Origin of the sequence: Pseudomonas sp. NPDC008258, assembly GCF_042956345.1 — a bacterium.
Taxonomy (GTDB): domain Bacteria; phylum Pseudomonadota; class Gammaproteobacteria; order Pseudomonadales; family Pseudomonadaceae; genus Aquipseudomonas.
In genome coordinates, this window is sequence record NZ_JBIBGE010000035.1 from 1 (window position 1) to 57,671 (window position 57,671).

The 57,671-nt window shown below is 61.0% G+C and carries 42 protein-coding genes, 5 tRNA genes and 1 pseudogene (1 of these 48 running past the window's edge); 31 read left to right on the forward strand and 17 right to left on the reverse strand.

Annotation, left to right across the window (positions count from 1 at the left end):
- Positions 1-189 precede the first annotated feature (189 nt).
- Positions 190-957, reverse strand: coding sequence for a DODA-type extradiol aromatic ring-opening family dioxygenase (locus tag ACFY9W_RS23740; RefSeq protein ID WP_391135542.1), 768 nt, complete (start codon positions 955-957; stop codon positions 190-192).
- Between the two features lie 110 nt (positions 958-1,067).
- Between ACFY9W_RS23740 and ACFY9W_RS23745 the strand changes: the two genes are divergently transcribed.
- Complete coding sequence (locus ACFY9W_RS23745) at positions 1,068-1,718, forward strand: thiopurine S-methyltransferase (protein ID WP_391135544.1); 651 nt, start codon at positions 1,068-1,070, stop codon at positions 1,716-1,718.
- A 170-nt stretch (positions 1,719-1,888) separates the two neighbouring features.
- Here the strand turns inward: ACFY9W_RS23745 and htpX are convergent, their stop codons facing one another.
- Entirely contained in the window at positions 1,889-2,776 is an 888-nt protein-coding gene (htpX, locus tag ACFY9W_RS23750) for a protease HtpX (protein WP_003259721.1), read from the reverse strand.
- A 292-nt stretch (positions 2,777-3,068) separates the two neighbouring features.
- Entirely contained in the window at positions 3,069-4,280 is a 1,212-nt protein-coding gene (locus tag ACFY9W_RS23755) for a pyridoxal phosphate-dependent aminotransferase (RefSeq protein ID WP_012313392.1), read from the reverse strand.
- Between the two features lie 167 nt (positions 4,281-4,447).
- Between ACFY9W_RS23755 and msrB the strand changes: the two genes are divergently transcribed.
- Together msrB and ACFY9W_RS23765 are read left to right on the forward strand one after the other, a co-directional pair.
- Entirely contained in the window at positions 4,448-4,843 is a 396-nt protein-coding gene (msrB, locus tag ACFY9W_RS23760) for a peptide-methionine (R)-S-oxide reductase MsrB (RefSeq protein WP_016715103.1), read from the forward strand.
- Positions 4,844-4,856: 13 nt separating this feature from the next.
- On the forward strand, positions 4,857-5,345 hold the full coding sequence (locus ACFY9W_RS23765; RefSeq protein ID WP_391135549.1) for a glutathione peroxidase: 489 nt from the start codon (positions 4,857-4,859) through the stop codon (positions 5,343-5,345).
- On the opposite strand, the gene ACFY9W_RS23770 is transcribed toward ACFY9W_RS23765, so the two are convergent.
- Positions 5,335-7,692, reverse strand: coding sequence for a response regulator (locus tag ACFY9W_RS23770; protein WP_391135552.1), 2,358 nt, complete (start codon positions 7,690-7,692; stop codon positions 5,335-5,337). The genes ACFY9W_RS23765 and ACFY9W_RS23770 overlap by 11 nt on opposite strands.
- A gap of 205 nt (positions 7,693-7,897) precedes the next feature.
- Between ACFY9W_RS23770 and ACFY9W_RS23775 the strand changes: the two genes are divergently transcribed.
- Together ACFY9W_RS23775 and ACFY9W_RS23780 are read left to right on the forward strand one after the other, a co-directional pair.
- Positions 7,898-8,785 carry a DUF815 domain-containing protein gene (locus ACFY9W_RS23775; protein ID WP_391135555.1) on the forward strand — a complete coding sequence of 296 codons (888 nt, stop codon included), beginning with the start codon at positions 7,898-7,900 and terminating at the stop codon, positions 8,783-8,785.
- Positions 8,786-9,268: a GAF domain-containing protein gene (locus tag ACFY9W_RS23780; RefSeq protein WP_391135558.1), complete on the forward strand. Its 483-nt coding sequence runs from the start codon at positions 8,786-8,788 to the stop codon at positions 9,266-9,268.
- A 137-nt stretch (positions 9,269-9,405) separates the two neighbouring features.
- Here ACFY9W_RS23780 and ACFY9W_RS23785 read toward each other — a convergent pair whose 3' ends face one another.
- The gene (locus ACFY9W_RS23785) at positions 9,406-10,173 is read right to left on the reverse strand and encodes a hypothetical protein (protein ID WP_391135561.1); all 768 of its coding nucleotides are present in this window, start codon (positions 10,171-10,173) and stop codon (positions 9,406-9,408) included.
- Between the two features lie 266 nt (positions 10,174-10,439).
- On the opposite strand from ACFY9W_RS23785, the gene ACFY9W_RS23790 reads away from it, so the two are divergent.
- The 5 genes from ACFY9W_RS23790 to ACFY9W_RS23810 all read left to right on the forward strand — a co-directional run bounded on the left by ACFY9W_RS23790 (position 10,440) and on the right by ACFY9W_RS23810 (position 10,971).
- Positions 10,440-10,515: transfer RNA gene (locus ACFY9W_RS23790), tRNA-Glu, on the forward strand.
- A 4-nt stretch (positions 10,516-10,519) separates the two neighbouring features.
- A tRNA-Gly gene (locus ACFY9W_RS23795) sits at positions 10,520-10,595 on the forward strand.
- A gap of 91 nt (positions 10,596-10,686) precedes the next feature.
- A tRNA-Glu gene (locus ACFY9W_RS23800) sits at positions 10,687-10,762 on the forward strand.
- Positions 10,763-10,765: 3 nt separating this feature from the next.
- Positions 10,766-10,841: transfer RNA gene (locus ACFY9W_RS23805), tRNA-Gly, on the forward strand.
- Positions 10,842-10,895: 54 nt separating this feature from the next.
- A tRNA-Gly gene (locus ACFY9W_RS23810) sits at positions 10,896-10,971 on the forward strand.
- A gap of 96 nt (positions 10,972-11,067) precedes the next feature.
- Here the strand turns inward: ACFY9W_RS23810 and ACFY9W_RS23815 are convergent.
- The 4 genes from ACFY9W_RS23815 to ACFY9W_RS23830 form a co-directional block, all read right to left on the reverse strand.
- Positions 11,068-12,147, reverse strand: a complete 1,080-nt coding sequence (locus tag ACFY9W_RS23815) for a fimbrial protein (protein WP_391135564.1) — start codon at positions 12,145-12,147, stop codon at positions 11,068-11,070.
- A 45-nt stretch (positions 12,148-12,192) separates the two neighbouring features.
- Entirely contained in the window at positions 12,193-14,610 is a 2,418-nt protein-coding gene (locus ACFY9W_RS23820; protein ID WP_391135567.1) for a fimbria/pilus outer membrane usher protein, read from the reverse strand.
- Positions 14,611-14,922: 312 nt separating this feature from the next.
- Positions 14,923-20,043 (reverse strand): RHS repeat-associated core domain-containing protein, encoded by a 5,121-nt coding sequence (locus tag ACFY9W_RS23825; protein WP_391135570.1) that lies wholly within the window; start codon positions 20,041-20,043, stop codon positions 14,923-14,925.
- A gap of 2 nt (positions 20,044-20,045) precedes the next feature.
- Positions 20,046-20,624 (reverse strand): hypothetical protein, encoded by a 579-nt coding sequence (locus tag ACFY9W_RS23830; protein ID WP_391135573.1) that lies wholly within the window; start codon positions 20,622-20,624, stop codon positions 20,046-20,048.
- A 319-nt stretch (positions 20,625-20,943) separates the two neighbouring features.
- Between ACFY9W_RS23830 and ACFY9W_RS23835 the strand changes: the two genes are divergently transcribed.
- The 4 genes from ACFY9W_RS23835 to ACFY9W_RS23850 all read left to right on the forward strand — a co-directional run bounded on the left by ACFY9W_RS23835 (position 20,944) and on the right by ACFY9W_RS23850 (position 32,134).
- Positions 20,944-22,770, forward strand: coding sequence for a hypothetical protein (locus tag ACFY9W_RS23835; RefSeq protein WP_391135575.1), 1,827 nt, complete (start codon positions 20,944-20,946; stop codon positions 22,768-22,770).
- A gap of 87 nt (positions 22,771-22,857) precedes the next feature.
- On the forward strand, positions 22,858-25,317 hold the full coding sequence (locus ACFY9W_RS23840; RefSeq protein WP_391135578.1) for a hypothetical protein: 2,460 nt from the start codon (positions 22,858-22,860) through the stop codon (positions 25,315-25,317).
- 1 nt (position 25,318) lies between these two features.
- Positions 25,319-28,201 (forward strand): hypothetical protein, encoded by a 2,883-nt coding sequence (locus ACFY9W_RS23845; RefSeq protein WP_391135581.1) that lies wholly within the window; start codon positions 25,319-25,321, stop codon positions 28,199-28,201.
- A gap of 72 nt (positions 28,202-28,273) precedes the next feature.
- On the forward strand, positions 28,274-32,134 hold the full coding sequence (locus ACFY9W_RS23850) for a sugar-binding protein (protein WP_391135584.1): 3,861 nt from the start codon (positions 28,274-28,276) through the stop codon (positions 32,132-32,134).
- 54 nt (positions 32,135-32,188) lie between these two features.
- Here the strand turns inward: ACFY9W_RS23850 and ACFY9W_RS23855 are convergent, their stop codons facing one another.
- The 3 genes from ACFY9W_RS23855 to ACFY9W_RS23865 form a co-directional block, all read right to left on the reverse strand.
- Positions 32,189-32,728, reverse strand: a complete 540-nt coding sequence (locus ACFY9W_RS23855) for a fimbrial protein (protein WP_391135587.1) — start codon at positions 32,726-32,728, stop codon at positions 32,189-32,191.
- Between the two features lie 79 nt (positions 32,729-32,807).
- Positions 32,808-33,533, reverse strand: coding sequence for a fimbria/pilus periplasmic chaperone (locus tag ACFY9W_RS23860; protein ID WP_391135590.1), 726 nt, complete (start codon positions 33,531-33,533; stop codon positions 32,808-32,810).
- A 65-nt stretch (positions 33,534-33,598) separates the two neighbouring features.
- On the reverse strand, positions 33,599-34,144 hold the full coding sequence (locus ACFY9W_RS23865; RefSeq protein ID WP_391135593.1) for a fimbrial protein: 546 nt from the start codon (positions 34,142-34,144) through the stop codon (positions 33,599-33,601).
- A gap of 152 nt (positions 34,145-34,296) precedes the next feature.
- Between ACFY9W_RS23865 and ACFY9W_RS23870 the strand changes: the two genes are divergently transcribed.
- The gene (locus ACFY9W_RS23870; protein WP_391135596.1) at positions 34,297-35,949 is read left to right on the forward strand and encodes a hypothetical protein; all 1,653 of its coding nucleotides are present in this window, start codon (positions 34,297-34,299) and stop codon (positions 35,947-35,949) included.
- Positions 35,950-35,961: 12 nt separating this feature from the next.
- Here the strand turns inward: ACFY9W_RS23870 and ACFY9W_RS23875 are convergent, their stop codons facing one another.
- A complete protein-coding gene (locus tag ACFY9W_RS23875) occupies positions 35,962-36,372 on the reverse strand; it encodes a PA2817 family protein (protein ID WP_391135598.1) in 411 nt (136 codons plus the stop codon).
- A 79-nt stretch (positions 36,373-36,451) separates the two neighbouring features.
- Complete coding sequence (locus ACFY9W_RS23880; protein WP_391135601.1) at positions 36,452-38,899, reverse strand: acyl-CoA dehydrogenase; 2,448 nt, start codon at positions 38,897-38,899, stop codon at positions 36,452-36,454.
- A 283-nt stretch (positions 38,900-39,182) separates the two neighbouring features.
- Here ACFY9W_RS23880 and ACFY9W_RS23885 point away from each other — a divergent pair, with 283 nt between their 5' ends.
- The 3 genes from ACFY9W_RS23885 to ACFY9W_RS23895 all read left to right on the forward strand — a co-directional run bounded on the left by ACFY9W_RS23885 (position 39,183) and on the right by ACFY9W_RS23895 (position 41,646).
- Positions 39,183-39,806: a glutathione S-transferase N-terminal domain-containing protein gene (locus tag ACFY9W_RS23885; RefSeq protein ID WP_391135604.1), complete on the forward strand. Its 624-nt coding sequence runs from the start codon at positions 39,183-39,185 to the stop codon at positions 39,804-39,806.
- A gap of 131 nt (positions 39,807-39,937) precedes the next feature.
- Complete coding sequence (locus ACFY9W_RS23890; protein WP_019473812.1) at positions 39,938-40,870, forward strand: ABC transporter ATP-binding protein; 933 nt, start codon at positions 39,938-39,940, stop codon at positions 40,868-40,870.
- Entirely contained in the window at positions 40,867-41,646 is a 780-nt protein-coding gene (locus tag ACFY9W_RS23895) for an ABC transporter permease (RefSeq protein ID WP_019098550.1), read from the forward strand. The genes ACFY9W_RS23890 and ACFY9W_RS23895 overlap by 4 nt, the downstream gene beginning before the upstream one ends.
- Before the next feature lie 9 nt (positions 41,647-41,655).
- On the opposite strand, the pseudogene ACFY9W_RS23900 reads toward ACFY9W_RS23895, so the two are convergent.
- A pseudogene (locus tag ACFY9W_RS23900) lies at positions 41,656-42,162 on the reverse strand (DUF2062 domain-containing protein); the annotation flags it as partial.
- Positions 42,163-42,303: 141 nt separating this feature from the next.
- Between ACFY9W_RS23900 and ACFY9W_RS23905 the strand changes: the two are divergent.
- The 8 genes from ACFY9W_RS23905 to murB all read left to right on the forward strand — a co-directional run bounded on the left by ACFY9W_RS23905 (position 42,304) and on the right by murB (position 49,251).
- On the forward strand, positions 42,304-44,520 hold the full coding sequence (locus ACFY9W_RS23905) for a DNA internalization-related competence protein ComEC/Rec2 (protein WP_391135609.1): 2,217 nt from the start codon (positions 42,304-42,306) through the stop codon (positions 44,518-44,520).
- A gap of 192 nt (positions 44,521-44,712) precedes the next feature.
- Positions 44,713-45,348, forward strand: a complete 636-nt coding sequence (locus tag ACFY9W_RS23910; protein ID WP_028614013.1) for a MotA/TolQ/ExbB proton channel family protein — start codon at positions 44,713-44,715, stop codon at positions 45,346-45,348.
- Positions 45,345-45,779 carry a biopolymer transporter ExbD gene (locus ACFY9W_RS23915; protein WP_012271149.1) on the forward strand — a complete coding sequence of 145 codons (435 nt, stop codon included), beginning with the start codon at positions 45,345-45,347 and terminating at the stop codon, positions 45,777-45,779. The genes ACFY9W_RS23910 and ACFY9W_RS23915 overlap by 4 nt, the downstream gene beginning before the upstream one ends.
- Positions 45,779-46,780, forward strand: coding sequence for a tetraacyldisaccharide 4'-kinase (gene lpxK / locus ACFY9W_RS23920; RefSeq protein ID WP_391135613.1), 1,002 nt, complete (start codon positions 45,779-45,781; stop codon positions 46,778-46,780). Before ACFY9W_RS23915 ends, lpxK begins: the two co-directional genes overlap by 1 nt.
- A gap of 44 nt (positions 46,781-46,824) precedes the next feature.
- Positions 46,825-47,010 carry a Trm112 family protein gene (locus tag ACFY9W_RS23925; protein ID WP_003247142.1) on the forward strand — a complete coding sequence of 62 codons (186 nt, stop codon included), beginning with the start codon at positions 46,825-46,827 and terminating at the stop codon, positions 47,008-47,010.
- Positions 47,007-47,771 (forward strand): 3-deoxy-manno-octulosonate cytidylyltransferase, encoded by a 765-nt coding sequence (gene kdsB / locus ACFY9W_RS23930; protein ID WP_391135618.1) that lies wholly within the window; start codon positions 47,007-47,009, stop codon positions 47,769-47,771. The genes ACFY9W_RS23925 and kdsB overlap by 4 nt, the downstream gene beginning before the upstream one ends.
- Complete coding sequence (locus ACFY9W_RS23935; RefSeq protein ID WP_391135621.1) at positions 47,771-48,235, forward strand: low molecular weight protein-tyrosine-phosphatase; 465 nt, start codon at positions 47,771-47,773, stop codon at positions 48,233-48,235. The genes kdsB and ACFY9W_RS23935 overlap by 1 nt, the downstream gene beginning before the upstream one ends.
- Positions 48,232-49,251 carry a UDP-N-acetylmuramate dehydrogenase gene (murB, locus tag ACFY9W_RS23940; protein ID WP_391135624.1) on the forward strand — a complete coding sequence of 340 codons (1,020 nt, stop codon included), beginning with the start codon at positions 48,232-48,234 and terminating at the stop codon, positions 49,249-49,251. Before ACFY9W_RS23935 ends, murB begins: the two co-directional genes overlap by 4 nt.
- Before the next feature lie 304 nt (positions 49,252-49,555).
- On the opposite strand, the gene rne is transcribed toward murB, so the two are convergent.
- On the reverse strand, positions 49,556-52,858 hold the full coding sequence (gene rne / locus ACFY9W_RS23945; RefSeq protein WP_391135627.1) for a ribonuclease E: 3,303 nt from the start codon (positions 52,856-52,858) through the stop codon (positions 49,556-49,558).
- A 797-nt stretch (positions 52,859-53,655) separates the two neighbouring features.
- Between rne and rluC the strand changes: the two genes are divergently transcribed.
- From rluC to ACFY9W_RS23960, 3 genes are read left to right on the forward strand one after another with little or no spacing between them, the layout of a single operon-like run.
- The gene (rluC, locus tag ACFY9W_RS23950) at positions 53,656-54,612 is read left to right on the forward strand and encodes a 23S rRNA pseudouridine(955/2504/2580) synthase RluC (protein ID WP_025754829.1); all 957 of its coding nucleotides are present in this window, start codon (positions 53,656-53,658) and stop codon (positions 54,610-54,612) included.
- Positions 54,613-54,615: 3 nt separating this feature from the next.
- Positions 54,616-55,290, forward strand: a complete 675-nt coding sequence (locus tag ACFY9W_RS23955) for an HAD-IA family hydrolase (RefSeq protein WP_391135631.1) — start codon at positions 54,616-54,618, stop codon at positions 55,288-55,290.
- Between the two features lie 6 nt (positions 55,291-55,296).
- Positions 55,297-56,286, forward strand: a complete 990-nt coding sequence (locus ACFY9W_RS23960) for a S49 family peptidase (RefSeq protein ID WP_391135634.1) — start codon at positions 55,297-55,299, stop codon at positions 56,284-56,286.
- Between the two features lie 135 nt (positions 56,287-56,421).
- Here ACFY9W_RS23960 and ACFY9W_RS23965 read toward each other — a convergent pair whose 3' ends face one another.
- Complete coding sequence (locus ACFY9W_RS23965) at positions 56,422-57,000, reverse strand: Maf family nucleotide pyrophosphatase (protein ID WP_391135637.1); 579 nt, start codon at positions 56,998-57,000, stop codon at positions 56,422-56,424.
- Positions 57,001-57,096: 96 nt separating this feature from the next.
- On the opposite strand from ACFY9W_RS23965, the gene ACFY9W_RS23970 reads away from it, so the two are divergent.
- On the forward strand, positions 57,097-57,624 hold the full coding sequence (locus tag ACFY9W_RS23970) for a YceD family protein (protein ID WP_391135639.1): 528 nt from the start codon (positions 57,097-57,099) through the stop codon (positions 57,622-57,624).
- A 13-nt stretch (positions 57,625-57,637) separates the two neighbouring features.
- Positions 57,638-57,671: the beginning of a 50S ribosomal protein L32 gene (gene rpmF, locus ACFY9W_RS23975; RefSeq protein WP_003247154.1), read on the forward strand. Its footprint extends 149 nt past the window's final position; the window shows 34 of its 183 coding nt (coding positions 1-34); its start codon is at positions 57,638-57,640; the stop codon falls past the right edge of the window.

Consider the following 57,671-nt stretch of genomic DNA (forward strand, 5'->3'; position numbering starts at 1 on the left):
AGAACGCCGGTTTGTTGATGTGTTTGCTCGCACGAACATCATCCATCAAACCGGCGTTCTTGTTTCTGTCTTTCCCGGGATTCCGTGAAGAACCATTTTTTTGCCTGTACCGGCCTCTTCGCGGGTATCGCGTAGACCTTGGGTCCTGTGTAGGACCTGTGGGAGCGGGCAAGCCCGCGAAAGGGCCCTTCAGTCGAACCGATAAATGTCCATCCCCAGCGCCCCCAAAGTGAACCCTTGGTGCACCACCCCAAACTTGCCACCAGCCCCCAGGGCAAAGAACAGCGGCAGCAAATGCTCATCACTGGGGTGGTTACGCACGGCATATGGCGCCTGCTGCCGGTAATCCAGCAATGCCGCCAGATCACCCGCCCGTAGCCGCTCCACCACCCAATCCCTGAACGCCAGCGCCCACGGTTCGATCACCTCCGGCCCTGCATGCCAGTCCAGCTCGCCCAGGTTATGGGTGATACTTCCCGAACCGATCAGCAGCACGCCCTCGGCGCGCAACCCCGCCAGCGCCTGGCCCACCTTCACCTGCAACGCCGGCCCCATGTGGCTGGGCAGTGAAACCTGTACCACCGGAATGCTCGCATCCGGATACATCAGCGACAGCGGCACCCAGGCGCCGTGGTCGAGCGGCCGCTGAGCGTCCAGGCGGGCTGGCAGGCCGGCAGCCTTCAACAACTCGCTGACCTTACCTGCCAGGGAAGGCTCGCCCGGCGCCGGGTACTGCACCGCGTACAAAGCCGGCGGGAAGCCGTAGAAGTCGTGCCAGGTCTCGGGCTGAGCGCTGCTGGTCACCAGCAGCTCACGGCTCTCCCAGTGCGCTGACACCACCACGATGGCCTTGGGCCGTGGCAGGCTGTTGGCCAGCCCGGCCAACGCTGGCCCGCTGGCACCGGGGTGCAGGGCGAGCATGGGGGAACCATGGGAGATGAACAGGCTGGGCAGCATGGCGAAGTCCTGAAGGTTAAGATGCACCCATCTTCGATCAGAAACTGATCGATATCCATCGCAAGATTTACGCGTTTTCTATCGGTTTACTCGATAAACAAGGAGCAACCATGGAGCCAGCGTTCTGGCACAAACGGTGGGCCGACAACCAGATCGGCTTTCACCAGGGGCAGGTCAATCCGTACTTGCAGGCGCACTGGCCAGCGTTGGGCCTGGCGCCAGGCAGCCGCGTGCTGGTGCCGCTGTGTGGCAAAAGCCTGGACTTGGCCTGGCTGGCGGGGCAGGGGTATCGCGTGCTGGGTGTGGAACTGTCGCGGCGGGCGGTGGAGGATTTCTTCCGCGAGCATGGGCTTGAACCCGAGGTGCGTGAGCAAGGCGCATTCGAGCTCTGGCGTCATGGTGACGTGGAGTTGTGGTGTGGCGACTTCTTTGCGCTGCGGGCGGAGGATGTCGGAGGCTGCGTGGGGCTGTATGACCGTGCGGCGCTGATTGCGCTTCCAGCGCAGATGCGTACGAAGTACATGGAGGCTTTGTCGGCATTGTTGCCTGCGAGGTGCAGGGGGCTGCTGGTGACTCTGGATTATGACCAGTCGCTGCTGGATGGGCCGCCGTTTTCGGTGGGGGATGAAGAGGTAAGGCAGGGGTTGGCCGGGTGGTATCTGGATGAACTGGAAGCCGTGGAGATGATTCAGGAAAGCCCAAAGTTCTTGCAGGCCGGGGGCTCCAGCCTGTTGGAGCGGGTGTATCGGGTTAGCCGGTGATTGATGGGTTGTCTGTACTGGCCCTATCGCCGGCAAGCCAGCTCCCACAGGAATACCGCAGGCTCAAATACTGTGGAGGGCCTGTGGGAGCTGGCTTGCCGGCGATAGGGCCGGTGAAGGCATGCACAAAAAAGGGCGACCGAAGTCGCCCTTTTTACTTGCTGGTCGGATCAACCGCGGCGGCGCAGCGCCTCGATACGGTCTTCCAGCGGCGGGTGGCTCATCAGCAGCCCGGCCAGGCCGTGCTTCAGGCCGCCATTGATGCCGAAGGCTTTCATGGTATCAGGCATGTGCACCGGCAGGCCTTGCTCCACCCGCAGGCGTTGCAGGGCGCCGATCATCGCCGCAGTACCGGCCAGTTGCGCACCGGCTTCGTCGGCGCGGTATTCGCGGCGGCGCGAGAACCACATCACGATCATGCTGGCCAGAATGCCCAGGATCAGCTCGGCAACGATGGTCGCCACGTAGTAGGCAATGCCCTGGCCTTCTTCGTTCTTGAAGATGACCTTGTCGACGAAGTTACCGATGATGCGCGCAAAGAACATCACAAAGGTGTTCACCACGCCCTGCACCAGCGCCAGGGTGACCATGTCGCCGTTGGCCACGTGGCCGATCTCGTGGGCCAGCACCGCACGTACTTCATCGGGCGAGAAGCGCTCCAGCAGGCCCTGGGATACCGCTACCAGCGCGTCGTTACGGTTCCAGCCGGTGGCGAAGGCGTTGGCCTCGTAAGCCGGGAAGATACCCACCTCGGGCATTTTGATACCGGCTTCGCGGGACAGCTCCTCGACCGTTTGCAGCAGCCACTGCTCGTGACGGGTGCGCGGCTGGCTGATGATCTGGGTACCGGTGGTCATCTTCGCCATCCACTTGGAGATGAACAGCGAGACCAGGGAGCCGGCAAAGCCGAACACGGCGCAGAACACCAGCAGGCTGCTGAGGTTCAGGTCGACCCCGTTGGCGGCCATGAACCCGTTGAAACCGAACAGGCTCAGGGTAATGCTTGCAACCAGCACCACCGCAAGGTTGGTGGCCACAAACAACAGAATGCGCATCATGGTTGTTACGTTCTCCTGACGGATGAATTGTCGCTTACTGCGGGGTATATAAGGGGCCTGTCGCGTCGATTCAATCGGGCGACTATTTCAAACTGTGTACGGCGGAGTATGGCAGAGGATGGCGCGGGGGCTGTGGGATAGAGCGTTGCAGGATGTAAGAAACATCCTGTGAGATGGGAGGGGGCTGCTGCGCAGCCCATTCGCGGGCATGCCCGCTCCCACAGGATTCGCACAGGTTTCAAGCCTTGTGCTGTACCTGTGGGAGCGGGCTTGCCCGCGAAGAGGCCATCACTTACTGCGAATAAGTCCGCAGGAAGTTACCAATCCGCCCAATCGCCGCTTCAAGATCATCCACCCGCGGCAAGGTCACCACGCGGAAGTGGTCCGGCCATGGCCAGTTGAACGCGGTACCCTGAACAATCAGCAGCTTCTCCGACAGCAGCAGGTCAAGCGCGAACTTTTCGTCGTTGAGGATCGGGCATACCTTGGGGTCGATGCGCGGGAACGCATACAGCGCACCCATCGGCTTCACGCAGCTAACGCCCGGGATGTCGTTGAGCAGTTCGTAGGTGCGGTTGCGCTGCTCCAGCAGGCGGCCTGGCGGCAGCACCAGGTCGTTGATGCTCTGGTAGCCGCCCAGCGCAGTCTGGATGGCGTGCTGGGCAGGCACGTTGGCGCACAGGCGCATGTTGGCCAGCATGTCGATGCCTTCGATGTAGCTCTGGGCGTGGTGCTTGGGCCCGGAGATGATCAGCCAGCCGGAACGGAAGCCCGCCACCCGGTACGACTTGGACAGGCCGTTGAAGGTCAGGCACAGCAAGTCGGGCGCCAGCGAGGCGGTGCTGATGTGCACGGCTTCGTCGTACAGGATCTTGTCGTAGATCTCGTCGGAGAACACCACCAGGTTGTGCTGGCGGGCCAGCTCCAGCATGCCCAGCAGCAGCTCCTTGGAGTACACCGCGCCGGTCGGGTTGTTCGGGTTGATGATCACCAGGGCCTTGGTGTTCGGGGTGATCTTCGCCTTGATGTCTTCAAGGTCGGGGAACCAGTCGGCCTGCTCGTCGCACAGGTAGTGCACCGGCTTGCCGCCGGCCAGGCTCACGGCTGCGGTCCACAGTGGGTAGTCGGGCGCCGGGATCAGCACTTCGTCGCCGTTGTTCAGCAGGGCCTGCATCGACATCACGATCAGCTCGGACACGCCGTTGCCAAGGTAGATGTCCTCGATGGTGACGCCTTCGATCTCCTTTTGCTGGCAATACTGCATCACCGCCTTGCGGGCGCTGAACAGGCCTTTGGAGTCGCTGTAGCCCTGTGCGGTGGGCAGGTTGCGGATCACATCCTGGAGGATTTCATCGGGCGCCTCGAAGCCAAACGGCGCCGGGTTGCCGATGTTCAGCTTGAGGATGCGGTGGCCTTCCTCTTCCAGGCGCTTGGCGTGCTTGAGCACTGGGCCGCGAATGTCGTAGCAGACATTGGCGAGCTTGTTCGATTTGCTGAACTGCATGATGGGATCCCGATATGAGAAAACGCGCAACCCACGCCGAAAGGTTTGAAACGGCAGGAAGCGGGTGCCAGACTGAACGCCTGGCACACGAAGCCAACTAATATACGTGCCACCCGCGCCCCGGAAAAGACGGTGCGGGGTGAAATTAAGCCTGCCGAGGTCCCTACATGAAAAAGATCGAAAAAACCCTGGATGAATGGCGGTCGATGCTCGACCCCGAGCAGTACCAGGTATGCCGCCTCAAGGGCACCGAGCGGCCGTTCAGCGGCAAGTACAACAGCGAGCGTCGCGATGGCATCTACCATTGCATCTGCTGTGGCCTGGCGTTGTTCGATGCGCAAACCAAGTTCGATTCCGGCTGTGGCTGGCCGAGCTTCTACGCGCCGATCGAGGACAGCGCGATGATCGAGATCCGTGACACCTCCCACGGCATGATCCGCACCGAAGTCACCTGCGCCCGCTGCGATGCGCACTTGGGCCATGTGTTCCCTGACGGTCCGCCACCGACCGGCCTGCGTTACTGCATCAACTCGGTGTGCATCGACCTGCGCCCACGCGACTGACCGGAGCCCGACCATGGCTGGAACGATGCTGGATATCCCCTGCGTGACCCTGGGCGGCGAGCACAAGAAGCTTGGTGACTTCCCGGGCAAGGCTTTGCTGGTGGTCAATACCGCCAGCCAGTGCGGCTTTACCCCGCAGTACAAGGGCCTGGAGCAACTCTGGCAGGCTTACCGCGAGCGTGGCCTGGTGGTGCTGGGCTTTCCCTGCAACCAGTTCGGCAAGCAGGAGCCGGGCGATGCACGGGATATTGCGCAGTTTTGCGAGCGCAACTTTGGCGTGAGCTTCCCGCTGTTTCGCAAGGTCGAGGTCAACGGCCCGGGCGCTCACCCACTGTTTGTCGAGCTCAAGCAGCGCGCACCGGGCATTCTGGGCAGCCAGAAGATCAAGTGGAACTTCACCAAGTTCCTGGTCGACCCGGCCAATGGCCAGGTCAAACGTTACGCCCCCAGTACCAAGCCGCAGGCCCTGGAAGCAGACATCGAGCGCCTGCTCAGCCGTTGACCGGCACCCAGTGGTCGACCAGCGCCAGTAGCTCTTCGCGGCGGAACGGCTTGGCCAGGTAGTCGTTCATGCCCGCCGCCCGGCAGCGCTCACGCTCCTCGGGCATGGCGTTGGCGGTAAGGGCGACAATCGGAAGGTCGGGCCAGCGTCCGCTTTGGCGGATGCGCCGGCTGGCCTCGTAGCCGTCCATGACCGGCATGTTGCAGTCCATCAGCACCAGGTCGAATTCATCCTGTTGCAGCAGCTCCAGGGCCTCGGCGCCTTGGGTGGCCAGTTGCACCTGGCAGCCGAGCTTGGCCAGCATGCCCTTGGCTACCAGCTGGTTCACCGGGTTGTCTTCCACCAGCAGGATTCGCGCACGGCCTGCCTCCAGGGTAATGGCCGGGTTGGCCAACGGGTGTTCGGGCTCGTGCCCTTGCAAGGTGCGGCGCAGGGTCTGGTACAGGGCGTTGCGTGCCAGCGGCCGGGCCAGTTGATGGAGCGGGGCGAGGGCCATCGACTGTTCGCTGGGCAGGAAATTACCGTAGGCGGTCACCAGCAAGATCGGTGTTTTCAACGCCGGGCGCAGTTGGAACAGGTGGTCTACGTCGTCGGTGATCAGCAGGTCCATTGCCGTGGCGTCCAGTGTTGCGCTGCTGTCATGCCGCCGGTACGCCAGGCCCCAGGCGGGCAACAGGCCTTGCAGCAGTTCGTTGAGCCCACTGCCGGCTGCGCTCAGGGCGGCCACGCGCCCGTGCAACGGCAGCGGCGCAATGGCTTCGGTGTGCACCGCCAAAGGCAGCTCGGCACTGAAGCAGCTGCCAAAGCCCGCCTCCGAGCGAATGTGCAGGTGGCCCTGCATGGCCTTGCACAGGTTGCGCGTCAGCGCCAGGCCCAGGCCGGTGCCGCCGTACTGGCGGGTGATGCCGGCGCCGGCCTGGGTGAAGGGTTGAAAAATTCGCGCCTGGGCTTCTTCGGGTATGCCGATACCGGTGTCGCGCACTTCCAGGCGCACGCCGCCGACGATGGTGACCAGGCGTACATCGACGCGGCCGAAGCGGGTGAACTTCAGCGCGTTGGACAGCAAGTTGCTCACGATTTGCCGCACGCGCGTAGGGTCACCGAGCACGGCGCTGGGGAAGTTGCGGGCAATCAGGCAGGTCAGCTCCACGCTTTGCGCGGTGTTCTGCGACAGCAGGTTGGCGGTGTCTTCCACCATCGAGCCCATGTCGAACGGGATGCGCTCCAGCTCCAGCTGGCCGGCGTCGAACTTGGACAGGTCGAGGATATCGTTCAGCAGTTCCACCAGCACCTTGCCGGAGTCATGGGCAATCGCCAGCTGCTGGCGTTGCTCGCTGGGCAGCGGGCTGTCCAGCGCCAGGGCGATCATGCCTAGCATGCCGTTGAGCGGGGTGCGGATCTCATGGCTCATGTTGGCCAGGAAGGCGGCGCGCGCCTGGGCCATGTCCAGCGCGCGGCGGCGGGCTTCCTCCAGCTCCTGGTTGGACAGGCTCAGGCTGCTGTTGCTGGCCTTCAGTTCGTTGGTACGCGCCGAGACGATGTCTTCCAGTTCGTTCAGGTATTGGGTAAGGCGGTTTTCCGCCGTGCGCCGTTGCTCGATTTCGGTGGCCATGCTGACGAACTGCTGGTTGGCAACCTTCACCAGCACGCCGATTTCGTCGTGCTCGTGGCCGTGCGGGCACTCCAGGCGGGTTTGCCGGGGTTTGCGCGGGTCGCTGCCGCTGAGCGCGCCGATCACCGTCACCAGCGGCTTGGTCAGCATCATGTAGAACAGCGCCAGCAGGATGCCGGTCAACACCAGGCTGCGCGCAAAGCCGTTGAGCAGGGTGATACCGGCGCGGTCCAGGAAGCGGCTGCCGAAGGCGTAGGTGTCGACGTCCAGGTACAGGGTGCCGAGGTATTCCTCGGGCATGTGGGTGAGGTACAGGCGCTCTTTGAGCTGGCGCTGTTCGCCGAACAGAAAGTCGCTGAGCGGGCGGTAGCGGTCTTGCAGGCGTGGGCGCTCGACATCAGCCAGTACGGTATCGTTGTTGTCTATCAGCCGTGCGCGGATGATGGCCGGCGATTGCAACAGGCCGCGGGTGAGCTCCAGTGCCAGTTCCGAGTCGATGTTGTAGGCGATGCGCGAGGCCGGATTGTGGCTGATTTGCAGCAACGCGTGCACTTCGCGGTTGATGGACGCGTCTTCGCTGGCATAATCGATGCCGATCTGGATGAGACTGAGCAATGTTCCCAGGATGAAGCCGACCAGGACTGTCAACCGGGCTTGCTTGTATGACAGGCGATTGGTGAACTTGATATCCATGAGTCCCGAGCCGGTTTCACGTTCCTTGCGCTGCGCAAGCATAGCCGATCAACCCCGGCTACTGGTGGGTCTGTCTGTTCATTTCAGTTGATCGCCAAGCGGGGGCCGCTTTGCGCCCCTTCGCGGGCATGCCCGCTCCCACAGGTACAGCGTAGCCCCCAGGCTTAGCGCAATCCCTGTGGGAGCGGGCGCGCCCGCGAAGGGGCGCGCAGCGGCCCCAAAAAAACTGAAATTGTTAGGAGTCGTCATGGACGCTCGCTTGATTGCTTTTCTGGACCGCGCCGAATCGGTGCTGGCGCGCCTTGAACCCCTGTTGCCAGCCCAGCGCCCGAACATCGACTGGGGCACCACCCTGGCTGCCCGCTGGCAGCGCGATGGCCGCAGCGGCTACCTGCTGCCGCTGGAAGTCAGCCTGGACATCCGCCTGACCGACCTGATCGGCGTCGACAAGCAGCGTGACCAGTTGGGCCGCAACACCCACCAGTTCATCAACGGCCTGCCTGCCAACCACGCCCTGCTGTGGGGCTCACGCGGCACCGGCAAGTCGTCGCTGGTGCGTGCCCTGCTGGCCGAGCACGCCGGTGCCGGCCTGCGCCTGATCGAAATCGAACGCGACCACCTGGCCGACCTGCCGCGCGTGGTCGAGCAGCTGCAGAAGCTGCCGCAACGCTTCATCCTGTTCTGCGACGACCTGTCGTTCGAAGCCGGGGAGGGCGACTACCGGGTGCTCAAGAGCGTGCTGGACGGTTCGCTGGAGCAGGCGCCAGACAACGTGCTGTTGTACGCCACCTCCAACCGTCGACACCTGGTGCCGGAGAAAGAAAGCGACAACGAGAACTGGAAACGCGTGGACGGCGAGCTGCACCCTAGCGAAGCGGTAGAAGACAAGATTGCCCTGTCGGACCGTTTCGGCCTGTGGCTGTCGTTCTACCCGTTTACCCAGGACCACTTCCTGAATGTGGTCGAGCACTGGATCGGCCAGCTGGCCCGCCCCGCGGGGCTGGCCTGGCAGCGTACCGAAGAGCTCGACATCCTCGCCGTGCGCTGGGCCACCGGCCGCGGTAACCGTAATGGCCGTTGTGCCTATCAGTTCGCCCGCTACTGGGTCGGGCTGCAATTGCTGGAGCAAAAGTAAATGATCGACCTCAATGCCAGTGGCGCCGGCCTCGACGGCTACAACCTGCTGGCAGCGCAAGTGCAGGCGCTGTTTGCCGACGAGCGTGACTTCATCGCCAATGCCGCACAATTTTCGGCGTTTCTCTATAACCAGGTAGACGACCTGAACTGGGCGGGGTTCTACCTCAACCGCAACGAACAGCTGGTGCTGGGCCCGTTCCAGGGCCAGGTCGCATGCGTGCGCATTCCGTTCGGCAAGGGCGTGTGCGGGGCGGCGGCGGCAACGCGGCAAACCCAGCGGGTGGAGGATGTGCACGCGTTCCCGGGGCACATTGCCTGTGACAGCGCGTCCAACAGCGAGCTGGTGATCCCGCTGGTGAAGGAGGGCAGGCTGATTGGTGTGCTGGACCTGGATAGCCCGAAGGTCGGGCGGTTCAGCGAGGCGGACCAGATGGGGCTGGAGCGGTTGGCGGCGGTCTTTCTGGAACTGACTGACTGCTGATTGCTCTGCTGCCTTTTCTGGCCCTATCGCCGGCAAGCCAGCTCCCACAGGTATTGCACAGGATTTCAGGTCTGTGGAGAACCTGTGGGAGCTGGCTTGCCGGCGATAGGGCCATCAAATCCACAACAAATTCCGAATCAGTCGTACATCACCTTCTTCTTCCAGGTCTCTTCCTCATCGGTCTTGAGCCCATCGGTCAATTCGTTGTGCTCGTCCTCGGCCGGGGCCATACGGTCCATCACCTGGGCGTTGGCCCGCGCCAGCAGCTTTTCCAGATAGGTCAGCTGCTCTTCATACACCTTCGGCTCCGGCTGCTTGCGCAGGTACTGCACGCCCCGCTCGAACGCCAGGCGTGCCTGGCCCGGCTGGTTCTTCTGCAAGGCCTGCTGGCCGAGGTTGTTGAAGAATTCGATATGCAGCAGCACCAGGATGTGGCGGATCTCCTTGATCCAGTGCTTGGCCTCGGTGGCAGGCAGGAAGCCTTCCTGAGCGGCGCGGGTTACCTGGTTGTGCATCGCCTCCAGCAAGAAGCGCACATCCTTGGCCTTGACCTCGGTGTGGATCGGGTTGGGCGGGTTGTTCACCGGTAGCTTGTCGCCCAGGGCAATCAGCCCTTCCAGTTCGGCGATGCGTGCCTTGAGTTCGGCATTGTGCTTGTCCACCGCCAGCTGGCGCTGGTTAAGGTTCAGCTCCAGGCGGGTCAGCAACAGTTTAAGGGCCGGGGACATGAACTGGCCGGGGAAGGTCTCGGTGATTTCGCCACAGCGGCGCAGGCGGTCGGTCAGCTCGATCCTGGTCCGGACGCGTTCGATCTTGCCGTTCTCGACCACATTGTTGAGGTAGCCGATCACGATCAGCAACGCGATGCCCGCCACGATAAGCAGGGTGATCAGAAGTGGTGTCACCGTTAATGCCTCATTGAAGAAGAATTACACCCATGAGTGTAGTGAGTTCGCCTGGGGACGAACAGCGGCACAGGATTGCTTCATTCTGTATCGACACCCCGGCCCGCATCTGCACCCCAGGCTACCCGGAAGTCATTGATTTAAATAAATTTCTACAAAGGGGTTGACGCATGTTCGAAGCATCCATAGAATGCGCGCCACTTGCAGCGTAAAGCACACAGCGAAACGCGGCAGGGAGTGAAAGCAGGCAGCAATGCCAGCAGTGTGTCCCCTTCGTCTAGTGGCCTAGGACACCGCCCTTTCACGGCGGTAACAGGGGTTCGAGTCCCCTAGGGGACGCCATATTGCGGGAATAGCTCAGTTGGTAGAGCACGACCTTGCCAAGGTCGGGGTCGCGAGTTCGAGTCTCGTTTCCCGCTCCAGTTTCTCCGGCAACGCTTAACGGCGGGGCAGGAAAAGAAAATCCAGGGTGAATCGTGAGGTTCAAGTCTGGTGCACTGAAAAGTGTTGTGTGTCCCCTTCGTCTAGTGGCCTAGGACACCGCCCTTTCACGGCGGTAACAGGGGTTCGAGTCCCCTAGGGGACGCCATTTGCGGGAATAGCTCAGTTGGTAGAGCACGACCTTGCCAAGGTCGGGGTCGCGAGTTCGAGTCTCGTTTCCCGCTCCAGTTTCTAAAACTATGGCGTTCATGACGGTGTAGTAGGTTGTAAAAGTTTCAAATGCGGGAATAGCTCAGTTGGTAGAGCACGACCTTGCCAAGGTCGGGGTCGCGAGTTCGAGTCTCGTTTCCCGCTCCAATACAAAACGCACCAAGGAATTTAACGTTCCTTTGGTGCGTTTTTTTTTGCCTGATCTAAAGCCTGGCCACGGCGATCAAGCCATGGCAGGGCCTGTTAGCGATATTCGATGGTGAAGTTCAATGCACCCTTGGCCTCGCCGGGGGTAACCGTTGCTGCGGTCTGGTAATAGCGGGCGCGAAGGTCGAGGCGCGTGATGCCGGGGGTAAGGCCCACCATATCCACATACTCCTCCAGTTTCAGCGGGGTATTGTCGCTACGCAGTACTTGAATGCCAATGCCTGCGGCGGTCGAGTCCGTCGTCAGTGTGAATAACCCCATGTCCCGGTCCACCGGCACCGACCCGTCTACGCCGTCCAGGCGCATGAACGCGCGGGCAACGCTACCTGCCGGGTCGTCCTCGCAGTCGCTTAGGGTGATAAAGAAATCAACCGGGTTGGTTGTGCTGCCCTGGCCTGTGAAGCTGGCGATGTCGTGAGTGCCAAGTTGCACCGGGTTGGCACTGACCGCGTCAGCCTTGACCGTGCACTGGGCCTGCTGGACCTGCCCGCCCAAAGTCAGCCTGACGGCATCCCCGACATCGCTGACCACGCCCCTGACGACTTCCTGGTTGAATGAGCTGATACCCGCCGGAATCGGGCCGGTCTTGATCAGGGCCATGTACTTGATGGTGAGGTTTTCCATCAGCATGGGGGTAGGTGCCATATCCCTTTGGTTCTCGCCTACATAGGGAACGGCGCCAATACCCCCGTCGTTTGCCCGGAAGGCGTTGCTGGCCGACGCGTTGAGGAAGCCGCCCAGCTCCAGATACAGGCCGACCCCCGGAATGCTGGTTCGCAGCACTTTACCTGTTACATTCCTGCCGTCGACGGGGGGGAAGGTGCCGGGCTCGACAGCTAATGGCGTACCCATGTTGGCTGTCAGGCTTAGTGTCCCATCGTTGTCGCACTTCAGGGCGAAGCCAGGGCCCTGTACGCCAGTGATGGCTGCAGAGTAGATCTTGCTACCCACGGGTGCATCGCGTGCCACCCACTTTACACCACCCAGGTTATGGGTGAACTGCAACGGGCCTACGGTCGTGGGCCATTCGCACCCCAGGGCAAAGGCCTGGCTTGACAGTGTCATCATCGTCGCTGCCGCAGCGATGCCGATGAAATAACGCGATAAAGTGGGCATGGTCGGTTCCTGTTGCACTCCCGCGACAGTGTCGCGGGGGTGGGGTCATGGAGTAGGGCAGCGCAGGGTCTGCAGATGGTAGCCTTGCTCTTCTGGCATGGTTGCCGGGTCGATCTTCAACAGGCAGCGCTGTTCTGCACGTTCGCCCCAGCGCGCTTCCAGGGTTTGTGCCTGGGCATCTGTTGCAATCAGCGCCTGGCCCGCCTGGCCCACTACGGCCAGGTGCTCGCCCTGCTGGTCATTGAGCTGGGTGCCGAAGGGCAGTGGCCGGCCGTCGGCATGCTGCAGGGTCAGGATCAGGCGGCTGACCTGGCGCGCTTTGAACGCCGCCAGGGCGACCGCGCCTCGGCGTGGCACAACCTGAGTGGCGCCGTTTTCGATTTCAACATCAGGGCCGAGCTGGTCGGTTTGCAGGGTGACCTGATTGATCCGGTAGGGACGCATGTGGGGTGCAAGGATGTAGCCACTGTTGTCGGTGCTGCCACCGGGCACGTTGTCGACACCTACGCCGGGCACGTCGGGCACATGCACCAACGCCGTGGTCTCGCCCAGGTATTGCCCCAGCACGATGCCGCCGGCGTGCGCCAGCACCGCGCCACTGGCATTGACCGAGACGCTGCGGAAGTCGTCCGCTTCGGTGTAGCCGGCACCCACGTTGACCTTTTGCGTCTGGTAACCCATCGATACCGACGCCGTCTTGCGCTGCTGTTCGTCGTTGGCCAGCGATGCCAGGTAGCTCAGGCGGTTGTCCTGCGAGCCGCCGCTCAAGCTGGCGCGTTCGCTGAAGTGGCCGTTGCTTTCCTGCACGTCGAAACTTGCCGTCGTTGACGTGCCCCAGTCCAGCGGGATGGTCACGCCCACGCCTACGATGCGGTCGCTGCCGTTTTCGTCGCTCAACGACTGCGAGGCATACAGGTTGATGCTGACCCGGCGATACTGGGTATTGAACTGGAACTGGTACTGGCGCCGCTGGCGGTTGGTGTGCCAGTAATCGTCCTGCGACAAGGTCAGGCTCAGCGAGTTGCGGTTGTTGAACGACTGGTAGATCGAGCTTTCCAGGCGGCTGCGGCGGTTGCCCTGGTAGCGGCTGGAGGCGTTGCGCTGCTGCACGGCTTCGTCGAACTCGCGATAGCCCTCGGTGGAGTAGCGGTAGCCAGCGAAGCGCAGGCTGGTACCGGTCTGGAAGGCTTTGCCGTAGCGCACGGAGTAACTCTGCCCCTGTACCCGGCCGCCTTGCTCGCCAAGATCGGTACGGGCCTGGGTCACATCCAGCGACACTGCGCCAACGGTGCCAAAGTCGCGGGCGATGCCAAGGTTGGCAGCATTGTAGTACTCGCTGCCCAGTAGCCCACCATACAGGGTGGTGCCCCACTGGCCGCCGCGGGCCAGCGTGGCTTGCCACAGTGCAGGGTTGTCGATGCCGTCGGCACCGTCATAGCGCCCGGCCACCAGGTTGTAGCGCCACACGCCTTCGCGCAGCAGGTTGCTGAGGGTGGAGTAGGGCTGAATGAAACGGCGCACTTGGCCGTCCGCCTCGGTGAGGACGATTTCCAGGTCGCCGCTGCTGCCACCAATACCCAGATCGTTGATTTCGTAAGGGCCGGGGGCAACGTAAGTGGAGTAGATCGGGTAGCCGTTCTGCAGCACTTCGAGCTTGGCCCGGGTCTGGGCTACGCCGCGAATGACGGGCGCGTAGCTTTGCATCACGTCGGGCAGCATGCCCATGTCGGTGGCCAGCTGTACCCCTTTGATGGGCAGGCTGCGGAATACGTCGCCACTGCTGAAGGTTTCGCCAAGGGTCAACGTGCCCCACTGCCCGGGCAGGTCGTGCTGGGCATAGGTGTTGAAGTGCACCCAATCCTGGCCTTCGCCGTCGTCGCGCCAGCTCTGGCTGCTGCGCAGGCGCCAGCCGCCAAGGTTGATACCGCCATTGAGGTACAGGTCCTGGCTGCTGTTGGAGGTGCCGGTGCGGCCGCTGAAATGCTGCGCAGAGGCCTGGTAGCTGACGAAGGCGGCGTTGATGCCGTCGTCCCAGCGCTCGGGGGCCACGCTGCCCGCCACATCATGGCGCAGGGCCGCTTGCGGGATGGATAGCGCCAGCCGCAGTTGGCCAGGGTCCAGGTCGTAGGTGGCGTCGGGCACCAGGGCGGGCAGGTCCACACAGCGCTCGTCGCTGGGCAAGGGCTCGGCCAGCCCCTGCTCGCGCAGGCCCAGTTCGCGCAGCAGAGCTGCGCTGAGGCAGGGCTCCAGGCCCTTGCCGTCGCTGCGTTCGCGGAAGTCGATTTCGTGCTTCCCTGCCGGGGCCAGGTTGACCAGCACTTCAACCTGATAGCGGCCGGGCGCCAGGGAGGCTTGAGCGGCCAGGGTGTTCAGGGCGGCTATGCTGGCGTCGCTGGATTGCCCAGGGGTCTGGCGCATGAAGTTGGGGTTGAATTGCAGGGGGCGCTCTTCTGCAAGGGCCATATCAGTAAGCAAAAACAAAAGGCCGCAACCTGCCATGGGAAAAAACAGGGCTGCACCAAGTCGAATCGGCAACTGCCGATACTGTGTGTTTTTTTGCATACTCAGGCACCGTGGGTGTATGTAGCGTGAGGGCCTTTTCTCTGTCAGAGAATTAACTTGATGGTTTCGTCTGGAGAAAAATCAGGTCGAACATTACGACCCTGAATGAATGATTCATGTAGGAAAATTCTGATTTGAGGTGGAGGTAATTCTGGGTTTTATAATTTATTGTATGAAAGGGTGGCCGGTATGTAATTCGGCCACCCTTCGCTGTTAATTCAAAGGTCTATAGCTTGATTTGCCTGTTTCTAACCATCCTCCGGTTGCCGGATTTTTCTGGTAGCCACCCATGGAGCCATAACTGTATATGGTAGGAGATGCAGGGGGGGTAGCAATGGTGATAGCCGGTTCGACAAAAAGTTCTTCTAAGCGGTAAGAACCAATTGAAGAGTTTGAAACAGCGGAGCCCGTGCTACTGACCGAGCTTTGTGGCGAGGTGGATATAACTGCATCAGCGAAAGTTATATTCTTTTTCGTCTGAGTCGCCACGGCGACGCCCATCCCGGTAGCCGTTGTTTGGCTGGAAGTGTCGGCGGTTAATGGCAGCCATATGTCGCGTTTTAAGGGTAGCCGTGCTGGAGCAGTTTTGGAGACACGCATCCTGAAGAAAACATCTCCTTTTCTGGGGTTCGGGCTCGGCACATTCACCGAAGATACACTGTCGGTTTGAGTGCCAACACTTGCGGCTTTACCCGCGCCCCTCGCTGCGAGCTTGCTATACCCCATAAACGTTAACGTACTCACCGCACTGGCAATCCCCAGCCAGTACGCCCACTCACTGGCCGCCTCGTTCATTGTCAGCAGCGCCGCCGCACCCACCACCGTCGAGGCCACGTCAATGGCAAGGCTGCCTGCGCCGAACGCGAAGGCCATGGTCAGCCCTGCCGCCGGTAGAAGCATGAAGCTGACCACCGCAAAAACAGCGCCCAGCGCCACACCAAGCCAGGATCGCCAGTCTGACTTGGCCTTCAGTGGTTTGGGTGGGATGTAGGGCTGCTCCGCGCTGTGTCGCATGCCGTAATGGCCGCTTGGGTCGTGCCAGTTGACCGGGTTGCCGCCGCAGTACACATACGGGTTGATGCCCGCTGCTTCAGGCGCTGCGAGGTCCGGGCTGTGGAAGCGCATCAGCCCGGGGTTGTAGGCACGGTAGCCGCGCCCCAGCAGTGACCAGCCCAACGCACGTTCGCGGGCTTCACCGTTGAAGCCGAGCAGGCCCACCAACTGGTCGTTGTCCGGTGAGTCGCCGTAGGCGGTATACGTGTTGTCGTGCAGTTCATCACTGCTGCATTCACCCAGTACACTGTTTGCCGCGTCGGTTACGAACAGCCGGTTGTCGGCGGTTTGAGCCGGGCGTTGCAAGCCCAGAGGGCGGTCGCCGGCGTACAGGTACTCGGTAAGCAAGTCTGCTTCGCGTGTGCTGGTCACCCGGTAGCCCTGGTAGCGGCGCGATACCTCTGCGTCTTGCGCTTGGCGCACGCCGATCAGGTCGTTGTGGCCGTCATAGCGGTAGCGGTACAGGGGCTGCCCGTCGCTTGCCCGTTTGACTTCGCTCAGGCGGCCATGGTCGTCGTACACCAGCCGGTTGCCTTGCTCGTCGTTCAGCAGGTTGCCTTCGGCATCGGAGTCGAACGCCTGGCTGGCCGGGTAGTCGGGCTGCAGGGAATGCTGCGCCCGTGTCAGGATAAAGCCGTCGTAGGTATAGAAAGCTTCGTCTGCTGCACCGTCGGCAAAATCGGTGAAGCACTCTTTGAGGTTATTCAGTTCGTCGTAGACGAAAAACTGACTCTTGATCGCGCGCCCAGCCGCGTTTTTCGGCAGGGCGCTGCCAGTGCAACTGTGTTCTTCCAGCCGGTCGAGTGCATCGTAGTTGAAGGTTTCCAGCAACAATTGTTCGCCGTCACGGGTGAGGGCGCGGCTACGTAGTTGGTCATCCTCCTGCCATGTCAGCACGATGCTTTGGGTGAGGGTGGAGCCATCCTGCCGGGTGAGGGTTTGTTCGCGTTTGTCCTCGCGGCCTAGAGGGTCGTAAGTTTGCTCGCACACAAGCACCTGTTTGTTGATCAAGTCCTGCGTTGTGGTTTTCCAGAGCCGCCCCAGCTTGTCGTACTCGAATGAGGCGACCAGGTCACCTTGACGGGTCTGTTCCAGTTGGCCCAGGTCGTTGTAGGCGTGGTCCACTCCAACGCCGTCACTTTCGGTGTAGCCCAAGGGCAGCCCCTGGAACGAGTTGCGGTAGTCGCAGTGGTAGCCCTTGGCATCCTGATCTTCCCATTGGGTTTTCAGCAGGTAGCCTTGATCGGTGTAGGTATAGCTGTGCTTGCCCTGTGCATCGCTGGCCGTACTGATGGCCGAGGTTTTGCTGTCGTAATCGAACGTTGTGCTCGGCACTGTGTCCACGTCGATCTGGCTGGGCTGGGCCGAGCGGGTGGGGCGATAGTGGTAGGTAAACGTGCGCTGCGCCGTGGTGCGGGTTTCTACCAGCGAGGTGTTTTCCTTGTAGGCGTAGGTTTCTTGCTGCAACCCGGCCGTCAGCGCCTTCAGGCGGTCGAGGCCATCGTAATCCCGCTGCCAGGCCAGGGTGGGTTGTACACCTTTGCGTTGCTCGACCAGCAGTTGCTCGGCCAGCGGGGCAGCACTGTGTAGCGCGAAATGGCTGAGCACCGCCGATTGGTCGGGCCGTTCGCTACGGGTTACCCGGCCTTCGGAATCGTAGGTGTACTGGTTGACTCGGCTGACCGGCCTGCCGTTTCGGTTGAAGGTGTGTTCTTCACGGGTGCAGCGGGCCAGGCCGTCGTAGCTGAAGTCATGGCGGCCAGCAATCTGGCCTGCTTCGTCCAGCCGGTATTGATAGGCCGGCTTGTCGAAGCGATTGCTTTCGGTAACCTGTTGCTGTTGACGAACCCCCGGTTTGTCCATTGTCTCGACCCAGCGGGTGATGATGTCGCCCGATTCGCCGAACGGCGAAAATTCGCTGTGCTGCATCGCGCCATTGGGCAGCGTGGTCTTGCACAGTTGGCTCCAGGCATCGTATTCGAAGGTGGATGTCAGCTTCAGGGTCTTGCCGTCGTAGTAGTCAAAGGTGGTTTCTTCGCTCATTTGACCAAGTTCATCGTACTTGCGCTGGGCAACAACTTTACGTTGCCGCAAGGGTTTAGCGCCTGGCGCGGTATCCGGAACTTCCGTTTCGCGCTCTTCGGTCACCACCCGGCTACAACCATCGAAGGTGACGAAGGTGCTCACGCCCGTGCTGCCGGTAACCGACTGCGAGGCCAGCCCGGCTGCGCCTTCCTCGGGATGGGTGACCAACCCGTACTGATGGATGACCTTGGCCTCGTCCTCGCCTTGGCCTGGCGCAACAGTTTCTTCCTTCAGGCGTGCGAGCGGGTCGTAGATGCGGCGAATGCTGTTGCCGGTGTCATCTTCTTCGTACACCGTCTGACCATGCAGCCCAGATGCGGCCGAACGGGTCGTTTTCTGCACCAGGTCAAAGCCGCACACGGTTTCATCGGTCCAGTATTCCAGGCCGTGCCCCTCGTCGACGAGCTTGCGGTAGCCCCACTCAATACGTGAAGTGCGGCTTTCGATGGCTCGGCGCACCGGGTTGGCGCTGTCGTCACCGTAACGGGTGGTCACCTGGTAATTCGGCCGACCGTGCAGGAAGGTATTGTCCGGCATGTTCAGGTAGGCCCGTTCCACTTTTATCAGTAGCTGTTCGCGTTCGTCGGGCTGCTGAACATCGAATACTTGCAGAACCTGTTCTTCGCAAGGCGCAAGCCATTCGCTTGCCTGGCCCAGGCTGGACAGCGCCGGGTAGGCCTTGTAGGTCAGCCGGCTCCGTTGGACGGGGGCGTCGCCGGGCAACCCCGGCAGGGGGTAGACAGTCTTGCATTTGATGTTGCGCACAAAACCCTGCGGGTCGGGCGGGCAGGCCCAGGCTTCGCCATGCTCATCGTCGTCCTGCTTCTCGCCGGCCTTGTCATAGTACGCGTAAGTGATGCGTACGCCGGTGGGGGCTACCTCCTCGGTGACATTGCCATAATCGTCATACAGGGTGGTCGCGGTTTCCAGGCGAAGCTTGCTGGCGTCAGCACGTAGTTTGTAGCGTTTGGTGATAGTCTTGGGCAGCTGGAAGTAGCGTGGTTGATCCTCGAAACTGACGCCGGCGCGTTCGTGGAACTCGGTTGTGGTTTCTTCGATACGGCCGTCTTCTTCCAGCGTTTGCCGGGTCAGCAGGTGGTGGCGGTTGAATGTTTGTGTCTGTGTGCGCGCGATCTTGCCCGCCTTCCAGTAATGGGCAGTGACGCTGTAGTGGTAGGAGGCACTTGCCCGGTACAAGTTGTCCTCGCCGTCGTCACGCCAACTGACAGTGCTGTTGCTGCCCACATAACTGTGCTCTACCTCGACGTTGTTGTCCTCATCGAAGTGCTTGTAGGTGTAGGTCGTTTTCAGCGGTGGCTGATCGGCACGGGGCTTTACTTCATGGCTGGTTACCCGTGGCAAGACCCTTTGCGGCTGTGTATTGGGCAACAAGTGGCCCGGGTCGTCATTTTCGCCGTAGCGGATTTCCTCCACGGCCCCCATGGGCGTGGATACTTTCGCAAGGCAGGTCAGGCCGCGGGCGGTGGTATAGCCGAAGCGCCAGTTGCCGCCGGTTTCATCTGGCAGTTTGACCTCCACCAAAGCCCGGTTTTTCAGCTCAAGCCTGTAGCGCATGAAGGGCTGTCCATTAGCACCTGCCCCTGGATGTGCATCGATGGTTACCCCGCCATCGGTGTACTTCAGCTCCAGCAGCAGCGTGCCATTGTCATCGACGATGCTGGCCAGTCGTCGGTTCTCAGGGATGTAGCTGAGCGTTATGCCGTGGCCGGAGGGCGCCCTGACTTTACTCGGCAAGGCGACGGGGTTGAGCACATCGTGCAGTGTCAGTATTTCCACAAGGCCGGACTTGTGAACCACACGGAAGGGGCCTTTGCCGTCACCGGGTTTAGCGCCGTCATCGTAAAAGTAAAAGCTGTGAATTTTTTTTTCGCGAATGATGGGTTGCGTTCCGGTACCTGTCACTTTGTAGCTTTCCCCCGTGTGCAGGGTAAGCATCCGGGTAGCGGGCTCGTAGCGGGTCATTGCCAGTTGCCAGCCAGTGCCGAAGCCCGCGTCTTCGTTGTTGAAAGGGCTGTAAGACAGGCGCAAGGGCAGGCCGGGGCCGGTCAGGTCGTTGCCGGCCGGCACTTGCAGGTCAATAGCCAGGTTGTACTGGCCCGTACGCTGGTCGACATGGTTTTGCACGAAACTCTGGAAGTTGCTGGCGTTGCTGTGTACCCCAGAAGCGTTGGCCATGATCAATTGCTCCCCGGGGCGATGGTTACCACGATGCAGGCAAGTTGTCCTTGCTTGATCGGGTCGCCTCTACCGGTGATTCGGAAGCCACGGCTTGGCGCATTGCTGTCGAGGCCGCTGTTGGTCAGGTAGCCTGGTTTTTCCGGGCTGCCCGCGTAGGTCCAGATCTTGTCGATGCCCATTTTTTCCAGTGAAGCGTTGCTGCGGCTGGTGTCGAGTTCGACCCAGGCACTGTTGGCCTTCTCACAGCGCTCATTATCAGTCAGCAGGAACGTCGATTTGATCGGCACGTTTCGAATGCGAATGGAGTGAGGGGCTCTGCCTTCTGGCGGGCATTGTTTTTTGGGGAGCAGTTTCACGGTAGTGCCGCTGCCCGCTTCCGGCAGCTCCAACCCGCAAGCAGGTTCGGTGTTGTTGTCCACGGTCTGGTAGAGGGCGAGGATGGGGGTCGGATCGGCCAGGGTTGAGCTGGTGGTGCCGGCTGCAACGGCGGCCACACCGCTAACAAGCAACGGTACAGCCAGTACTGCCTGTTTAATGGCTGAAGTAATCGTGGGGCGGTTGTTATGAAGTTTATTCATTTTTCAAGGCTCCCTGTTCAGGTTGTATGAACAGATAAAAGAAGACATGCATTTGCATTGCAGGGCCAATAAAGGCGTGTTGCCTGTCTGGAGCTTATTGAAGTTGCCGCACTGCCGCACCTGTCAGAATTAACAGGTGCGCCGGGATAATCGGCGAAGGCTACAAGAGCACACCTGTTTTTCTGTTTTGTCACCTGGCAGATTTGTCAGGTCTGGCTTTCCCCGGCGTGCCACGTGCCACCTGTTATTTCTGCCAGTAGCCAGCCGCTGTGGTGCACCATGACACTAAGGGTATCTTCAACCCATCAGGAGTATGTTCATGATGCCCCGACGCTCAGTGGACGGCAGGGACGAGCAGTCCCAGCACAACCCCCCGCCTGAAATCCCGACGCAAACTGCGTTGGGTGAGATTGATGTCAATAACCTGAATGGCGACGATCTGGAGTTTGTAATCAAAGACGCTGACATCAAGTTTGGTCAGTACATATATCCGATCTGGCGCGGAATCGCCGCAGACGGTACGCCGTTTGATGAACTGGATGCAATGGTTGAGGTGCCCATAGACTACGACACTACAAAAACGATGACCGCCAAGGTGACCAATCGTTTTGTAGAACCTTTTGACGGTGGGTGGGCATTTTTATCCTACAAGGTTGATGATGCAGATGAGGACACGCTGGATTCAAAACGTGTCTTTTGTTACCTGGGTTTGCGCGACCGTGGTGATGGTGCCGAAACGTTGGCGGTGGCGCAGGCGCGGGAATCGCATGATCGTGTGATTGTCGCTTCAGACCTTGAGAGTGAAGGTGTGCGCCTGCTGGCGCCAAGCTACCGGGCCATGCAGGTCGGCGACAGCATCGAGCTGGTGGCGCGCAAGTTCAATGCTGCAGGGGACGAAGTTACGCCTCCGGCAACTGAGCTGCATGAGGTGACCGAGGCCAATGCCGGTGAGCCGTTGCAATGGCAAGTCGCCAAGTCACACTTCATTCGTGTGCAGGATGGCCGGGCAGAGTTTCAATACACCATTACCCTGGCCGGTAACGGCGAGCAAGTTTCATCCCCTGTGCAGGAAATGGCCGTAGCAAGGGCGGCAAGCCCGGTTGACCTGTTGTCTGAGGCTACAGTCGATGGTTTCACGGGTGCGCCGCTTGACCCGGGCATGTTCCCCGATGGCTTGATCGTTCGGGTGCCTGCATACCCGGGGGTTCAAGTGGGTGATCACGTGTTGCTGCACTGGAAAAGCCCCCGAGCGCTCGAGCCTGAAGTGCAGTTTGCACGCATGGATACGAGCAGCCTGCAAAGCGACGAGACCGTCTTCCGCATTGACGCGGCTTTGCTTGAACCGGGTGAACATCAAGTGTTCTACCAGTTTGCCCGTGCAGGGCACGCGTTGACTTCACACAGCCTGGAGGTCGCGTTCGAGACGGCACGCAACCTTGCAGCGCCAGGCATCGAGCGTGCCGAAGCGGATGAGCCTGGCACGCAAAAGCTTGCGGCGGACTACGCAATTCTTGGCGCTTATGTAACGGTACCGGATGTGCTCCTGCGCCCAGGCGAATACTTTGAGGTTCACTGGGATGGTTATGAGCATAACGGCAAGCAGGTGACCGACACACCGGAGGAGGGTAACGGCCGACGATTCAAGATCGACCCTGGTGTGGTCGCCGCGAACATGCATCAGCCTGGGCAAAATCACAGCAGGCGTTTCAAGGTGTTCTATCACATCGTCGATGATAGCGGTGTGCGCTCTGCACCTTCTGACGCGGTGGACTTGCGCGTCCAGCCGCTGGACATCTTTAACAACATCAAATGCCCACAGGCCGAGACCAGCGGCGAACTTTGGCGGAGCAAACTCACGCCCAACGGTGCAATGCTTGAAGTTTCCGGGAGGCTGCTCTGGCCTTTCGCGGCACCCGGTCAACTGTTCACGCTGGCCATTGAAGATGGCGCCGTATTACGTAATCGAGTGCCGGTCACTGCCGGCGAACACAGCGGTGGGCGCATTCAACAGTGGCTGAATGTTGCAATGTATAACGGGTTGGAAGAAGGCAGGCAGTACACCATCTCTGGGGAGATAAGTTTCGATAAGGGAGACAGTTGGCACAAAATTCTCCCGCTGCTCGTTATTCCCAAAAAGTCTAGATAAATGACTGTGCAACTGGCCGCGCTGGGTAAGTTAGCGGGCGATGTGCCGTTGCGCTGATTAATGCATGAAACATGGAGTCAACTACCAATGAACAGTAAAGAGCCTGTACGCGCTAAAGTTGTGGGCATTCAATCGCTTGATGAGTTTTTGAATAAAATGGACCAGGGGGCGCAAACCTTGAAGTGGGATGCGCTGCTGGTGTTTGACAGGGCGGCGGCGAACGCCCTGCTGACGCAAGAGTACATTGACCGTATCGACATTGAGGATGTGTTTTTCCCTACACTACCTGACGATGTGGTTGATTCAGGGAATGGTATCGAACATGTCCTGCTTGGCCTGGTGCTAGACAAGCCACGGTTGTCTTTCGAGAACGCAACTATCCAGGATTCGAAGGGCAAGTTGCAGATGCGTCTGGTAGGCGGTAAGCATCTTGAGGTAATCGAAACGTTCCGCGCTGGGGAGCCCCACAGGAGTGTATCGGCCCTGACCGTCTACAATGCTGCCACGCGCGGTATCCTGGACATGGAGATAGACCTGAAAGCCGTACAAGGCTCCGTTGATGAGAGCGGCAAGGTGTTGCTTGATTTGAAGGACGGCATGGAGCATCTGTTCAGTGGCGGGGCAACAGGGCCTGAAAAAATACGCTTGGGGTTGTACTTTAAAAAAGTATTGGACGACTGGAGTGAAGATGATGAGCGGATTACGCAATTCCCACTCAGCGAGATGGTCGTTGATAGCAATTCGCCAATAAATCCAGGCGTATTTGGTATTCGCACTCACGCGGCGCCGGGTGCTACTGTGCTCGGCACCGAGAACTTTGGTGAAGGCGCGGTGGTTGTGTTTGTTGCAATGGTAGGCAGTGAACCTGGTACGTACCCCCATGACGATACTGCAATGCTGTACATGTTGCCTGACGCGACCATTCCGTATACCAGTAACCTGTTACTTTCGAATAAATTCTTGGCTCATCAAATTCTCAAGCTGGGTTTTGATCAGCTTGACATTACGCGGGGGCGATTTGATGTAGTGGCATTGCCAGGTGAGCGATTCAAGTTGGTCGCCAATTCAAATGTTACTTTCAGTGAAGCTGTTTGTCTTAAAGCAAAAAGAGATGGGGGTGCGGGGTCTGAGTATTGGGAAACTCATTTGAAGCTAGAAAGTGTTGCGCCTAATCTTTTTTCTTCAGGTAATGAATTCGTATTTGAGCGAAGGTCGCTTGCAGCAAAGTGGACTTCTGGTGGGTTGATTGGTAAGGCTCCAGGTAGATGGTTCGGGAAGTGGGGGAATGGCTCCGATATCTTTGAAGTTTTTGCGGAGGTGGTGGCTGATGTGAAATATAAATTTGTCATTGAAGAGGTGGGTGGGGCGGCGAAGCTGGTTTTTGAATTGGATGAGTACGATTTTTCTGCGGAGTGTACGATTGATGTGCGCGGTTCTGGGTCGCGTTATGGTGCGATGGCAAAAGAAATCGAAGCTCAACTTCAGGGAAAGTTGAACGTATATTATCGAGCGCAAATCGAGAGGCTGAAGGACATCAAGTTCGAAATCGACGCTTTGCGTCTGAACAACTTGCTCTTCCGTGGTGAGAACGTCGTAGCACCGCGCGACGTGGCCCTGCCGACCGACCTGACCCTGCTGGGTAACCTGGCGCCCAAGCGCACCACGATGGTAATAAGCCCTTCGGAGCCGATCGTGGCAAGCGGTGGGATCATCGACTTCAGCGTTCCGCCTACAGGGGAAAGCGTCACCTGGGCCGTTAATAACCTCCCTGGCGAAACCGGCGACACAGGAGCGTTCAAAGACCCGTCGGTGGGACGCTATACGGCCCCCTCCGATGACGCATTGCATACAGAAGGCCAACGTCGACTGATCGTGACGGCCACCAGTGGCGAGCTGGTCAGCAGAGCACTGGTTAGCGTTGTACCAAGCCACGTCACGGTAAACCCCTGGGTGGCGGTAGTGAACGTGGGCAAATCCTTTGCGCTGTCTGCGGGAACGCCCGACGGTGCTGAACTGAAATGGGATGATCCCGAACTGGGCACCGTAGCCCCGGATACCGATCCGCTGAACCCCGAGGGTTACAAGTACACCGCACCGGCAACCCTGCCTAAGCGTGAAACATCAGACCCGAATCACTACAGGGTGCTGCGCCTGGACGAGGTCACCGTTCAACCAGCGGCGGGAGGCGATTCTGCGAGAATCGACATGCTGGTCGTTGGTGCCAAGAACCCCAATTACTGGATGGAGCCAGAACCCAGGAGCGATGGCACCGTCGCGCTTCCGTTCTACAGGCTTAACCTCGATATGGAAAAGGTCAAGGTTCCCGAGCCAATCGAATGGACTGTGCTTCGCGGCAGTGGCTCCGTCGACCAGGCTACCCAAGTCTATACCCCTGGCGCGGATGAGGACGACCAGTACGTAATCATATCGGCCTACCAAGTCAACGACGATACCGCCGACAGGCACGACTACGTCATCTTGCCACTGCCGTTCGTGCCCGTACGCCGTTACGCCGATATCCTCAACCGCGCCAACAAGGAGGTGTGAGATGGAACGTAAGGCTAGTTTGCCGGAAAACCAGGAAACCTCGGTACGCTTCGGTTGGGGTGGCATGCTTGCCCTGGACCGCCGCCTCCTTGACCTTGTGCTTCGTGAACAGTACCTCGACGCACTCGGTAACTTCGGTGCGATGGACCCTATCCACCTGGAGGCCTACCTTGATGGGGGCGAGCGAGCCAGCGTTTCGCTGCAAGGGCTGGTACTGGGTGCGCCGCAGGTCAGCTTCGAGCGTGCAACAGGGTTCGGCACGGCCCTGACACTGCGGATGAATATCATCGCCGGGGAATACATGCGGGTAGTACAGCTTCCTGGCGCCCCCAAGCGCGTCGTGGAGAGCTTTACCCTTACCGAAGCCATGGGCTATCGGGTCGAAGCGCCGCTGGAGTTGCGGCTCGGCCGGCCCAAAGGTAGCCGGTTCACCCTGCTGGAGCTGGACCTTGCCAGCGCGGACAAGTTCTCCACCAACCTTGGGCCAACCGAGGATGCCCGGGAAATGCTTGGCCGGCGGTTGCAGGAATCGATCAGCTACATGCGGGCTTACCAGCACACCTATTCCCTGGGCCGTTTCGTCATGGACGATTACTACCCGCTGAGCCCGGAACAGTTCATGGTGCGTACGATGGTCGCGCCATGGGGTCAAAGCAAAGGCAGCCCTCGGTACGGGGATGGTGCGGTGCTGGTCTTCATGAAACTGGGGATCGACTTGCGCCCGGGCGGGCAGCCAACCCCTGGCACCGACTTACCTTATCCTATTGCCGAAGGTGCGAGCGGTCTGCCGGGTACGCTGATCCTCGTACCGGATATCGAGGAGCTGAAGGCGGGGCAAACGATGGATGTGCTGCGTACTTTCAGCCTGCCCGGTGGCCATGAGTTCGTGACGCGGGCAGCAAGCCCAGGTGTGGATCTTGTCCTGACCGGAATCTGGCAAAAAACAACGGGCGCGGTGACGGTCGAGCCCGCCTTCGCGAATGTGATACCTGGCCAGTCCATCGCGTTCGCTGCTGATGGCGCAGCGGGCCAGGTGTTGTGGTCAGCTACCAACCTGAAGCGCCCAGCGGCGGTTGGCACATTCAACGGCGCCAGCTACAGCGCAAGCCCGGCAGCCAGTTTTGTCGAGGACCAGCAGATGGTGCTGGTAACCGCCACTGCGTCTGAAGCCGGTGACCCGGTGCGTAGCCACGCGTTGGTAGTGGAAAGTGCCCGTGCGGTGCAAGTAGCACCGCGGGTTGCCACATGGGTGCAAGGTGAAGCCCCGATCGAACTCCGCGCCTCCAGTGTCGACGGCGGTAGCCTGCAGTGGAGCCTGGTCGAGGCGGTACTTCTGTCGGAGGGCGATCATCGGGTGCAAACGCTCGATCAGCCGATAGGTGAGCTTGACGACAAGGGTGACGGTCGGGCGATTTTCACGCCCCATCCGCCTGGCGGCGACCGCGATTTCTTCAAGGTCCAGCGGATCCGTTGCACCAACCGGCTGACCGGGGATAGCGCCGAAGGCGCGGTGGTGGTGATCCGCTGGCATGCGGGCCTGAATGTGGTTCCGTTCCATGTGGCGCAGGCCCTGTCGGTTCAGCCTACAAGGTTCACGGTAGTGTCTGAAGACTTCAAGCAAGACCTTGGTCGCGCTGTGACCTGGACTGTAAATGGGGAAGGTGAGTTCCAGGGTGACCTATACATTCCCCCGGAAAGTCCGCAATTGCCGGTTGCGGTTGTGACTGCGTTTGACGGCTTTGAGAGCACCGGCTACGCCATCGTCGAGTTCAGCGAAAGCCGGCAGGGAACAGCTGGTCTGTTGTCATGGGAAGCGATAAACACTTTCGAGCTTAAAGCCCTCGGTGCACCCCAGTGCTACGCCAATGGTTGGCAGCAAGTCGCAGTCGAGGTGACTGTTGCTGCTGCCGATGATCACAATGGTCAACCGGTCGAAATCTCCGACGCCGATATGGCCACGTTGAAGTTCTTGAATGCCGATAGCAATAACGATCTGCCTTTCCTCGCCCCGCTGGAGGAAGCCTTGGCTGCCGGAGATGGTGACGAGGAAGACTGGGCGGTCAACAGGGATGCAAACAACATCCAGCGTCAACCTGCAGTGCAGGCTGGGGGTAGCGCGCCTTTGCAGGCCAGAAATCGCCGATTTTACCTGCATTCCCGTAAGCCGGGGATGATCCGGGTGATTGCGTCGATACAGAACACCTTGACAGGAAAAGTGGTTACGTCTGAACGCACCGGCGAAAAAGGTAAACTGGAATTGCACGGGCAGGACATCCCGTCCTTTACCCAGGAGCTGTACTCCTTCAAGCGTACGCGTGTGGCGGGGGATACGTCACCGTCCGAGGGTGATGAGTTCGCTTACGTCGACACCAGTACCGATAACTGGTTGCTTGAGCACGTGCTCAGAGAGGGCAAGGTGACCAAGTTTGCCCGGCTGTTTATCAATGATACCGATATCAAATCGGGTGTGCGTTGGTCGTGGCAGCCCGGATCGTCCACGCCCCCTATCAAAGACGATGATTTTGTCAGCTTTACCGGGTTCTCTTTCGAGTCGAATAATGGCCAGATCAGGGACGAATTGTTGTTCGACGGTCTCCTCTACCGCATGGCCAGGAATCGGGGATACACATTGCCGAGCCAAGTGCAGGGTGCGAAGCCGGGTGCCGGGCAGTTGATGATCACCCTGGAGCGGGATTCAGGGTTTGTTCTGTCGAGTGGCCTCGAAGATCCGGGTTATCGCCGGGCACTTGAAAAGGACCTGGAGTTCACCCTGCTGGATGTGGAGGGTAACACACATCCGTTGAAGTTTAGTTTTGCCGTCACGGCGGATGAAGAGAGGCAGGGCATTACCCATCGCGATGTCCTGAAACTCTCGATTCGTTAAACAACGGCTCACCTCAGTGCGCCTGTGCACTGAGGTGAGATGCGACACAATCTCCTTCGGATGATAAATAATATGGCTATTGAAACCGTACTTCACTCCAATGCATTCAATGCGTCCGGTTTTGTGCAGAACACAGTCGATCCGCGCACTGGCCAGTATGCGCTGAGTATCAATCTGCCCTCCCTCGTGGGTAACTATCAAGTTGGACCAGAACTGCCGATTCGCCTGGTGTTCAATCCATTCAGCGACAAGAACGCCGGCTTTGGCCAAGGTTGGTATATCGACCTTACCCAATACGTGCCGACCACACGCATGTTGCGGCTGCATACCGGCGAAAGTTTCAAGGTGACCGGGTCTGGCGATGAGCCAGTCATCAAGGAAAGAAAGCTCGAAAGTTTTCGCTTTTTCGATGAAATTGTAGATGGCAAGAAGCAGTATCGTGTGGTTCACAAATCCCACATGGAAGAAGTCCTGAGCGAGTACGGGACCGGGGTCAATAAGGTGGCATTGCCTTCAGAGGTCCGCGCGGCATCGGGCCATCGTATCCTGTTGAAGTATGACAATAACCAAAGGCTGGAGCAGATTGTCGACGGCACGGGCCTGGTATTGCTGGAAATCAGCTATGGCAGCACGGTAATCCTCAAGCTGCACCCCCATGCCAATGATGGCAAGCCGGTCGCAGAGTACAAGCTCAGCCTGGCCGGTGAGGAGTTGCGCCAAGTTGACTTGCCGGGTGAAGCAGGTGGCAACTGGCGTTTTGAATACACCACCGCCAATGGGCTTACTTGCCTGGCCAAGGTATCGACCCCCTACGGCAGTGTGGAAGATATCCGCTATGGGGAGAATGGCGATACCGGCCACCTGCTGCCAGGGGGGGGGACGCGCGTAGCGATACCGCGGGTAACCTCTCATACCGTCAACCCTGGCGCAGGCCAGCCGTCGATGAAAACCACCTACACCTATACCATCTTGTATAAGGGTACTCAGGCCCCGCGCAACTTTGTAGGTAATGGCAGCGGTGTCAGCTGGCGTGACGATGGCGAAGACAACCTCTATCGCGCCGGGTCCGATTACCTGTATGCCAGTATGGCTCACCAATGGGGCAAGGGCGCGGATGGCAAGGACCAGGTGTTGCGCACCACCGAGCGCACTTACAACCGTTTTCACTTGCAGGTGAATGAGGTTGTTGTGCAGGGCAAGAACCAAGTCGCCAGCAGCACAACGTATCACGGCAATACGGCGACTGAATTCGACAATCAGCCGAGCAACTTCCAGCTACCGCTGGAGCAAGGCAGCACATGGTCAGTGCAGGGGGAGGCCTCTCGGGTACGCGAGGAGCCTGCCACCAGAACCGAGTATGACCTGCATGGCAATTTGATTGCTCAGACCTTGCCCACCGGGCAGCGTACCGTTATCGAGTATTACCCTGCCGAGGATGATCCGGAGGGTTTCGTGCGCAACCAGAAGAGCGTGACGGAATACCCTGCGGCGGGTGGCGACGAGCCTGCACCTGTATTGCGTCGGCACTTCGAGTACGAAAAGCTCCCTCGGGTGGGGTACCCGGGGGCCTCGGCCAAACTGCCCGCGTCCGAGTGGTTGGTGCTGACAAAGGAGAGCCTGTTTGAAGTGGTTGGTGAGGTGGAGCAGCCGCCGTTGCAGGTCACTACCACCCGCCCGAACGATGATGCCACCGACCTGCTGCGCCATGGGCGCCCGTTGCTGCAAACCTTGCTCATGGGCGGTAAAAGCACCAACACCGGTTTTACTTACAACACGGAAGACCTTGGTGGGCACCCTGTGCTGGTGACCGAGCAGCAGGTGACTGGTTTCGATCATGGCGAGATCGACCCGGTTACTGGCCTGCCGCGCAATGTTTGCAAGGTGATTACGCTTAAGCATTCGATACTCATTGGCGAGCCCGTTCTGAATCGCGATGACAACGATGTTGAAATCGAGTACGCCTACGACGCTCTGCGCCGTGTGATTCGGGAAACGGTGTCGCCCAATGACGACAAGTACAAGGCGTCCCGCACCTACGAGTACGGGCTTGTGAGCGAGGCTGGTGGCCAGGCCTCGCAAAGTCGAGTGGACGTCAAGGGGGTTGCTGTCCGCTCGTACATCGATGGTCTGGGGCGAGTGGCCAGGGAGGAGCGTCATGATGCCGATGTCGACGGTGGGGATGCCCTTCTGCGTCAGGTCTTCCGCCCGCGTAATGCATTTACCTATGATGAGCTTGGCCAGTTGACCGAAGCAGTCGAATACGATTGGAAGGGCGCCGAGCAAATGCCGCTGGCGACCCGCTATGACTACGACGACTGGGGGCAGCAGCGTTGCGAGATCGGTCCGGATGGTGTCAAGCGGTTCCAGGAGCAAGACCTGATCGGGTCCAACCCTTTCGGTTCGGACCCCAAAGGCAACTTGCCTACCCAGACCGTGTGGAGTGAGTCTGCCGATGGAACGCTGAGCCTGGGCAAGACCACCACCTGGCTGAATTTGTTTGAGCAACCTGCCTTGGTTCGGCGATTCGACCTGGCGAACAAGCTGTATGCCAAACATGAGTATTTCTATGACGGGCTGGGGCGAAATGTGCGCGAAATCGATGCACGCGACACCATTACCCGCTCTAGCCATGATGTATTCGGCCGTCTGGTGGACCAGACCCTGGCAGACAGGTCCGTGGTGCATCGCGACTATGCTGTGCACAGCAGTGAAGACTTGCCGATCAGCATCAGCATCAAACTCAGCGTCGGGGGCATCGTGCTGGGTGAGCAGGTTTTCGACGGCCTGAACCGAATGATTACCTCCGTTACCGGGGGGCGGGTTCGCCACATGCAGTACGAGCCTGGCCAGACCAAACCAAGCAAAGTGAAGACGGCCGCCGGCAATGTCATCGAGTACCAGTACCTTCCGCAGTTGGGTGAGGAACCTCAAGTGCGGCGTATTCCGGGTAGGCAGGCGGACTATGAATTCGACCCGCATAACGCGCGGCTCACCTGGTGCAAAGAGGAGGGCGAGGAACTCACCCGGGCCTATTTCAGCACCGGCGAGATCAAGCAGGAAACCCGTACGATCGGGAACGAGACCTGGTCCATGGAATATGGCACCAGTCTGCTGGGGCGCCAGTTGTTCTACAAAGATGTGCTCGGTCAGACGCAGACGTATGATTACTACGCCAGTGGCCTGTTGGAGCAGACTGCGCTGGGGACTACCAGTAGCCGGTTCTTCTACGATGGGCTGAGCAATACCCAGTGCATTCTCACGCTCGATGGTACGCAAGGGTTGGCCACGGAGCTTGAATATGACCACCAGGGGCGGGAATGCCTGCGCAGGTTCGTGTTCCTGAATACCGTGGTCGAGGCACCGATCGAAGGTTTCCAGTTTGCCAATGATAGTGTGCAGGCACTGGTGGACACAGCAGGGCTGCTGGTACAGGGGGTACAGGAACTGGAGCAGGAATACAGCCAGCTTGACCAGATCACGTCCAAACGCCTGTCCGAGAATGGTAGTGTCTTGCGTGACGAGACCTACAAATATGACCGGCGTGGTCGCCTCGAGGAGTATGCCTGTGAGGGATTGCTTTCCCACAGCCCGAAAGACCCGGCTGGAAAGACCATTCGTCAGCAGTACTTCGAGTTTGATGCGCTCGATAATATCACCTGGGTACTCACCGACTTCGAAGAAGAGGACGGTAGTAAAGGCTCGAACGAGGCCAGCTACCTGTTTGAAAATGACGACCCCGCCCAACTGACAGGTGTGAAAAACACTCATGCTGACTATGCCGACTTCACGCTGGAATATGACGAGGACGGCAACATGAGTGTGGATGACAAGGGCAAGGTGTTGACGTACGACGCCCTGGGGCGGCTGAGCAGCTACGATGGTAGCGGTTACAGCTACGACCCTTTGGACAGGCTGTCAGGCCAGGAGGGATGAAGCACATGCAATGAAGATCGGGCCGTGAGGCCCGATTTTTTTTGCGATGCTTACTTACGGTATGTCCACCCTGAACTGCACATCACTGTTAGCGGAACCAGCGGTTACCTGTGTAGCGATTGCTTTGTAAGCAGCAGAAAACAACATGTCGGTAGGTTTGCTGTCATGCAGGGGGTACTGCTTGGAGGCGATCCCGTTGTCTACGGGCGTACCCACATTGTCCTTGATGATCAAGGCCAACCCCGTGGCGCCACCTGGCTCCAAAGCGTACAGGGTGCCGCTGGCGCCGGCGCCGCCGTAATTTCCGGTAAAGGTTACGCTGGCATTGGCACCGGGGACTAGTATGCAGCCTCTACCGGGGGTAAGGCGCAAACCAAAGGCGCGGTTTGCAGCCTCATCATCTGGCTGCTTGAACTGGGCAGCGCTCACGTTGCCCATGTAGATTCTGCTGGCGGGCAGGCCGGTCGAAGGGTCGATGACTTCAATTGCACAGGTCCCGCTGTGGACCTGGCCAAAGAAGCTGATCGAACCCGTGTTTGCAAGCGCTTGTTGGCTGACCATGGCAAGTCCAATGGCAACGACTAAGGGCTTCATAAAAAGTGTCCTGTTAAAGGTAAGTAGCAATAGCAAACGAGCCCGTAGGGGCTCGATCGGATGTGACGCTGGGGCGGGCTCAGGGCTGGCTCGACAGTGCTTTTTGCATCGGCGGGGTAGCGACCCCGTAGTCATTGATGGTGGTAAAGGTCAACTGCAAGCCATTGAGCGTTTTGATCTGGGCCAGTTCATATACCTGCAGGCCAAATGGCGGCGCCATGGCCATTGCCTGGATCGCTTCCGTTCTACCAGCAGCGCTGACTTCCAGGCGGCCGAACGTGTAATGGTAGGGCGTTGGGTTGTGTACCACGAGTTCGACACGCCCAGGGCCTTGGCGCACGGACCACTTCAGCTCGCCAATGCGGTCCGCGGGCCGGTCTTTCAATTCTTTGGGGCGATAGAAAAGCTTCAGGCGCGTACGCAGTGCAACATTGAGTACGTTGACATCCTCCGGCGTTGCTTCGGGGATCTCCTGAACATTCAGGTAGAACAGCGTTTCCCGATCCTCGGGCAACTTATTGGGCAGGCGGCTGATCTGCACCATTTGCTCTTTGCCGGGGTCCAGGCGGAATAACCCGGGCGAGGTTGCCAGGGGGACGGCTGTATCGGTGTCGTCCTTTGCGGTGTTGACCCAGCTTTGCACCGCGTAGGGGCGGGGGCTGGGGTTGGCGATCACTACGGAGGTGCTGCGTTTGTCGCTGTCGAACACGATTCGCGTGGTATTGACGGTCAGCGCTGCCTGAGCAGTTTGCATCATGCCCGCGAGGCAAATACCCAAGGCAAGGCGGCGCAGGTGAATCTTCATCTGGCGATACCTTTTGAATGGAATGAGGAAACCTCAGGCGGCGTCAGCTCGCCTGAGGTGCTTTCTCACGGGATGTCGACAAGAAACTGCACATCGGTATTGGCTGTACCGGGGGTGACGGCGGCCCCAATGGACTTATAGGCCGCAGAGAAAATCATGGTGGTGGGGTTGACGTTATCCAGTGGGTAATCTTTGGAAGGCGTGGCGTTGTCTATCTGTGTGCCGGCATTGTCCTTGATGATCAAGGCCAGGTCGTTTGCCCCACCTGGCTCCAGTGCATACAGCGCACCACCTGTACCTGCGCCGCCATAGGCGGCAGTGAAGGTCACCTTGGCACTGCTGCCGGGGGTGACGACGCAACCACCACCTGGGGTGACACGCATGCCGAAGGCGCGCGACGCAGCTTCATCGCCTATGGCCGCGAACTGCGAAACGCTGACGTTGCCCATGTTGATACGGGCTACCGGCAGGCCGGTCGACGGGTCGATGATTTCGATCGGGCAAGTGCCGGCGTGCACCTGGCCGTAGAAGTTGATCGAACCGGTATTGGCGAATGCTGCATTGCTGGCAAGGCCAAGCAGGATGGCAAGCGGGATAAGCTTCTTCTTCATGTTGAACTCCACTGTGGAACAGTTGTAGGCAGGGTATTTCGGCCTATGGATTTCTGCCGAACAACTGGACGGCAGGTGAAGAAAAGATTAGGTCGTCAGGTAATAATCGCATGTAGGAAAATACTGATAAGTGTTTGGTAAAATCCTAATGCATGATTCTGCTTCAAGAGTGGGTCGTTTCTTCACGCCCGGCAACTGGCAAAAATGCCAGTGTTCAACGCGGCCTGGTTATGGGCAAATCAGTGCTTTGTTGGTGGGAGAGTGAAGTCATGAGTACGGAGAAAAAGAAAGAAAGCAATGAGCCTGCGGGAACAGAAGTTTTGGACGCATCGGCAGCCGCAGAGGGTTCGGTGTTGCTCGTCATTGGCTATAACGATGTATCGCAGCTGAACAGCTTATGGGCCGAGCGCTATGCACGCAGTGGTCATGATGTAGGCGAGGGTGAGTTGGTGGTTGCCGAACGCGAGATGAACAGAACGACTTGGGAGCTTAGCCTGGTGAATCTGGGCTACCCAAAGTTGCAGTTCGATACGTCAGGGCAAAAATTGAAACTGTACAAGAACCTGCTGACCGACCTGCGGCTGGCGTTGAGTAAACCCAATGGCATGAATGCACGCCAGGCTGTGAAAATCGAGCAGTCGGACGCCAGCGTTGGCAAGGTGCTTGAGGTCACCCTTAACCTTGACAGCAGCCATCTGGAGTACCACAAAGGAGAAGGCAGTGAGGTTCGGGTGCACTGGGCGCAACCTGCTACTTACGTAATTGAAAATGACCGATTGAGTGCCGACCGTTTCAAGCAGCACTACGAGCCGTTGAAACGAATGAAGGTCGCAACCTTGTCAGGGCCAAGGTCTGTTTTTCTTGGCGACGTGTGGGTTTATTTCAACTATGACGATTCGCAGATACGGCCCCAGGTTTTCAACCAGCCTGCTCAGGGATCTGCCCAATCAGATCCAATTCAGGCGCCAGCATACGTAGATTCGGCAGTCGGTTTTCATATCGTGGCATTCCCGATCACCTTGACCCAAGTGCCGCCATTGGATAAAGACTGGGTAGTTGGCCTGTACGCGCCCAGCAAGTCAATGAAGTGGACGGTGGGAGGGTACACGCCTCCGATGGTATACTACGTCGGTGGGTACGTTCTTTCTGACTCTGCGACGGAACAAACCAAGGCCACTACCCAGGCACAGCCACTGCAGTGCTCTCCCCTGATCAGTTTTTGCGATGGTGGAGGCAAGCTGGAAGAGCTCCAGCTGATGCCAGCAGGGGCGCAGGCAACCTGGGGTGCGGAAGGCACACTGCGTGGCGAGCTGCTGCTGCAGGACGGCAAGCACCACTACAAGCCGCCGCAAAAAATGAAACCGGCAGTGCGTTTCAATGAAGGCGGGGACACGTTCATACCTGCCGCCTATCGCGCGTCGCTGGCTACCCCGACCGCCACAGATATCATCAAGGTAACTGCAGGGGGGCAAGCGGCCTATGCTACGTTTGTGATTCGCTGGGTACACCCGACGCACTTTATCCGGGTTGCCAGGCACGTCGGCGGCCTCAAGCTTTCACTGTTTTACCTCAACCTCGATCAAGAGGAAAAAGCGGTTGCAGACTCGCGGGTATCCTGGCAGGTAGTTGCGGGCAATGGCTCGGTTGCTTCAGGCGTTTTCAAGCCGGCCGCAAACAACCCGAGCCCTTACTCTGTCGTCATGGGGGTGGACACGTCCAGCCTGGATGAATGGCGCTGGGGGCTGACGATCATTGCGATGCCGATGCTCGATATCGACACGCTGGTCGATTACTACTCGCGTTGAGCTATGCCCCGGTCAGTGGCGGGTCGAAGGCGGTGTCTGGGCCAGCAGCTGCTTTTCCTGGTGCCAGTCGAACGGCTCGTCATTGCGCTCGGCTTCGTAGCGACGCTCCTCGAGTTGCTGGTAAAGGTCCAGCTCTTCGTCAGGCATGTAATGCAGGCAGTCACCACCGAAGAACCACAGCAAATCGCGGGGTACCAGGTGAGCGATCTGTGGGTAGCGCTGGATCACCTGACAGGTCAGGTCCTGGCCCAGATACTGGCTTTGCAGTGGGTCCTGCGGCAGCAGGGTCAGCAGTTCGTCGAAGCGCTCCAGGAACAGGGCGTGGCTTTCCTCCGGTACCTGCTCGGCGTCACCCAGGGCCACCAGGATGGTGCGCAGGTGGTTCAGCAGTTGCAGGTGGTATTGCAGGTGGGGGGTGGCCATGGGGATGGTCCTCGGGGTGGTTGAAACGGGCGCGGAGTATACGCCGGTAGGGAGGGGGCCGCAAAACGGCCCCCTTGTTTCAGCGTACCTTGCCGTGCTCGGGCAGCAATTGCGCTTTGTTGAAGGCGTCCACATCAATCACGGCCCTGCGGGCTTTTTCGGCCTCGTGCAGCTTCAGGCCTTCACCTGGTTGAAGCGCACCGGCCTGCACTGCGGCATCGATTGCCGACACCCCTGTTGCCGGCAGTACCTTGCCTTCCTTGATCGCCTGATGCAGCGCCTCGTGCAAGGGTGCTGCTTCCTCCAGCAAGTCGCAGGCCCGTTGCAGTGCCGCCACTGGATCTCCATCGGTTTGTGGCCTGAAGCAACCGGCAAGCAACTCCTCCAGCGCTGGGTCGCCTTTGCTACGCCCAATCAGCGCTGCTACCTCGGCGTCCAGTTCATCGCTTGGGCCGGTATGACGACGGCCGAACGGGAACACCAGCACGCGCAGGGCGCAGCCGATGAAGCGGTTGGGGAAATTGTCCAGCAACCGGTCGAGGGCCTTTTCCGCCTGGCCCAGGCTTTCTTCCATGGCCCAGCGCAGCAGAGGCTGCATGTGCTTCGCTGAACCGAGGTCGTGGTAGCGCTTGAGCGCGGCGCTGGACAGGTACAGGTAGCTCAGCACGTCGCCCAGCCGCGCGCTCAGGCGTTCGCGGCGTTTGAGCGCGCCGCCCAGTAGCATCATCGACAGGTCGGCCAGCAGGGCAAAGGCTGATGCCTGGCGGTTGAGGGCGCGGAAGTAGACTTGGCTCAAGGCATCACCCGGCACATTCTCCAGTCGGCCCAGCCCAAGGTTGAACACCAGTGTGCTCGCCGCGTTGCCGGCAGCGAACATGATGTGCTTCATCAGCAGGTCGTCGAATTCCTTCAGCGCCTGGTCGTGGTCTGCACGGCCAGCCAAGGCCATTTCCTTGAGCACGAACGGGTGGCAGCGGATGGCACCCTGGCCGAAGATCATCAGGTTGCGCGAGAGGATGTTGGCGCCTTCGACGGTGATGAATATCGGCGCCCCTTGCCAGTTGCGCCCCAGGTAATTGTTCGGGCCCATGATGATGCCCTTGCCACCGTGCACGTCCATGGCGTGCTGAATGCATTCGCGGCCGCGCTCGGTGAGGTGGTACTTGAGAATCGCAGACAGCACCGAAGGTTTCTCGCCCAGGTCCACGGCCTTGGCGGTCAGCAGGCGGGCGCTGTCCATCAGCCAGGCATTGCCGCCGATGCGTGCCAGCGATTCCTGGATGCCTTCGAAGGCTGCCAGTGGCACGTTGAATTGCTCGCGGATGTTGGCGTACTGGCCGGTGACCAGGCTGGTGTATTTGGCGGCCCCGGTGCCTACGGCGGGCAGGGAGATCGAGCGGCCCACCGACAGGCAGTTCATCAGCATCATCCAGCCTTTGCCGAGCATGGCGTGGCCGCCTATCAGGAAGTCCAGTGGCACGAATACGTCCTTGCCACTGTTGGGGCCGTTCATGAAGGCAGCGCCCAGCGGCAGGTGGCGCTTGCCGATTTCCACACCGGGCGTGTCTGTGGGGATCAGCGCCAGACTGATGCCCAGTTCTTCCTCTTCACCCAGCAGGTGGTCAGGGTCGTAAGCCTTGAACGCCAGGCCCAGCAGGGTGGCGACCGGGCCGAGGGTGATGTAGCGCTTTTCCCAGTTCAGGCGCAGGCCGATAACTTCTTCACCGTTCCATTGGCCTTTGCAAATGATGCCGGTGTCTGGCATGGCACCTGCGTCGGAGCCGGCCAGCGGGCCGGTGAGGGCGAAGCAGGGGATTTCCTCGCCACGGGCCAAGCGTGGCAGGTAGTGGTTGCGTTGTTCGTCGGTGCCGTAATGCAGCAGTAATTCTGCCGGGCCCAGGGAGTTCGGCACCATCACCGTGGACGCCAGGTCGCCGCTGCGGGTGGCCAGTTTCATCGCCACCTGGGAGTGGGCGTAGGCAGAGAAGCCCTTGCCGCCGTATTCCTTGGGGATGATCAGGGCGAAGAAGCCGTTCTGCTTGATGTACGCCCAGGCTTCGGGCGGCAGATCGAGGTCCTGGCCGATCTGCCAGTCGCTTACCATGGCGCAGAGTTCTTCAGTGGGGCCATCGATGAAGGCCTGTTCCTCTTCGGTGAGTTTCGGCGCCGGGTAGTCGAGCAGGATGCGCCAGTCGGGGCGGCCGCTGAACAGCTCACCATCCCACCAGACGGTGCCGGCTTCGATGGCTTCGCGCTCGGTCTGTGACATCGGCGGCAGGGTACGCTGGAACCAGTTGAATACTGGCCCGGTGAAGACCTTGCGGCGCCATTCCGGTAGCGCCACCAGGGCTATTTTCAGCGCCAATACGATCCAGATCAGGGCCAGCAGCCAGCCGGGGGCGCTGCTGAAAATGCCCATCAGCAGTACGTAGGCCGCCATGATGCCGAGAATCTGCAAGGGCGCCAGGCGCCGGTGCGTGAGGTAAGCCGCGCCGATCACCAGCACTATCAACCACAACAGCAACATAATCGGTCCTCCTTGGAACCAAGGGCTTGAGCCGTCCCGGATAGCTTAGACGCAACGCTGTGAACGGCAGGGTCAGAACAGTGACAGGGTGTGGCGGTGGGAGTTTCAGGATATTTTCAGCCTGTGCCGGCCTCTTCGCGGGCACGCCCGCTCCCACAGGGATGTCACAGGGTTCGAGACTGGTGAGGCACCTGTGGGAGCGGGCGCGCCCGCGAAGAGGCCAGTACAGGCGACAAAACTCTGGAGTAGACTGTGCAACCTCCGCATTCATAAGGACGTTGCCATGCTGAAGATCTGGGGCCGCAAGAATTCGAGCAATGTGCGCAAGGCGCTGTGGGTCGCCCACGAACTGGGCCTGGACTTCGAGTCCATCGACGCCGGTGGCGCCTTCGGCGTGGTCAACGAGCCGCACTACCGCGCCCGCAACCCCAATGGCTTGGTACCGATGCTTGAAGACGGAGACCTGACACTGTGGGAGTCCAACACCATCGTCCGCTACCTGTGCGCCGAGTACGGCACAGAGCAGGGCTGGTATCTGGAAGACCCGCGCCAGCGCGCCTTGGCCGACAAGTGGATGGACTGGACCACCTCGTCGTTCGCCGCACCGTTCCGCCCGCTGTTCTGGGGCCTGCTGCGCACCCCGGAAGACCAGCGCGACTGGGTGGCAATCAATGCCGCGCACAAACAGTGCGCCCAGTTGCTGGCCATCGCCGACGAAACCCTGGCCAAACAGCCTTACCTTTCCGGTGACCAGATCGGCATGGGCGACATCCCACTGGGTAGCTTCATCTACGCCTGGTTCGAAATGCCCATCGAGCGCCCGGCGATGTATCACCTTGAAGCCTGGTATGAGCGGTTGAAAGCGCGCCCGGCCTATCAGGCTGCGGTGATGACCGCGCTCACCTGAGCCTTCTTCGATAGTCATTATCAATAGATGTGACTGTACTTGTGCGGCCTGGCCTTGCACCATGGCCGCACTCACTGCGCCAGTGATCTGCCCTGGCGTGTCCTGACCTTTCACTCGGTACGTGACCCGCTATGAGTTCTGCCCTGTCCATTCGACAGCTGACCAAAACCTACGGCAATGGTTTCCAGGCCCTCAAAGGGATCGATCTGGACGTTGCCGAAGGCGACTTCTTCGCCTTGCTCGGCCCTAACGGCGCCGGCAAGTCCACCACCATCGGCATCCTCTCTACCCTGGTAAACAAGACCAGCGGCACGGTCAATGTGTTTGGCCACGACCTGGACCGCGAGCCTTCGGCGCTCAAGCGCTGCCTGGGCGTGGTGCCGCAGGAATTCAACTTCAACCAGTTCGAGAAAACCTTCGACATCGTCGTGACCCAGGCCGGCTACTACGGCATTCCGCCCAAGCTGGCCAAGGAGCGCGCCGAGCAGTACCTGACGCAGTTGGGCCTGTGGGACAAGCGTGATGTGCAGTCGCGTTCGCTTTCTGGCGGCATGAAACGCCGCTTGATGATCGCCCGTGCGCTGATCCACGAGCCACGCTTGCTCATCCTCGACGAGCCCACCGCCGGCGTGGACATCGAGCTGCGCCGTTCGATGTGGAGCTTCCTCACCGAGCTGAACCAGAAGGGCATCACCATCATCCTCACCACCCACTACCTGGAAGAGGCTGAGCAGCTGTGCCGTAACATCGGCATCATCGACCACGGCACCATCGTCGAAAACACCAGCATGCGCCAGCTGCTGGGCAAGCTGCATGTCGAAACCTTCGTGCTCGACATCAAGCAGGACCTGGCCAGTGCGCCGGTACTGCAAGGCTACCCGTGCCGGCTGCTGACCCCGCACACCCTTGAGGTGCAAGTGGAAAAGGATATCGGTATTACCGCGCTGTTCGGCCAGCTGGCGCTGCAGAACATCGAGGTGCAGAGCCTGCGCAACAAGACCAACCGACTCGAGGAGCTGTTCGTGTCCCTGGTGGAAAAAAACCTGTCGAAGGTGGCCGTATGAGTGTGGAACTGCGCACCAACTGGGTCGCCCTTAACACCATCGTCTACCGCGAAGTACGGCGCTTTCTGCGCATCTGGCCGCAGACCCTGCTGCCGCCAGCCATCACCATGGTTCTGTACTTCGTCATCTTCGGTAACCTGATCGGCCGGCAGATCGGCGACATGGGTGGTTTCACCTACATGCAGTACATCGTGCCGGGGCTGATCATGATGTCGGTGATCACCAACTCCTACGGCAACGTGGTGTCGAGCTTCTTCGGCAGCAAGTTCCAGCGCTCGATCGAAGAGCTGATGGTGTCGCCGGTATCGCCGCACACCATTCTGGTCGGCTATGTGCTGGGCGGTGTGTTGCGCGGGTTGGCGGTGGGGGTGATCGTGACCATCCTGTCGATGTTCTTTACCGACCTTCAGGTGCATCACTTGGGTGTGACGGTGGTCGTGGTGCTGCTGACTGCCACCATTTTCTCGCTGCTGGGCTTCGTCAACGCGGTGTTTGCGCGCAACTTCGACGATATTTCGATCATTCCCACCTTCGTGCTGACGCCGCTGACCTACCTGGGCGGGGTGTTCTACTCGATCAACCTGCTGCCGCCGTTCTGGCAGACCGTGTCGCTGGCCAACCCGGTGCTACACATGGTCAACTCGTTCCGCTACGGCATCCTAGGGGTGTCGGACATCAGCATCGGCACGGCGATTACCTTCATGCTGGTCGCCACCGCGGTGCTCTATGGTGTGTGTGTTCGCCTGTTGGTCAGCGGCCGCGGCATGCGGGCCTGAGGCCTTGCAACGGCATTGGCGGCGGCGCCATTGCCGGCCCACCCACCAGCGCCAGTAGAGCATGGTGGCAAAGTAGCCCGCTATTCCCAGTACCACGCCGCACACCACCGAGCCGAGCAGGAAGGGCTGCCACAGCGTCGACAGCTGGTCGGTGATCCACTGGAAGGTCAGTTCGTCGGGCAGGGTGCGTGGCGGCACCTGCATCAGCCAGGCGCCGGTCATGTAGGTGACGAAGAACACCGGCGGCATGGTCAGCGGGTTGGTCAGCCACACCAGGCTGACGGCGATTGGCAGGTTGCCGCGTACCGGAATCGCCAGCGCGGCCGCCAGTAGCATTTGTGCCGGCATCGGGATCAGCGCCGCGAACAGGCCCACGCCCATGGCCCGCGCCACCGAATGGCGGTTCAGGTGCCACAGGTTCGGGTCGTGCAGCAACTTGCCGAAAAAGCGTAAGGACTTGTGTTCCCGAATGCTGGTCGGGTCCGGCATGTAGCGTTTGAAAAGTCGGCGCGGCATGTAGGCTCCCGGAGCGTTGATCGGGGCAGTATGCCCTGATTCGGGTTCAGCCTCGTTTAGAGTTTGTGACAATTGTTGAGCAAGCTTTGCCGATAATTGGGCTATGCCTCAGAGGTGATTTCGCTTCTGGAGCTCTACCTCATGCGCACAGGGATGTTTGCGCTCGCACTCGGGCTGTTGTGCCTGGGTTTTCTCCCCACATTGCCATCGGTCGGATGGCTGGTGCTGCTGGCTGGCTGCGCCGTCGGTAGCCTGTTTACCCGGTTGTGGCCGCTGGGCATTTTTTTGCTGGGTTTGTGCTGGGCGTGCTGGTCTGCACAAGGGGCGCTGGATGATCGCCTTGCTCCCGCACTTGATGGCCGCACGTTGTGGCTGGAGGGGCGGGTGGTCGGCTTGCCGGTCCGAACTGCACAAGGTGTGCGCTTCGAGTTGGAGGCAGCGCACTCGCGGCGCGCCGGGCTGCCACAACGCCTGCAACTGAGCTGGTTCGACGGGCCGCCAGTGCGGGCGGGTGAACAGTGGCGGCTGGCGGTGACTTTGCAGCGCCCGGCCGGGCTGCTGAACCCGCATGGGCCGGATCGGGAGGCGCAGTTGCTGGCGCGGCGGGTGGGCGGCACAGGTTCGGTCAAGGCTGGGCAAATGCTGGTGCCGGTTGTTGGTGGCTTGCGTGACAGCATGCGTCAACGCTTGCTGGCTGTAGAGGCCCACGGCCGGGAGGCAGCACTGGTTGCGTTGGTGCTCGGCGACGGCGCTGGCCTGGCCCGGGAGGACTGGCAGGTACTACAGGCCACCGGCACGGTGCACCTGCTGGTGATTTCCGGGCAGCACATCGGCCTGGTGGCCGGTTTGCTGTATGGCCTGATAGCCGGGCTGGCACGCTGGGGGCTGTGGCCCGCCCGGTTGCCGTGGCTGCCTTGGGCGTGTGGCCTGGCCATGGCGGCGGCGCTGGCCTATGGCTGGCTTGCCGGTGCGGGTGTGCCGGTGCAACGCGCCTGCCTGATGCTGGCGGTGGTGCTGCTGTGGCGCCTTCGCTTTCGCCATCTTGGGGCTTTTCTACCGTTGCTGTTGGCGCTGGTTGCCGTGCTGCTGGTCGAGCCGCTGGCGGCACTGCTACCCGGGTTCTGGCTGTCGTTTGGCGCCGTGGCCACGCTTATCTACTGTTTCGCTGCCCGCCTGGGTGGCTGGCGGCCCTGGCAAGCCTGGACGCGCGCGCAATGGGTGATTGCCATCGGTTTGCTGCCGGTGCTGCTGGCCGTGGGCTTGCCGGTGAGCCTGACTGCGCCACTGGCCAACCTGGTGGCGGTACCGTGGATCAGCCTGGCGGTGTTGCCATTGGCGTTGCTGGGTACGTTGCTGCTGCCGCTGGGCGGGGCTGGGGAACTGGTGTTGTGGCTGGCAGGTGGCTTGTTGGATGTGCTGTTCCAGGGCTTGGCGCTGGTGGCTCAGCAACGGCCGGCGTGGGTGCCGGCGGCCTTGCCATTATGGGCATGGTTGCTGGTCTGCCTGGGCGCATTGCTGTTGCTGCTGCCCCGTGGCGTACCGCTGCGAGGGTTGGGTGGGGTGATGCTGCTAGCCCTGTGGGCCCCCCGGGAAGCGGTACCGTTCGGGCAGGTCGAGGTCTGGCAGCTGGATGTCGGCCAAGGCTTGGCGGTGCTGTTGCGCACTCGGCATCACAATGTGCTGTACGACGCCGGGCCGGCCAGAGGTGAAATCGACCTTGGGGAGCGGGTGGTGCTGCCGACCTTGCGCAAGTTGGGGGTGGGTAGCCTGGATGTGCTGCTGGTCAGTCATGCCCATGCTGATCATGCCGGCGGTGCTGCGGCCATACAGCGTGGTTTGCCAGTCGGTCGGGTGATCGGAGGCGAAGCACTGGACGATGTTGAGCTGCAACATTGTGCCAGCGGCGAGCAATGGGAATGGGATGGCGTGCGTTTTTCGCTGTGGCACTGGGCGGGTGGGCAGAGTAGCAATGACCGCTCCTGTGTGCTGCTGGTCGAGGCGCAGGGTGAGCGGTTGCTGTTGGCGGGTGATATTGAAGCCGGGGCCGAACGGGCCTGGCTGGCGGCAACCGGTTCCCCCCGGATTGACTGGTTGCAGTCACCTCACCATGGCAGCCGTAGTTCGTCCAGCGAGGCGTTCATCGGCGCCACGGTGCCGCGCGGGGTGCTGGTGTCGCGTGGGCGTAATAACAGCTTTGGGCACCCGCATGCGCAGGTGGTCGAGCGTTATGGGCGGCACGGGGTGAAGATGCATGACACGGCTGTGGAGGGTGCATTGCGGCTGGTGTTGGGTGGGCAGGGGGAGGTTGAGGGTATGCGCGGGCAGCGGCGATTCTGGCGGGATGTCGTGGGTGGCTGACCTGGCCCTTTCGCGGGCTCGCCCGCTCCCACAGGTATTGCACTGAACCTGAGGCCGGTGCAGTACCTGTGGGAGCGGGCGAGCCCGCGAAAGGGCCGGCGCAGGTTGCAGGCCAATTCCCTGACCTCCGGCAGATGAGCCCTTGGCGCGCCTATGGTAGAGTGGCGGCCTTTTTCCGAAGGGGCGTTTACTGTGTGGGAATTGGTCAAGTCCGGTGGTTGGATGATGCTGCCGATCATTCTGAGTTCCATCGCTGCCATGGCTATCGTCGTCGAACGCCTGTGGACCCTGCGCGCCAGTCGCGTCACCCCGCCGCACCTGCTGGGCCAGGTGTGGATGTGGATCAAGGACAAACAGCTGACCAGTGACAAGCTCAAGGCCCTGCGCGCCGATTCGCCGCTGGGTGAAATCCTTGCCGCAGGCCTGGCCAACTCGCGTCACGGTCGCGAAATCATGAAAGAGTGCATCGAGGAAGCCGCCTCGCGCGTCATCCACGAACTGGAGCGCTACATCAGCACCCTCGGCACCATCGCCGCCATGGCCCCGCTGCTGGGCTTGCTGGGCACCGTGCTGGGCATGATCGACATCTTCAGCGCCTTCATGGGTTCGCAGATGACCGCCAATGCGTCCGTGCTGGCCGGTGGTATCTCCAAGGCCCTGGTTACCACCGCAGCTGGCCTGATGGTCGGTATCCCGGCAGTGTTCTTCCACCGCTTCCTGCTGCGCCGCATCGATGAGCTGGTGGTGGGTATGGAGCAGGAGGCGATCAAGCTGGTGGAAGTGATCCAGGGCGACCGTGAAGTGGAAGTGGCCGGAGGCAAGGCGTGAAGTTCCGGCGCAACCGCCAGCGGGAGAACGTCGACATCAACCTGGCGTCGCTGATCGACGTGGTGTTCGTCCTGCTGCTGTTCTTCGTGGTCACCACCACCTTTACCCGCGAGACTCAGTTGCGTGTCGAACTGCCCGAGGCTGCCAGCGCCGAACAGGCGCCGGCCGATCAGGGCAAGCTGGTGGAAATCACAATCAGCGCCGAGGGCGTGTACTCGGTGAACAATCACCTGCTGCCCAAGAGCGACCTGGCTACCTTGAGCGAAGCCATCGAGCGTGAGTCGGGCGGCGACAACAAGCTGCCGCTGGCCATCAGCGCCGACGGCAAGACCCCGCACCAGGCTGTGGTCACTGCAATGGATGCTGCCGGCAAGCTCGGTTTCAGCCAGTTGCGCATGACCACTGTCGAGGCGGCCCAGGGCACGCCTTGATGGCTTTCGCCGACCGTTTGCTTGCTGCCTGGTATGCCGGGCACCCGGCCCTGGCGTTGCTGCGCCCGCTGGAGGCGCTGTACCGCCGCGTGGTCATGCGCAAGCGGGCACGCTTTCTCAGTGGCGAAAGCGCCAGCTATCGGGCGCCCGTGCCGGTCATCGTGGTGGGTAACATCACTGTCGGGGGCACCGGCAAGACGCCAATGATTCTCTGGCTGATCGAGCACTGCCGCCAGCAGGGGCTAAAGGTAGGCGTCGTCAGCCGCGGCTATGGCGCCAAACCGCCGCAGTTGCCTTGGCGCGTGCGGGCTGACCAGGCTGCCGATCAGGCCGGTGACGAGCCGCTGCTGATCGTGCAGCGCACTGGTGTGCCGCTGATGATCGACCCCGACCGCTCCCGCGCCGTGCAGGCGTTGCTGGCCAGCGAACCGCTCGACCTGATCCTGTGCGACGACGGCATGCAGCACTACCGGCTGGCCCGCGACCTGGAGCTGGTACTCATCGATGCCGCCCGCGGCCTGGGCAATGGCCGCTGCCTGCCGGCAGGGCCCCTGCGAGAGCCCGTCGAACGCCTGCAGGGCGCCGATGCGGTGCTGTTCAATGGCGCCAGCGCAGACCGCGTCGACGGGTTTGGCTTCTGCCTGCAGCCGTCCGCCCTGGTCAACCTGCGCAGTGGCGAACGCCGCGCGCTTGACCACTTCCCCGCAGGCCAGCGCCTGCACGCGGTGGCCGGTATCGGCAACCCGCAACGTTTCTTCAATACCTTGCTGGGGCTAAACTGGCAGCCGGTGCCGCACCCCTTCGCCGACCATGCACAGTTCAGCGCCCAGAGCCTGGCCTTCAGCCCGCCGCTGCCGCTGGTGATGACCGAGAAGGATGCGGTGAAATGCCGGGCCTTCGCCGCTGACGACTGGTGGTACCTGGCCGTCGAGGCGCAGCCCACACCGGCTTTCAGCGCCTGGTTCGACAGCCAGTTGCAGCGCCTGCTGCACAAGCCCTGAGCCCGTTTTCATTTTCCGGCCACCCGGCCTAAAGGAAGCCATCAATGGACACCAAACTGCTCGATATCCTGGCCTGCCCGATCACCAAAGGCCCGCTCAAGCTCAGCGCCGACAAGACCGAGCTGATCAGCAAGGGCGCCGGCCTGGCCTACCCGATCCGCGACGGCATCCCGGTCATGCTGGAAAGCGAGGCGCGTACCCTGACCGACGACGAGCGCCTGGACAAATGAGCCTGGACTTCACGGTAGTGATTCCCGCCCGGCTACGTTCCACGCGTTTGCCGGGCAAGCCGCTGCTGGCGATTGCCGGTAAGCCGATGGTGCAGCATGTGTGGGAGCAGGCGCGTAAAAGCGCTGCCAGCCGCGTGGTCATCGCCACCGACGACGTCACCATTCTTGAAGCCTGCCAGGCCTTCGGCGCCGAAGTGCTGATGACCCGTGCCGACCATGAATCGGGCACCGACCGCCTGGCCGAAGTGGCCGCACACCTGGGCCTGCCGGCTGATGCCATCGTGGTCAACGTGCAGGGCGACGAGCCGCTGATTCCGCCGGTCATCATCGACCAGGTGGCGGCCAACCTGGCTGCGCATCCAGAGGCTGGCATCGCCACCCTGGCCGAGCCCATCCATGCACCGGAAACCGTGTTCAACCCTAATGCGGTCAAGGTCGTCAGTGACAAGAACGGCCTGGCCCTGACCTTCAGCCGTGCGCCGCTGCCCTGGGCCCGCGATGCCTTTGCCAAGGACCGCAACGTGCTGCCGGAAGGCGTGCCATATCGCCGTCACATCGGCATGTACGCCTACCGCGTCGGCTTTTTGCAGGACTTCGTTGGCTGGGGCCCATGCTGGCTGGAGCAAACCGAAGCGCTGGAGCAATTGCGAGCCCTGTGGCACGGCGTGCGCATTCACGTCGAGGACGCCATCGAGGCGCCTGCCGTGGGCGTGGATACCCCCGAAGACCTGGAGCGCGTAAGGCGCTTGCTGGAGGCTTGATGCGCGTCCTGTTCGTGTGCCTGGGCAACATCTGCCGCTCGCCCACCGCCGAAGGCGTTTTACGCCATCAATTGCAGGCTGCGGGGCTGGCTGACCGGGTGCAGGTGGCGTCTGCCGGCACTGGCGACTGGCATGTCGGCAAGGCGCCCGACAGCCGCACTTGCAAGGCTGCGCTGGCGCGTGGTTACGACCTGTCGCAGCAGCGTGCCCAGCAGGTCAAGGCGGCGCACTTTGCCGAGTACGACCTGATCCTGGCCATGGACGAGAGCAACCTGCGTGACCTGCGCGCCCTGCGCCCGCACACGGCGGCAGGCGAACTCGACTTGTTCCTGCGCCGCTACGGTTGCGCACTGGATGAAGTGCCGGACCCTTACTATGGCGGCGCCGACGGCTTCGAGCAGGTGCTCGACCTGGTCGAGGCGGCGTGCCAGGCGCTGGTGCTGGAAATCAAGGGGCGGCTATGACGGTACAGTGGCAGGAGCAGGTATCGCTCAAGCCTTACAACACCTTCGGCATCGACGTGAAGGCGCGCTATTTCAGCCAGGCGCGGGATGACCAGCAGGTGCGCCAGGCGCTGAGCCATGCCCATGAGCAGGGCTTGCCGCTACTGGTGATCGGTGGCGGCAGCAACTTGCTGCTGACCCGTGACATTGATGCATGGGTGCTGCACATGGCCAGCCAGGGTCGCCGCGTACTCAGCGACGATGGTGAGCGCGTGGTGATCGAGGCCGAGGCTGGTGAGCCCTGGCACCCGTTTGTGCAGTGGACACTGGCGCAGGGCTGTTGCGGCCTGGAAAACCTCAGCCTGATCCCCGGCACCGTGGGCGCTGCGCCGATGCAGAACGTGGGCGCTTATGGGGTAGAGATCAAGGACGTGTTTGCCGGCCTGACGGCCCTGGATCGCGAAACCGGCGAGCTTCGCGACTTCGGCTTGGCCGAGTGTGCCTTTGGTTACCGAGACAGCCTGTTCAAGCGCAACCCGGGGCGTTGGTTGATCCTGCGCGTGCGTTTTGCCTTGAGCCGCACCTTGCAGGCCCATCTCGATTACGGCCCGGTGCGCCAGCGCCTGGCAGAGCAGGGTGTGACCGAACCGACTGCGCAAGCGATCAGTGATGCCATTTGCAGTATTCGCCGCGAAAAGCTGCCCGACCCGGCGCAGCTCGGCAATGCCGGGAGCTTCTTCAAGAACCCGGTGGTGTCGGTTGGCCTGGTCGAGCGTATTCGTGCGCAGTACCCGGGCGTGGTGGCTTATCCCCAGGCCGATGGCCAGGTGAAGCTGGCGGCGGGCTGGTTGATCGAGCAAGCAGGCTGGAAGGGCTACCGCGAGGGGGATGCGGGTGTGCATCGCTTGCAGTCGCTGGTGCTGGTCAACCATGGCCAGGCGAGCGGGGCGCAGATGCATGCGCTGGCTCAGCGCATTCAGGCCGATATCCTGGAGCGGTTCGGGGTTGAGCTGGAGATGGAGCCTAACCTTTACTGATTCATTGTCTGCATCGGCCTCTTCGCGGCTAAAGCCGCTCCCACAGGCATGGCGTTAACCTGAAGCCAGCATAGTTTCTGTGGGAGCGGGCGTGCCCGCGAAACAGGCAGCGCAGTGGATGGCACCGGCTTTGCCGGTGTTCGCGGGCTTGCCCGCTCCCACAGGAACTGCATCAGGCCTGAAGGTGGTGAATCCCCTGTGGGAGCGGCTTTAGCCGCGAAGAGGGCGGTGCAGGCCAGGCACCCACCCAAGAAAAAGCCCCGCCAGTTCGCACTGGCGGGGCTTTTTCATTCAGCCTTGGCTATCAACCGTGATGAGGCTTGTGCTCATCGGCGGCTTCCAGGGCTGGCTCTTCGGTGGCAGCAGCTTCCTGCGCGGCTTTGGCGGCAGCCTCGGCCTCACGCTTGCGGCGGCGCACTTCACGCGGGTCGTTCGGCGCACGGCCGTTGGCCAGCATGACAGTGGCAGGTTCTACCGCTACCGGGGCTTCGACCGGCGCCGGCTCGACTGCCACAGGTGCAGGCTCGGCCACCACTTCTGGCTGGGCTTCAACAACCGGTGCAGGCTGCTCGACAACCGGAGCGGCTTCGACCACGGCCGGAGCCTGCTCGATTTCACCGGCTTCGACCACCGGCGCCTGCGCTGGCTCTTCGGCAACCACTACCGGCTCAGCGGCAGGTGCTGCTTCGATGACCGGCTGCGGAGCGACCTCAACCACTGGCGCAGCAGTGACTTCGGCCACGACTACCGGTTCGCTGACAGGCAGCTCGACCACTGGGGCCACGGCCACTTCTTCAGCCTTGGCGACAGCTTCGACCTGCTCGACCTTTTCAGCCTGTTCAACCGGCTGGGCGGCTTCGCTGTTGTCGGTTTCTGCTGTTGCAGCGACTTCAGCGGTGGCGCGCTCGGCCTGCTGGTTGGCCTGGGCTTCGGCGTCGGCGCTGATGTTGCTGCTGGCGACAGCGGCAGTCACCGCCAGGCCGGCAGCCAGTTCGGCGCCCAGCTCGGTGGCCTGGTGCTGTTGTGGTTGCTCTTCGCTGCCTTCTTCTTCGCTGCCGTCGATCAGCTCGCCATTGGCGTTGCGCTGGCGCTCACGACGGTTGCTGCGACGACGCTGGCCACGGGAGCGGCGGCGCGGACGCTCGCCATCGGCACCTTCCTGCTCGTCTTGCAGCAGTTCTTCGTTTGGCAGTTGCTCTTCGGCCAGTTCCGCAGCCTGCTCGGCCGCTTCCTCGGCTACGCGTGGCTGACGCTCTTCGCGTGGTGGGCGCGGGGCGCGTTCTTCGCGTGGGGCACGCTCTTCACGAGGTGCGCGTTCTTCGCGTGGGGCACGCTCTTCACGAGGTGCGCGTTCTTCGCGTGGAGCACGCTCTTCACGAGGTGCGCGTTCTTCACGTGGGGCACGCTCTTCGCGAGGTGCGCGTTCTTCACGTGGAGCACGCTCTTCGCGGGGTGCGCGTTCTTCGCGTGGGGCACGCTCTTCGCGGGCTACACGCTCTTCACGCGGCTGGCGCTCTTCGCGTTCGGCTGGCGGGGTGGCGTCCAGCGGCTCACGCAGTTCACGTACACGCTCTTCGCCACGGTTACTGCGGCGGTCTTCGCGTGGCTGGCGTGGTGCGCGTTCTTCACGCGGTGCACGCTCTTCGCGAGGTGCGCGTTCTTCACGTGGCGCACGCTCTTCACGCGGGGCACGTTCTTCACGTGGCTGGCGCTCTTCACGTGGCGCACGCTCGGCGCGCTCTTCGCGCGGCTTGCGTTCTTCGTCGCGGCGGCCGTTGCGGTTGCGGCTCTGCTGGCGGCCGTTGCGGCGTTCTTCGTTGCGTGGGCGGTCGGTGGCTGGCTTTTCGGCGGTGGTGACAACCGGCGCAGGGGCAGGCTCTTCCTTGCCGGCGAACAGGCTGACCAGCGACTTCACCAGGCCCTTGAACAGGCTCGGCTCCGGGGCGCTCGGGGCAGGGGCCGCTGGCGCAACAGCTTGTGGCTCTTCCTCGCTGGCCGGTACCGGCGCATTGGCGCGGGCCGGGGCAGTCTTGACTGCGGCTTCCTGGCGAACCAGGGTGCGGGTGGCGCTCGGCTGCGTGGGCTCTTCGGCCTCGGTGGCGGCGATTTCGTAGCTGGACTGGTTGTTCAGCACTTCCGGGTTGTCGTCGCGCAGGCGCTGGACTTCGAAGTGCGGGGTTTCCAGGTGGTCGTTCGGCAGGATGATGATGCGTGCGCGGGTGCGCAGTTCGATCTTGGTGATCGAGTTGCGTTTCTCATTCAGCAGGAACGCAGCTACCGGGATCGGCACTTGTGCACGGACTTCGGCGGTGCGGTCCTTCAGCGCTTCTTCTTCGATCAGGCGCAGGATGGCCAGCGACAGCGATTCGACGTCACGGATGATACCGGTACCGGAGCAGCGTGGGCAGACGATGCCGCTGCTTTCGCCCAGCGAAGGACGCAGCCGCTGACGGGACATTTCCAGCAGGCCGAAGCGCGAAATGCGGCCAACCTGCACGCGAGCGCGGTCGGCTTCCAGGCATTCGCGAACGCGCTCTTCAACGGCACGCTGGTTTTTCGCCGGGGTCATGTCGATGAAGTCGATGACGATAAGGCCGCCGATGTCACGCAGGCGCAGCTGGCGGGCGATTTCCTCGGCCGCTTCCAGGTTAGTCTGCAGGGCGGTTTCTTCGATGTCGCTGCCTTTGGTGGCGCGCGCCGAGTTGATGTCGATGGACACCAGGGCCTCGGTCGGGTCGATCACGATCGAGCCGCCGGACGGCAGGTCGACCACGCGCTGGAAGGCGGTTTCGATCTGGCTTTCGATCTGGAAGCGGTTGAACAGTGGCACGCTGTCTTCGTACAGCTTCACCTTGCTGGCGTACTGCGGCATCACCTGGCGGATGAAGGTCAGGGCTTCTTCCTGGGCATCGATGCTGTCGATCAGCACTTCGCCGATGTCCTGGCGCAGGTAGTCGCGGATGGCGCGGATGATGACGTTGCTTTCCTGGTAGATCAGGAACGGCGCAGCGCGGTCCAGGGACGCTTCCTTGATGGCGGTCCACAGTTGCAGCAGGTAGTCGAGGTCCCACTGCATTTCTTCGCTGCTGCGGCCAAGGCCGGCAGTGCGCACGATCAGGCCCATGTCGCCAGGAACGGTCAGGCCGTTCAGGGCTTCGCGCAGCTCGTTGCGCTCTTCGCCTTCGATGCGACGGGAAATGCCACCGGCACGCGGGTTGTTGGGCATCAGCACCAGGTAGCGGCCGGCCAGGCTGATGAAGGTGGTGAGGGCGGCGCCTTTGTTGCCGCGCTCTTCCTTCTCGACCTGGACAATGACTTCCTGGCCTTCGCTGAGCACTTCCTTGATGTTGACGCGGCCTTCAGGGGCCTTCTTGAAGTACTCGCGGGAGATTTCTTTCAGCGGCAGGAAGCCGTGACGTTCGGAGCCGAAGTCGACGAAAGCGGCTTCGAGGCTGGGTTCGATGCGGGTGATCTTGCCTTTGTAGATGTTGGCCTTTTTCTGCTCACGCGCGCCGGACTCGATGTCCAGGTCGTAGAGGCGTTGGCCGTCCACCAGTGCTACACGCAACTCTTCGGGTTGAGTCGCGTTAATCAGCATTCTTTTCATGTTGTACCGTCGGTTTCCGGGCTGCCGGAAACGGCGTTCGGCACACACGACGTCTCATGGTCGGTGCCAAGGTGCGCAAAGGGTGGCCGGGCCACCCCCGTGTCGAGCAACGTTCGGCACCAGCCGGTTGCCCAGCCTGCCGTTGTCGCGACGACGCGTCCTGTTTGCTGCGGTGCCAACAAGCCCCGGTGGCTTCGAATTGGAATCCGAATCAACCAAGCGGGCCTGGTGCACTCAGTCAGGAGGAGGAATCAACCGTCAGCCGTGGACGCCCGGGGGCATCTGTTCAGGACCTTATCCGCTCGCCGGCCATTGTACTGGGCCGGTGGCCGGACGCGGTGCTACACGGTCCGAGGGCTGTGCATCTCCACCCTGCACGTATCCCTGATAATTCGGGTGCTGCCGCGCGCTGAATCCGCAACGGGTTGCATTTTTCGCCAGTGCAGATACTGCACTGGCGCCATTCATGTCCAAGGCAGGTATTTCCGAAGCATTCGCCGTGCGTTGCGTGGAAGCGACGGGGCGGGCAGAGGTACGGCGAAAAGAATCGGGTAAGCAGGTGAAACACCGCACTTGTCGTTTTTTTTCGGTCTTCTCTACACGGCGCTGGTGGCGATTCCAGACAATTCGGTAAACTGGCGAAAACCCCGTAGGACGGCCTCGCGTCCTGGAGAATTGCGTTGGTCAGGGCCGGCTAGGAGCCTGGTGCCGCTGGCCTGCCGCTTTTGGCGGCGTTCGCGACTATAGCAGCAATGATTAAGTGCTTCAATTCCATAAAAAATTGTTATGATCCCGCCATGACGACCAATACCCCTCCGACTTCCGGCGTTCAGCTGATCGAAGTCGCGCCGGAACTTGCCGGCCAACGCATCGACAATTTCCTTATCACGGCCCTCAAGGGCGTGCCCAAGACCTTGGTCTACCGCATCCTGCGCAAGGGTGAAGTGCGGGTCAACAAGGGGCGCGTCAAGCCCGAGTACAAGATCCAGGCGGGCGACATCGTGCGGGTGCCGCCCGTCCGTCTGCCAGAGCGTGACGAGCCGGCGCCGGTTGCCCAGGGCCTGCTGCAGCGCCTGGAAGCCGCCATTGTCTACGAAGACAAGGCACTGATCGTGATGAACAAGCCGGCCGGCATTGCCGTGCATGGCGGCAGCGGCCTGAGCTTTGGCGTGATCGAGGCGCTGCGCCAGCTGCGCCCGGACGCCAAGGAACTGGAGCTGGTGCACCGTCTGGACCGTGACACTTCCGGGCTTTTGATGATCGCCAAGAAGCGCAGCATGCTGCGCCACTTGCATGCTGCCTTGCGCGGTGATGGTGTCGACAAGCGCTACATGGCGCTGGTGCGCGGCCATTGGCCAACTTCGAAGAAGCAGGTAAATGCCCCGTTGCTCAAGAGCAACCTGCGCTCCGGCGAGCGCATGGTCGAAGTGAACGAGGAGGGCAAGGAGGCGCTGACCCTGTTCCGCGTGCTGCGCCGCTTTGGCGAGTTCGCCACCATTGTCGAGGCGCGCCCGATCACCGGCCGTACCCACCAGATCCGCGTGCACACCCTGCATGCCGGGCACATGATTGCCGGCGACAGCAAGTACGGCGATGAAGACTTCAGCCGCGAGATTCGCGAGCTGGGCGGCAAGCGCCTGTTCCTGCATGCCTACGCGCTGACCGTGCCGCTGCCGGACGGTGGTGAGCTGAAGCTCGAAGCGCCTGTGGATGAGGTATGGGCAAAAACCGTTGAGCGTTTGAGTGCATCCTGACCTATGAAAAAAGGCTATGAGCTACTGATCTTCGACTGGGACGGCACGCTGGCCGATTCAATCGGGCGCATCGTCGAAGCCATGAATGCCGCCGCCGAGCGTGCCGGCGAGGCGCAAAGCAGCGATGAGGCGGTAAAGGGCATCATCGGCCTTGCCCTGGGCGAGGCGATCCACACCCTGTACCCGCACCTGGCGCCTGCGCAGGTCGAACGCTTCCGTCAGCACTATGCCGATATCTACATGGCGCTGGATCAGCAGCCTTCGCCGCTGTTCGAGGGGGTGGTCGAGTCGCTCGATGCCTTCCGCGTCGAGGGTTACCGCCTGGCCGTGGCCACCGGCAAGGCGCGCCGCGGCCTGGATCGGGTGCTCAAGGCCAATGGTTGGGAGCAGTTCTTTGACATCACCCGTGCTGCCGACGAGACGCGTGGCAAGCCGCACCCCTTGATGCTTGAAGAAATCCTCGGCCACTGCGGCGTCGAACCCGGGGGTGCGCTGATGGTCGGAGATTCGGCGTTCGACCTGCAAATGGCCAGCAATGCCGGCATGCATTCGGTGGCGGTAGGCTATGGTGCCATGTCGCTGCAGGCGCTGGCCGAATTCGGCCCGCAGGTGTGTATCGATCATTTTTCCCAGCTGCGCGAGTGGCTGGGTGGTTCCGCAATTCCCTTTCCAAGGTAGGTGAGCATGGCAGACGAATGGAAGGCCCCCGAGGTCGAGCCTGAGGAGCGCGAAGAGCGCAAAAGCTGGAAGCTGCTGGAAAAGACCTTGCTGGCCAGTGTGCAGGAGCAGCGCCGGTCGCGGCGCTGGGGCATCTTCTTCAAGCTGCTCACCTTCGTCTATCTGTTTGGCATCCTGGCGTTGTTCTCGCCACTAATGGATATGGACAAGGCTGCCTCGCGCAGCGCCAGCCATACCGCGCTGGTGGAGGTGCGTGGGGTGATTGCCGATCAGGAGGCTGCCAGTGCTGACAATATCGTCAAGAGCCTGCGCGAAGCGTTCAAGGACAGCAAGACCAAGGCTGTGGTGATGCGCATCAACAGCCCGGGTGGCAGCCCGGTGCAGGCAGGGTATGTGTATGACGAAATCCGCCGCCTGCGTGCCGAATACCCGGCCATCAAGCTGTATGCGGTAATTTCGGACCTTGGCGCTTCCGGTGCCTATTACATTGCCAGTGCGGCGGACGAAATCTATGCCGATAAAGCCAGCCTGGTGGGCTCGATTGGTGTGACCGCGGCCGGTTATGGCTTTGTCGGCACCATGGAGAAGCTGGGTGTGGAGCGGCGCTCCTACACCTCGGGTGAGCACAAGGCCTTCCTTGACCCGTTCTCGCCGGAAAAGCCTGAAGAGACGCGGTTCTGGCAGGGTGTGCTGGATACCACCCACAACCAGTTCATCGCCATGGTCAAGCAGGGGCGTGGTGAGCGGTTGAAGGACAAGGAGCATCCGGAGCTGTTCAGTGGCCTGGTGTGGTCGGGTGAGCAGGCCAAGGAGCTGGGTTTGGTGGATGGGCTGGGCAGTGCCAGCTACGTGGCGCGTGAGATCGTTGGCGAGAAGGAGCTGGTGGATTTCACCGTGCAGGAATCGCCATTTGACCGCTTCTCCAAGCGTGTGGGTGCCAGTGTTGCTGAGCACCTGGCGATGTGGATGGGCTTCCAGGGCCCGCAGCTGCGCTGATTCGGTTTTCTCGGGGGCGCTGTGCGCCCCTTCGCGGGCATGCCCGCTCCCACAGGTTTTTGCATGCTTCGGGCTGTGCGCTATCTCTGTGGGAGCGGGCGAGCCCGCGAAGGGCTGCAAGGCAGCCCCAAAGCCTCAGGGAACCACCACGCCTTCCTTGGTCAGCATATCTACCAGCCGAATCAGTGGCAGCCCGATCAGGCTTGTCGCATCGCACCCGTGTGTGCTCTGAAACAAACTCACCCCTAATCCCTCCGCCTTGAAGCTCCCCGCGCAATCCAGCGGCTGTTCCGCCGCCACATAGCGCTCCACCCGCTCGCGGCTCAATTCGCGCATCGTGACCGTAAACGGCACGCAATCCACCTGGCATTGCCCGGTGGCGCTGTTCAATAGCGCCAGACCGGTCAGAAAGCTCACCTGCTGCCCGCTGCACTCCAGCAGCTGCTCGCAAGCCCGCTCGAAGGTATGCGGCTTGCCCAGCACCTGTTCGCCCAGCACGGCTACCTGGTCCGACCCGATGATCAGATGCCCGGGATGGCTGCCGGCCAAGGCCTCGGCTTTTTGCCTGGCCAGGCGGCGTACCAGGTCAACGGCTGGCTCGTCTCCCCGGCGCTGCTCGTCTATATCGGGGCTTGCCCAGGTGAAGGGCAGGCGCAGGCGGGCGAGCAGTTCGCGGCGATAGGTAGAGCTGGAAGCCAGTAACAGAGGAAGCATGGTAGACTCCTGAATCAGTTGAACAAATTCTATCACGCACGATGCCGCCTAATTTCCTTTGACAGGGGCGGGGGGCATCCCTAGAATGCTGCGCCTATGTTGAATGACCCGATTCCACCTCACGTTGACCCGCGCAAATTGGCCGATCGTGGCGTAACCCTTAACGGTTCGCTGCAACTCGCTGATTTGGAAAGACTCTGCGACCCGCTTTCCGACAATGTCGGTACGGTGCAGGCGAAGTTCGATTTTGAACGAGATGAACAGCACGTGGTGGTTATCCACACCGAGCTGAGCGTCGAGGTCAAGATGGTTTGCCAGCGTTGTCTTGAGCTGGTCACCCTGCCGATCCAGAGCGAATGTACATACGCTGTGGTGAAGGAGGGTGCGAATACCCAGTCGTTGCCGAAAGGCTATGACGTGCTGGAACTGGGCGAAGATCCTTTGGATCTGCAGGCGCTGGTCGAGGAGGAGCTTTTGCTCGCCTTGCCAATCGTGCCTGCTCATCATCCGGAAGAATGCCAGCAGCCGGCGGGCGCAGACGAGCCCGAATCGAGCAAGGACGAGGTATCGCGGTCCAACCCGTTCAGTGTTTTGGCGCAGTTAAAGCGTGACCCAAACGTTTAGGAGTTAATCAATTATGGCTGTTCAGCAGAACAAAAAATCCCGCTCTG

Bases quoted from the DNA above. Each gene is read 5' to 3' on its own strand.
- ACFY9W_RS23835 (WP_391135575.1), top strand. From the start codon at position 20,944: ATGATGCCCCGACGCTCAGTGGACGGCAGGGACGAGCAGTCCCAGCAC.
- ACFY9W_RS23925 (WP_003247142.1), top strand. From the start codon at position 46,825: ATGGACACCAAACTGCTCGATATCCTGGCCTGCCCGATCACCAAAGGC.
- rluC (WP_025754829.1), top strand. From the start codon at position 53,656: ATGACGACCAATACCCCTCCGACTTCCGGCGTTCAGCTGATCGAAGTC.
- lpxK (WP_391135613.1), top strand. From the start codon at position 45,779: ATGGCTTTCGCCGACCGTTTGCTTGCTGCCTGGTATGCCGGGCACCCG.
- ACFY9W_RS23890 (WP_019473812.1), top strand. From the start codon at position 39,938: ATGAGTTCTGCCCTGTCCATTCGACAGCTGACCAAAACCTACGGCAAT.
- ACFY9W_RS23965 (WP_391135637.1), bottom strand. From the start codon at position 57,000: ATGCTTCCTCTGTTACTGGCTTCCAGCTCTACCTATCGCCGCGAACTG.
- ACFY9W_RS23830 (WP_391135573.1), bottom strand. From the start codon at position 20,624: ATGAATAAACTTCATAACAACCGCCCCACGATTACTTCAGCCATTAAA.
- ACFY9W_RS23775 (WP_391135555.1), top strand. From the start codon at position 7,898: ATGGACGCTCGCTTGATTGCTTTTCTGGACCGCGCCGAATCGGTGCTG.
- ACFY9W_RS23880 (WP_391135601.1), bottom strand. From the start codon at position 38,899: ATGTTGCTGTTGTGGTTGATAGTGCTGGTGATCGGCGCGGCTTACCTC.
- ACFY9W_RS23970 (WP_391135639.1), top strand. From the start codon at position 57,097: ATGTTGAATGACCCGATTCCACCTCACGTTGACCCGCGCAAATTGGCC.
- ACFY9W_RS23755 (WP_012313392.1), bottom strand. From the start codon at position 4,280: ATGCAGTTCAGCAAATCGAACAAGCTCGCCAATGTCTGCTACGACATT.
- rne (WP_391135627.1), bottom strand. From the start codon at position 52,858: ATGAAAAGAATGCTGATTAACGCGACTCAACCCGAAGAGTTGCGTGTA.
- ACFY9W_RS23865 (WP_391135593.1), bottom strand. From the start codon at position 34,144: ATGAAGAAGAAGCTTATCCCGCTTGCCATCCTGCTTGGCCTTGCCAGC.
- ACFY9W_RS23825 (WP_391135570.1), bottom strand. From the start codon at position 20,043: ATGGCCAACGCTTCTGGGGTACACAGCAACGCCAGCAACTTCCAGAGT.
- ACFY9W_RS23850 (WP_391135584.1), top strand. From the start codon at position 28,274: ATGGCTATTGAAACCGTACTTCACTCCAATGCATTCAATGCGTCCGGT.
- ACFY9W_RS23840 (WP_391135578.1), top strand. From the start codon at position 22,858: ATGAACAGTAAAGAGCCTGTACGCGCTAAAGTTGTGGGCATTCAATCG.
- murB (WP_391135624.1), top strand. From the start codon at position 48,232: ATGACGGTACAGTGGCAGGAGCAGGTATCGCTCAAGCCTTACAACACC.
- ACFY9W_RS23820 (WP_391135567.1), bottom strand. From the start codon at position 14,610: ATGGCCCTTGCAGAAGAGCGCCCCCTGCAATTCAACCCCAACTTCATG.
- msrB (WP_016715103.1), top strand. From the start codon at position 4,448: ATGAAAAAGATCGAAAAAACCCTGGATGAATGGCGGTCGATGCTCGAC.
- ACFY9W_RS23885 (WP_391135604.1), top strand. From the start codon at position 39,183: ATGCTGAAGATCTGGGGCCGCAAGAATTCGAGCAATGTGCGCAAGGCG.
- ACFY9W_RS23855 (WP_391135587.1), bottom strand. From the start codon at position 32,728: ATGAAGCCCTTAGTCGTTGCCATTGGACTTGCCATGGTCAGCCAACAA.
- ACFY9W_RS23960 (WP_391135634.1), top strand. From the start codon at position 55,297: ATGGCAGACGAATGGAAGGCCCCCGAGGTCGAGCCTGAGGAGCGCGAA.
- ACFY9W_RS23870 (WP_391135596.1), top strand. From the start codon at position 34,297: ATGATTCTGCTTCAAGAGTGGGTCGTTTCTTCACGCCCGGCAACTGGC.
- ACFY9W_RS23845 (WP_391135581.1), top strand. From the start codon at position 25,319: ATGGAACGTAAGGCTAGTTTGCCGGAAAACCAGGAAACCTCGGTACGC.
- ACFY9W_RS23875 (WP_391135598.1), bottom strand. From the start codon at position 36,372: ATGGCCACCCCCCACCTGCAATACCACCTGCAACTGCTGAACCACCTG.
- ACFY9W_RS23780 (WP_391135558.1), top strand. From the start codon at position 8,786: ATGATCGACCTCAATGCCAGTGGCGCCGGCCTCGACGGCTACAACCTG.
- ACFY9W_RS23745 (WP_391135544.1), top strand. From the start codon at position 1,068: ATGGAGCCAGCGTTCTGGCACAAACGGTGGGCCGACAACCAGATCGGC.
- ACFY9W_RS23955 (WP_391135631.1), top strand. From the start codon at position 54,616: ATGAAAAAAGGCTATGAGCTACTGATCTTCGACTGGGACGGCACGCTG.
- ACFY9W_RS23740 (WP_391135542.1), bottom strand. From the start codon at position 957: ATGCTGCCCAGCCTGTTCATCTCCCATGGTTCCCCCATGCTCGCCCTG.
- ACFY9W_RS23895 (WP_019098550.1), top strand. From the start codon at position 40,867: ATGAGTGTGGAACTGCGCACCAACTGGGTCGCCCTTAACACCATCGTC.
- htpX (WP_003259721.1), bottom strand. From the start codon at position 2,776: ATGATGCGCATTCTGTTGTTTGTGGCCACCAACCTTGCGGTGGTGCTG.
- ACFY9W_RS23905 (WP_391135609.1), top strand. From the start codon at position 42,304: ATGCGCACAGGGATGTTTGCGCTCGCACTCGGGCTGTTGTGCCTGGGT.
- ACFY9W_RS23935 (WP_391135621.1), top strand. From the start codon at position 47,771: ATGCGCGTCCTGTTCGTGTGCCTGGGCAACATCTGCCGCTCGCCCACC.
- ACFY9W_RS23770 (WP_391135552.1), bottom strand. From the start codon at position 7,692: ATGCTTGCGCAGCGCAAGGAACGTGAAACCGGCTCGGGACTCATGGAT.
- ACFY9W_RS23765 (WP_391135549.1), top strand. From the start codon at position 4,857: ATGGCTGGAACGATGCTGGATATCCCCTGCGTGACCCTGGGCGGCGAG.
- ACFY9W_RS23815 (WP_391135564.1), bottom strand. From the start codon at position 12,147: ATGCCCACTTTATCGCGTTATTTCATCGGCATCGCTGCGGCAGCGACG.
- ACFY9W_RS23860 (WP_391135590.1), bottom strand. From the start codon at position 33,533: ATGAAGATTCACCTGCGCCGCCTTGCCTTGGGTATTTGCCTCGCGGGC.
- kdsB (WP_391135618.1), top strand. From the start codon at position 47,007: ATGAGCCTGGACTTCACGGTAGTGATTCCCGCCCGGCTACGTTCCACG.